Origin of the sequence: Pseudomonas sp. MWU16-30323, from assembly GCF_020515595.1 — a bacterium.
Lineage (GTDB): Bacteria > Pseudomonadota > Gammaproteobacteria > Pseudomonadales > Pseudomonadaceae > Aquipseudomonas > Aquipseudomonas yamanorum.
Genome location: NZ_JAIWYM010000032.1, coordinates 1 through 57,253, shown reverse-complemented (window position 1 = coordinate 57,253; position 57,253 = coordinate 1). Strand labels below are relative to the sequence as shown.

At 61.9% G+C, this 57,253-nt stretch carries 46 protein-coding genes; 21 read left to right on the top strand and 25 right to left on the bottom strand.

Annotated elements, in window-relative coordinates; translation table 11 throughout:
* Positions 1-105 precede the first annotated feature (105 nt).
* The 3 genes from LIY45_RS25980 (at position 106) to LIY45_RS25970 (ending at position 2,697) form a co-directional block, all read left to right on the top strand.
* Positions 106-729: a TetR/AcrR family transcriptional regulator gene (locus tag LIY45_RS25980; protein ID WP_017479484.1), complete on the top strand. Its 624-nt coding sequence runs from the start codon at positions 106-108 to the stop codon at positions 727-729.
* A 99-nt stretch (positions 730-828) separates the two neighbouring features.
* Entirely contained in the window at positions 829-1,617 is a 789-nt protein-coding gene (locus LIY45_RS25975; RefSeq protein ID WP_226478067.1) for a transporter substrate-binding domain-containing protein, read from the top strand.
* Positions 1,618-1,683: 66 nt separating this feature from the next.
* The gene (locus tag LIY45_RS25970; protein ID WP_226478066.1) at positions 1,684-2,697 is read left to right on the top strand and encodes a GNAT family N-acetyltransferase; all 1,014 of its coding nucleotides are present in this window, start codon (positions 1,684-1,686) and stop codon (positions 2,695-2,697) included.
* 438 nt (positions 2,698-3,135) lie between these two features.
* Here the strand turns inward: LIY45_RS25970 and LIY45_RS25965 are convergent, their stop codons facing one another.
* A complete protein-coding gene (locus tag LIY45_RS25965) occupies positions 3,136-3,687 on the bottom strand; it encodes an RNA polymerase factor sigma-70 (RefSeq protein ID WP_226478065.1) in 552 nt (183 codons plus the stop codon).
* Between the two features lie 277 nt (positions 3,688-3,964).
* On the opposite strand from LIY45_RS25965, the gene LIY45_RS25960 reads away from it, so the two are divergent.
* From LIY45_RS25960 to LIY45_RS25950, 3 genes are all read left to right on the top strand, one after another.
* Positions 3,965-4,723: an alpha/beta fold hydrolase gene (locus tag LIY45_RS25960; protein WP_167663526.1), complete on the top strand. Its 759-nt coding sequence runs from the start codon at positions 3,965-3,967 to the stop codon at positions 4,721-4,723.
* Between the two features lie 62 nt (positions 4,724-4,785).
* Entirely contained in the window at positions 4,786-17,730 is a 12,945-nt protein-coding gene (locus LIY45_RS25955; RefSeq protein WP_226478064.1) for a non-ribosomal peptide synthetase, read from the top strand.
* Between the two features lie 165 nt (positions 17,731-17,895).
* Entirely contained in the window at positions 17,896-20,487 is a 2,592-nt protein-coding gene (locus tag LIY45_RS25950; RefSeq protein WP_226478063.1) for a hypothetical protein, read from the top strand.
* A gap of 68 nt (positions 20,488-20,555) precedes the next feature.
* Here the strand turns inward: LIY45_RS25950 and dsbG are convergent, their stop codons facing one another.
* From dsbG to dsbD, 3 genes are read right to left on the bottom strand one after another with little or no spacing between them, the layout of a single operon-like run.
* Positions 20,556-21,317 carry a thiol:disulfide interchange protein DsbG gene (gene dsbG, locus LIY45_RS25945; protein WP_017479476.1) on the bottom strand — a complete coding sequence of 254 codons (762 nt, stop codon included), beginning with the start codon at positions 21,315-21,317 and terminating at the stop codon, positions 20,556-20,558.
* Positions 21,293-22,162 (bottom strand): TlpA disulfide reductase family protein, encoded by an 870-nt coding sequence (locus LIY45_RS25940; protein ID WP_226478062.1) that lies wholly within the window; start codon positions 22,160-22,162, stop codon positions 21,293-21,295. The genes dsbG and LIY45_RS25940 overlap by 25 nt, the downstream gene beginning before the upstream one ends.
* Complete coding sequence (dsbD, locus tag LIY45_RS25935) at positions 22,162-23,892, bottom strand: protein-disulfide reductase DsbD (protein WP_226478061.1); 1,731 nt, start codon at positions 23,890-23,892, stop codon at positions 22,162-22,164. Before dsbD ends, LIY45_RS25940 begins: the two co-directional genes overlap by 1 nt.
* Before the next feature lie 175 nt (positions 23,893-24,067).
* On the opposite strand from dsbD, the gene LIY45_RS25930 reads away from it, so the two are divergent.
* From LIY45_RS25930 to LIY45_RS25910, 5 genes are all read left to right on the top strand, one after another.
* Entirely contained in the window at positions 24,068-24,748 is a 681-nt protein-coding gene (locus LIY45_RS25930) for a response regulator (protein WP_003209011.1), read from the top strand.
* Positions 24,748-26,067: an ATP-binding protein gene (locus LIY45_RS25925; RefSeq protein ID WP_017479473.1), complete on the top strand. Its 1,320-nt coding sequence runs from the start codon at positions 24,748-24,750 to the stop codon at positions 26,065-26,067. Before LIY45_RS25930 ends, LIY45_RS25925 begins: the two co-directional genes overlap by 1 nt.
* A 122-nt stretch (positions 26,068-26,189) precedes the next feature.
* Positions 26,190-26,963 (top strand): N-acetylmuramoyl-L-alanine amidase, encoded by a 774-nt coding sequence (locus tag LIY45_RS25920; RefSeq protein WP_226478060.1) that lies wholly within the window; start codon positions 26,190-26,192, stop codon positions 26,961-26,963.
* Positions 26,964-27,113: 150 nt separating this feature from the next.
* Positions 27,114-28,514, top strand: coding sequence for an aspartate aminotransferase family protein (locus LIY45_RS25915; RefSeq protein ID WP_226478059.1), 1,401 nt, complete (start codon positions 27,114-27,116; stop codon positions 28,512-28,514).
* A gap of 53 nt (positions 28,515-28,567) precedes the next feature.
* A complete protein-coding gene (locus tag LIY45_RS25910; RefSeq protein ID WP_003209001.1) occupies positions 28,568-28,792 on the top strand; it encodes an MbtH family protein in 225 nt (74 codons plus the stop codon).
* A gap of 135 nt (positions 28,793-28,927) precedes the next feature.
* Here the strand turns inward: LIY45_RS25910 and LIY45_RS25905 are convergent, their stop codons facing one another.
* From LIY45_RS25905 to LIY45_RS25870, 8 genes are read right to left on the bottom strand one after another with little or no spacing between them, the layout of a single operon-like run.
* Positions 28,928-29,881, bottom strand: a complete 954-nt coding sequence (locus tag LIY45_RS25905) for a zinc ABC transporter substrate-binding protein (RefSeq protein ID WP_226478058.1) — start codon at positions 29,879-29,881, stop codon at positions 28,928-28,930.
* Positions 29,881-30,780 (bottom strand): metal ABC transporter permease, encoded by a 900-nt coding sequence (locus LIY45_RS25900; protein WP_017479469.1) that lies wholly within the window; start codon positions 30,778-30,780, stop codon positions 29,881-29,883. Before LIY45_RS25900 ends, LIY45_RS25905 begins: the two co-directional genes overlap by 1 nt.
* A complete protein-coding gene (locus LIY45_RS25895) occupies positions 30,777-31,523 on the bottom strand; it encodes a metal ABC transporter ATP-binding protein (protein ID WP_226478057.1) in 747 nt (248 codons plus the stop codon). Before LIY45_RS25895 ends, LIY45_RS25900 begins: the two co-directional genes overlap by 4 nt.
* Positions 31,520-32,440, bottom strand: coding sequence for a metal ABC transporter substrate-binding protein (locus LIY45_RS25890; protein WP_023659272.1), 921 nt, complete (start codon positions 32,438-32,440; stop codon positions 31,520-31,522). Before LIY45_RS25890 ends, LIY45_RS25895 begins: the two co-directional genes overlap by 4 nt.
* Before the next feature lie 26 nt (positions 32,441-32,466).
* Positions 32,467-33,027 (bottom strand): DUF6162 family protein, encoded by a 561-nt coding sequence (locus tag LIY45_RS25885; protein WP_226478056.1) that lies wholly within the window; start codon positions 33,025-33,027, stop codon positions 32,467-32,469.
* On the bottom strand, positions 33,024-33,353 hold the full coding sequence (locus LIY45_RS25880; RefSeq protein ID WP_226478055.1) for a hypothetical protein: 330 nt from the start codon (positions 33,351-33,353) through the stop codon (positions 33,024-33,026). Before LIY45_RS25880 ends, LIY45_RS25885 begins: the two co-directional genes overlap by 4 nt.
* Positions 33,350-33,889, bottom strand: coding sequence for a thiamine pyrophosphate-binding protein (locus LIY45_RS25875; RefSeq protein ID WP_226478054.1), 540 nt, complete (start codon positions 33,887-33,889; stop codon positions 33,350-33,352). Before LIY45_RS25875 ends, LIY45_RS25880 begins: the two co-directional genes overlap by 4 nt.
* Positions 33,886-35,088 carry a PepSY domain-containing protein gene (locus tag LIY45_RS25870; RefSeq protein WP_226478053.1) on the bottom strand — a complete coding sequence of 401 codons (1,203 nt, stop codon included), beginning with the start codon at positions 35,086-35,088 and terminating at the stop codon, positions 33,886-33,888. The genes LIY45_RS25875 and LIY45_RS25870 overlap by 4 nt, the downstream gene beginning before the upstream one ends.
* A gap of 251 nt (positions 35,089-35,339) precedes the next feature.
* Here LIY45_RS25870 and leuC point away from each other — a divergent pair, with 251 nt between their 5' ends.
* Positions 35,340-36,761, top strand: coding sequence for a 3-isopropylmalate dehydratase large subunit (leuC, locus tag LIY45_RS25865; protein WP_226478052.1), 1,422 nt, complete (start codon positions 35,340-35,342; stop codon positions 36,759-36,761).
* The gene (gene leuD, locus LIY45_RS25860) at positions 36,758-37,372 is read left to right on the top strand and encodes a 3-isopropylmalate dehydratase small subunit (RefSeq protein WP_226478051.1); all 615 of its coding nucleotides are present in this window, start codon (positions 36,758-36,760) and stop codon (positions 37,370-37,372) included. Before leuC ends, leuD begins: the two co-directional genes overlap by 4 nt.
* Before the next feature lie 344 nt (positions 37,373-37,716).
* Here leuD and LIY45_RS25855 read toward each other — a convergent pair whose 3' ends face one another.
* The 4 genes from LIY45_RS25855 to LIY45_RS25840 form a co-directional block, all read right to left on the bottom strand.
* Positions 37,717-38,631: a LysR substrate-binding domain-containing protein gene (locus tag LIY45_RS25855; RefSeq protein ID WP_226478050.1), complete on the bottom strand. Its 915-nt coding sequence runs from the start codon at positions 38,629-38,631 to the stop codon at positions 37,717-37,719.
* Positions 38,632-38,840: 209 nt separating this feature from the next.
* Positions 38,841-40,145 carry a C4-dicarboxylate transporter DctA gene (gene dctA, locus LIY45_RS25850; RefSeq protein ID WP_003207293.1) on the bottom strand — a complete coding sequence of 435 codons (1,305 nt, stop codon included), beginning with the start codon at positions 40,143-40,145 and terminating at the stop codon, positions 38,841-38,843.
* A gap of 98 nt (positions 40,146-40,243) precedes the next feature.
* On the bottom strand, positions 40,244-41,119 hold the full coding sequence (locus LIY45_RS25845) for an alpha/beta hydrolase (protein WP_226478049.1): 876 nt from the start codon (positions 41,117-41,119) through the stop codon (positions 40,244-40,246).
* A gap of 238 nt (positions 41,120-41,357) precedes the next feature.
* Positions 41,358-41,819 (bottom strand): VOC family protein, encoded by a 462-nt coding sequence (locus tag LIY45_RS25840; protein ID WP_226478048.1) that lies wholly within the window; start codon positions 41,817-41,819, stop codon positions 41,358-41,360.
* 235 nt (positions 41,820-42,054) lie between these two features.
* On the opposite strand from LIY45_RS25840, the gene LIY45_RS25835 reads away from it, so the two are divergent.
* The 3 genes from LIY45_RS25835 to LIY45_RS25825 are packed head-to-tail and all read left to right on the top strand — an operon-like array spanning position 42,055 to position 44,747.
* A complete protein-coding gene (locus LIY45_RS25835; protein WP_226478047.1) occupies positions 42,055-43,278 on the top strand; it encodes an SfnB family sulfur acquisition oxidoreductase in 1,224 nt (407 codons plus the stop codon).
* 3 nt (positions 43,279-43,281) lie between these two features.
* Positions 43,282-43,947 carry a methionine ABC transporter permease gene (locus LIY45_RS25830; protein ID WP_226478046.1) on the top strand — a complete coding sequence of 222 codons (666 nt, stop codon included), beginning with the start codon at positions 43,282-43,284 and terminating at the stop codon, positions 43,945-43,947.
* 29 nt (positions 43,948-43,976) lie between these two features.
* Positions 43,977-44,747, top strand: coding sequence for a MetQ/NlpA family ABC transporter substrate-binding protein (locus LIY45_RS25825; RefSeq protein ID WP_226478045.1), 771 nt, complete (start codon positions 43,977-43,979; stop codon positions 44,745-44,747).
* Between the two features lie 138 nt (positions 44,748-44,885).
* Here the strand turns inward: LIY45_RS25825 and soxR are convergent, their stop codons facing one another.
* A complete protein-coding gene (gene soxR, locus LIY45_RS25820) occupies positions 44,886-45,335 on the bottom strand; it encodes a redox-sensitive transcriptional activator SoxR (RefSeq protein WP_226478044.1) in 450 nt (149 codons plus the stop codon).
* 90 nt (positions 45,336-45,425) lie between these two features.
* Between soxR and LIY45_RS25815 the strand changes: the two genes are divergently transcribed.
* Complete coding sequence (locus LIY45_RS25815; RefSeq protein ID WP_226478043.1) at positions 45,426-45,788, top strand: antibiotic biosynthesis monooxygenase; 363 nt, start codon at positions 45,426-45,428, stop codon at positions 45,786-45,788.
* On the opposite strand, the gene LIY45_RS25810 is transcribed toward LIY45_RS25815, so the two are convergent.
* The 4 genes from LIY45_RS25810 to msuE are packed head-to-tail and all read right to left on the bottom strand — an operon-like array spanning position 45,780 to position 49,848.
* Positions 45,780-46,883 (bottom strand): sigma-54 dependent transcriptional regulator, encoded by a 1,104-nt coding sequence (locus tag LIY45_RS25810; protein WP_003210127.1) that lies wholly within the window; start codon positions 46,881-46,883, stop codon positions 45,780-45,782. The genes LIY45_RS25815 and LIY45_RS25810 overlap by 9 nt on opposite strands.
* 11 nt (positions 46,884-46,894) lie before the next feature.
* Entirely contained in the window at positions 46,895-48,082 is a 1,188-nt protein-coding gene (locus LIY45_RS25805; protein ID WP_226478042.1) for an acyl-CoA dehydrogenase family protein, read from the bottom strand.
* A 47-nt stretch (positions 48,083-48,129) separates the two neighbouring features.
* On the bottom strand, positions 48,130-49,275 hold the full coding sequence (gene ssuD, locus LIY45_RS25800; protein WP_003210130.1) for an FMNH2-dependent alkanesulfonate monooxygenase: 1,146 nt from the start codon (positions 49,273-49,275) through the stop codon (positions 48,130-48,132).
* 9 nt (positions 49,276-49,284) lie between these two features.
* On the bottom strand, positions 49,285-49,848 hold the full coding sequence (msuE, locus tag LIY45_RS25795) for an FMN reductase (RefSeq protein ID WP_017476818.1): 564 nt from the start codon (positions 49,846-49,848) through the stop codon (positions 49,285-49,287).
* Between the two features lie 397 nt (positions 49,849-50,245).
* Between msuE and LIY45_RS25790 the strand changes: the two genes are divergently transcribed.
* The 3 genes from LIY45_RS25790 (at position 50,246) to LIY45_RS25780 (ending at position 53,749) form a co-directional block, all read left to right on the top strand.
* On the top strand, positions 50,246-50,515 hold the full coding sequence (locus LIY45_RS25790; RefSeq protein ID WP_226478041.1) for a hypothetical protein: 270 nt from the start codon (positions 50,246-50,248) through the stop codon (positions 50,513-50,515).
* Between the two features lie 228 nt (positions 50,516-50,743).
* On the top strand, positions 50,744-51,904 hold the full coding sequence (locus LIY45_RS25785; RefSeq protein ID WP_226478040.1) for an aminotransferase class V-fold PLP-dependent enzyme: 1,161 nt from the start codon (positions 50,744-50,746) through the stop codon (positions 51,902-51,904).
* A 36-nt stretch (positions 51,905-51,940) separates the two neighbouring features.
* Entirely contained in the window at positions 51,941-53,749 is a 1,809-nt protein-coding gene (locus tag LIY45_RS25780) for an aminopeptidase P family protein (RefSeq protein WP_226478039.1), read from the top strand.
* Here the strand turns inward: LIY45_RS25780 and LIY45_RS25775 are convergent.
* Both LIY45_RS25775 and LIY45_RS25770 read right to left on the bottom strand, forming a co-directional pair.
* Positions 53,746-54,336: a 2-hydroxychromene-2-carboxylate isomerase gene (locus LIY45_RS25775; RefSeq protein ID WP_226478038.1), complete on the bottom strand. Its 591-nt coding sequence runs from the start codon at positions 54,334-54,336 to the stop codon at positions 53,746-53,748. The two genes, LIY45_RS25780 and LIY45_RS25775, sit on opposite strands and share 4 nt — an antisense overlap.
* A 35-nt stretch (positions 54,337-54,371) precedes the next feature.
* Positions 54,372-55,103 carry an SDR family oxidoreductase gene (locus tag LIY45_RS25770; RefSeq protein WP_076016655.1) on the bottom strand — a complete coding sequence of 244 codons (732 nt, stop codon included), beginning with the start codon at positions 55,101-55,103 and terminating at the stop codon, positions 54,372-54,374.
* Positions 55,104-55,190: 87 nt separating this feature from the next.
* Between LIY45_RS25770 and LIY45_RS25765 the strand changes: the two genes are divergently transcribed.
* Positions 55,191-55,751, top strand: coding sequence for a TetR/AcrR family transcriptional regulator (locus tag LIY45_RS25765; protein ID WP_226478072.1), 561 nt, complete (start codon positions 55,191-55,193; stop codon positions 55,749-55,751).
* A 12-nt stretch (positions 55,752-55,763) separates the two neighbouring features.
* On the opposite strand, the gene LIY45_RS25760 is transcribed toward LIY45_RS25765, so the two are convergent.
* Both LIY45_RS25760 and rhtA read right to left on the bottom strand, forming a co-directional pair.
* Complete coding sequence (locus tag LIY45_RS25760; RefSeq protein WP_076016657.1) at positions 55,764-56,045, bottom strand: hypothetical protein; 282 nt, start codon at positions 56,043-56,045, stop codon at positions 55,764-55,766.
* Between the two features lie 167 nt (positions 56,046-56,212).
* Entirely contained in the window at positions 56,213-57,100 is an 888-nt protein-coding gene (gene rhtA / locus LIY45_RS25755; protein WP_226478037.1) for a threonine/homoserine exporter RhtA, read from the bottom strand.
* Between the last annotated feature and the right edge of the window lie 153 nt (positions 57,101-57,253).

The window sequence follows — 57,253 nt, the reverse complement described above, 5'->3', positions numbered from 1 at the left end:
TTGGTTTGTAAACTCTGGTCACAACTTTGCCCCAAGCGCTTGCTTGGTTGGCTGCCACGGCCTAAATTGCCGCCCAAGACGTAACCAGAAGTTAAGGAGAGCAGCATGGATGAGCAAAAAGCCCTGCGGGTGATGCGCACCATGGTCGACGCCGGCCAATTGACCGACCCCGACAGTGCCCGTGGCAAGCTGCTGCAAACCGCGGCCCACCTGTTTCGCAACAAGGGCTTTGAGCGCACCACAGTGCGTGACCTGGCCGGCGCGGTCGGGATCCAGTCCGGCAGCATCTTTCATCACTTCAAGAGCAAGGACGAAATCCTGCGGGCGGTGATGGAGGAAACCATCCACTACAACACCGCCCTGATGCGCGCTTCCCTGGCCGAGGCGACCAACGTGCGCGAGCGGGTGTTGGCGCTGATTCGCTGCGAATTGCAGTCGATCATGGGCGGCAGCGGCGAGGCCATGGCGGTGCTGGTGTATGAATGGCGTTCGTTGTCGGCCGAGGGCCAGGCCCAAGTGCTGGCCTTGCGGGATATTTACGAAGACATCTGGTTGCAGGTGCTGGGGGAGGCCAAGGAGGCCGGTTATATCAAGGGCGATGTATTTATCACCCGGCGCTTCCTGACCGGCGCATTATCCTGGACCACCACCTGGTTTCGTGCCCAGGGCAGCATGACCCTGGAGCAACTGGCCGATGAAGCGTTGCTGATGGTTTTGAAAGCTGACTAGTTCGTTCGCGCAAGCTATTAATTGTGTGGCAGAAAGTTGTCTCGCTAGACAAAAACGCCTAGCTTAGCGGGATCAAAGTTTTCGACGGTGTGTGCCTTGATGTTTTCGCCCTGGCGATTGGCTGCAGGACTCTCAATATTGGCACTTGGCGCACTGTGGCTGATGCCGGCTTCGGCCGCCCAATTGGTGAGGGTCGGTGCTGCGCATTTTCCGCCGTACACGGTGCGCCCGGAGCAGGGCGCCGACACCGGGTTGCTGCCGCAGCTGGTGGAAGCCTTGAATGCCCTGCAAACCGATTACCAGTTTGTGCTGGTGCCCACCTCGATCCCCCGGCGTTTTCGCGACTTCCAGCAGGGCCGGGTGGATATGGCGATCTTCGAAAATCCGAACTGGGGTTGGCAGGATATTCCCCATACGGCAGTCGACATGGGCCTGGAAGACGCCGAAATCTTCGTCGCCCAGCGTGAGCCTGGCCGCGACCAAGGGTATTTCACCGACCTGACCGGCAAGCGGCTGGCGGTATTCAGCGGCTATCACTACGCATTCGCCCACTTCAACCCCGACCCCAAGTACCTGGTGGAGCACTTCAACGCCACCTTGACCTATTCCCACGACAGCAACCTGCTGATGGTCGCCCGCGGCCGCGCCGACATCGCCCTGGTGACGCGTTCCTACCTCAGTGATTTTTTGGCGCGCAATGCCGACACGGCGGGGCAGTTCCTGGTGTCCGAGCGAATTGACCAGGTGTACCACCACTACGCGTTGCTGCGGCCCAAGGCGCCGATCACCGGGCCGGCGTTCGCCGGGCTGCTCAAGCAACTGCGGGACAATGGCCAGTTGCTGAAGATCTTCGAGCCTTACCGCATCGATGTGATGCCGGTGCCGTGATCGTCTAAATTTTTGCTCTTGGCTCACGTCACTTGTTGAACTGTCGACGATTCGTGAGCCCATCCCATGTCCCATCTGAATGACCTGTCTTCCCTGCCGTTGCCGGCGGGGCCTGCCCTGAATGCTGATGAAACTGACAGTCGCCTGAGCCTGACCCTTGAGGGGCAGCCGCTGATTCGCTTGCGCCTTGAGCGTGGCGATGAACTGCAGGTGCATTTGCAGGAGCCCGCCAGTGTGCCGGCTGCCCGGGCGTTGTGGGCGGCGTGTTATTGGCTGTTTGCCAGGGCGCCTGGGCGTCAGCGACTGGTCTGGCGTCTTGAGCATGCGCCGGAGGATGCGTTGCGCAGTGGGTTGCTGGTGGCGACCGAGGTTGCCGGGCAGTTTCATTGCGAGCGCACGTTGTTCTGGCAATTGCCGCAGCCGTGGTTGGGGCAGTCGGTGACCGGGACTTATCCGCAGCAGATGATCATCAGTGGGGGCAAGCGTCATCCCGCTCGAGCGCCGAAGCCGCGGGGTGAGGTTTATCGGCGCTTTGATGCGCGGTTGGGGGCCTGGATTTCACTGCGCACGGTTGAGATTGATGTTGATCTGGCGCGATTCAATCGTTGGCAGAACAGTGTGCGGGTGGCGAGTTTCTGGGAGGAAAGTGGCAGCCTGGAGCAGCATCGGGAGTATCTGGACAAGCTGGAAGCGGATCCCCATGTGTTGACGTTGATTGGCTGTTTTGATGATGAGCCGTTTGCGTATTTCGAGGCGTATTGGGCCAAGGAGGATCGGATTGCGCCGTTCTATGACGTGGCGGATTACGATCGCGGGATTCATATGTTGGTGGGTGAAGAGCACCACCGTGGCCCGCACAAGGTGGCGAGTTGGTTGTCGGCGTTGGTGCATTACCTGTTTCTTGATGATCCGCGTACGCAGCGTGTGGTGGCGGAGCCCCGGGCGGATAACGGGCGGATGATTGGGCATATGCAGAATCAGTGTTTCCACTGTGAGAAGGAGTTTGATTTTCCGCATAAGCGGGCGGCGTTGATGATTCTGGGGCGGGAGCGGTTTTTTGAGCGGTGTGGGTTGGTTTGACCGGAGTGTTAAAAGCAAAGGCAAGATCCAGAGCGAAAGCCAAATCTGAAGCGGATGCAGCGCTGCTTTTCTGTGGGAGCTGGCTTGCCTGCGATGCAGGCAACTCGGTCTTTCAGGCATACCGAGGTGATGCCATCGCAGGCAAGCCAGCTCCCACATTTGAACCGTGCCTGCTTTAGCTTTTGATTTGGCTTTTAAACACTCAAGCCGGCCGGGAGGCCGCTGTGCTCTTGATCTTGCTTTTGATCTTGATCTTAGGCGCCCCGTTAAACCACGCTGGCCGGAGTGAGGGCACTCCGAGCCTAGGCGAGGAGCCGAGTGGTGGGGCAAGCGCCTTTTGGTTACTTTTGGGCTTCTTTCAAAAGTGACCCGCTGTAAGAGCGGAACCAATCCCCGCCATCACACAAATAACGGATATGCACCCAGCAGCAGACCCAATCAAACCCGCCGCGCAAACGTGTCGCTATGAGTCCCGGAAACCTTCCGGCAATGCACCAACGCATCCCGAATCATAAAGTTCACCAGCGTCGGCGAAACCCCCAGCTCCTTGGCAATATCCTTCTGCGGCACCCCATGCAGCCGATACATCTCAAACGCATAACGCGTGCGCTGAGGCAAATCGGTCAACGCATCAGCAATGTTCTCCAGCGTCGAAAAGTTGATGTGCGACGTCTCAGGCGAAGCCCCGTGAATAACCACATTCAAGCCTTCCTCTTCAGTGCCGGAGTATTTCAACTCAAGCGCCTGCTTACGGTAGTGATCAATGGCCAGGTTACGCACGATCTGAAACAGGTAACTCAGCTGCGCCTTGAACGACGACGTGATGGTGGGTGCCGATTGCAACCGGAAGTAGGCGTCTTGCACCACGTCTTCGGCGCGGGAGCGGCAGCCGGTAATGCGTGCTGCGATCTTGACCAGGATCAGTCGGTTATCGACGAAGGCCTGGAGTAGGGGTGAGTCGCACCTGCCTGTGGATACTTGTTCCGTCATGGAAATCACCTTGCTGCAAAAGAGGTTGGGGGAGGGCGTCCTTGCTGAGGCCTCCTACACATCGGGCAACAAATTATGCTTAATGATAATGATTGTCAAATGAGAAGACGAACTAATCTTATGCTTTGTCGAGAGGTGTGAACGGCGTCTCGCTGACTAATTATTTCCAGGGGCCATCCGTTCTCATGGGTGACAGGCCAGTTAACAAACCGGCCAAGGATCAGTGCCTGGAGGAGGACAAAATGGGTTTTTATCGTGTGAGCGGGAGTGGTCTGAAATGAACACGCCGGCTCGATTACGCCTGTTTTGCCTGCCGTATTCCGGCGCCAGCGCCATGGTCTACAGCCGTTGGCGGCGGGCGTTGCCCGAGTGGTTGCAGGTGCGTCCGCTGGAGTTGCCGGGGCGCGGCATGCGCATGGACGAACCGTTGCAGCGCGATATCAAGGCATTGGCCGCGCAACTGGCTGATGAGATCAGCGCGGAACTGGACGAGCCTTACGCCTTGTTCGGCCACAGCCTCGGCGGCCTGCTGGCGTTCGAACTGGCCCATGCCCTGCGTGAACGGGGTGTGCCGCAGCCACTGGCGCTATTCGCGTCGGGTACCGCCGGCCCGGCTCGTCGCGATGTCAGCGAATACGCCATCGAGAAAAACGACGAGCAACTGATCGCCCGCCTGCGGGAACTCAAGGGTACCGGCGAAGAGGTGTTGGCCAATGCCGAACTGATGCAGTTGATGTTGCCGATCCTGCGGGCCGACTTCCTTCTTTGCGGCAGTTTCGAGTATGGCGAGCGCGAGCCGCTGCCCCTGCCGATCCATGTCTTTGGCGGCAAGCAGGACAGTGTGCGTGCCGATCAATTGCTGGACTGGCAGCAGGACACCGCCAGCGGTTTTTCCCTCGACATGTTCGACGGACACCACTTCTTCCTGGTGCAGCACGAGAGCTCCGTACTGCGCTGTGTGCGGCGTTACGCCGACGAACACTTGGCCCGCTGGCGCAATGACGCCGCGCGGCAGATGGCCCGGGCCGCCGGCTGAACAAGCCGCCCCGGCCACACATTCCCCGATTTCCCAGTCAGCCGATTTCAGGCAGGAACCCCATGATGGACGCCTTCGAACTTCCCCGCACCCTGGTCCAGTCCCTTCAACGCCGCGCCGCGCAAACCCCGGATCAACTGGCGTTGCGTTTCCTCGCCGAGACGGCCGAGCAGAGTGTCGTCCTCAGTTACCGCGACCTCGACCTGCGCGCCCGCACCATCGCCGCGGCCTTGCAGGCCAACGCCGTGCTGGGCGATCGCGCGGTGCTGTTGTTCCCCAGTGGGCCGGATTATGTCGCGGCGTTCTTCGGTTGCCTGTATGCCGGTGTCATCGCGGTACCGGCTTACCCGCCGGAGTCCACCCGCCGTCATCATCAGGAGCGCCTGCTGTCGATCATCGCGGACGCTGAGCCGCGCTTGCTGCTGACTACCTCCAGCCTCGGGGATTCGTTGCTGCAACTCGAAGGTGCACTGCAGTTGCTGTGCGTCGACAGCCTCAGTGCCGAAATCGCAAGCCATTGGGTCGCGCCCAACTTGCAAGACGATGACATCGCCTTCCTGCAATACACCTCCGGTTCCACCGCGTTGCCCAAGGGCGTGCAGGTCACCCACGGCAATCTGGTGGCCAACGAGCTGCTGATCCGCCGAGGCTTCGGCATCGACCTGAACCCCGACGACGTGATCGTCAGCTGGCTGCCGCTGTACCACGACATGGGCCTGATCGGCGGGCTGCTGCAACCGATCTTCAGCGGCGTGCCGTGCGTATTGATGTCGCCGGCCTACTTCCTCGGCCGGCCCCTGCGCTGGCTCGAAGCGATCAGCGAATACGGCGGCACCATCAGCGGCGGCCCGGACTTCGCCTACCGCTTGTGCAGCGAGCGGGTCAGCGAGTCGGCATTGGATCGCCTGGACCTGAGCAAGTGGCGCGTGGCGTATTCCGGCTCAGAGCCGATCCGCCTCGACACCCTGGAACGCTTTGCCGAGAAGTTCGCCGCTTGTGGTTTTACCTCGAATAACTTCTTCGCATCCTATGGCTTGGCGGAAGCCACCTTGTTCGTTGCCGGCGGCACCCGTGGCCAGGGCATCCCGGCCCTGCGCCTGGACGAACAGGCCCTGGCCGCCAACCGCGCCGAGCCTGGGCAGGGTGTGGCGATCATGAGTTGTGGCACCCGCCAGCCCGAACATGCCGTGCTGATTGCCGACCCCGCCACCCTGGCAATGCTCCCCGACAATGCCGTTGGTGAAATCTGGGCGACCGGCCCGAGCATCGCCCATGGCTACTGGCGCAACCCTGAAGCCACCGCCAAGACCTTCGTCCAGCACGAAGGCCGTACCTGGCTGCGCACCGGCGACCTCGGGTTTATCCGCGAAGGTGAAGTGTTCATCACTGGCCGCCTGAAAGACCTGCTGATCGTGCGGGGCCATAACCTGTATCCCCAAGACATCGAGCAAGCCATCGAGCGCGAAGTGGAAGTGGTGCGCAAGGGCCGGGTCGCTGCGTTTGCGGTGAATGACCAGGGCCTGGAAGGCATCGGCATCGCCGCCGAAATCAGCCGCAGCGTGCAGAAAATCCTGCCGCCTGAAGCGCTGATCAAGGCGATTCGCCAAGCAGTGGCCGAGGCCTGCCAGGAAGCGCCGAGCGTGGTGGTATTGCTCAATCCCGGCGGCCTGCCGAAAACTTCCAGCGGCAAGGTGCAGCGTTCGGCCTGCCGCACGCGGTTGGCGGATGGCAGCCTCGACAGTTATGCGCAGTTCCCCGGTGTGCCAGCGCAGGTCGGCGATGCTGCCCTGCAATCCGAACTGCAAAACCAGATTGCCGCGATCTGGTGCGAGCAATTGCAGGTGGCACAGGTCGCCGCCGACGATCACTTTTTCCTGCTGGGGGGCAACTCTATCAGCGCCACCCAGGTCGTCGCTCGCCTGCGGGAAACCCTCGGCCTGGAATTGAACCTGCGCCTGCTGTTCGAAGCACCCACCCTGGCCGCCTTCGCCACCAGCGTCGCGCAATTGCAGCAGGACGGCGGCGTGGCCCAAGGCACGATCCATGCGCTGTCGCGCCAGGAAGACCTGCCGCAATCCCTCGCGCAAAACCGCCTGTGGATCACCTGGCAGCTGGACCCGCAAAGCAGCGCCTACACCATCCCCGGCGCCCTGCGGTTGCGCGGCGAGCTGGATGAAGACGCGGTGCGTGCAAGCTTCCAGCAACTGATCCAGCGCCACGAGGCGCTGCGCACGCGCTTCTTTGAACGCGATGGCCAAGGCTTCCAGCGGGTCGACGCCCAGGCTGATTTCGAGCTGCAAGTCATCGACCTCAGCGACCTGCCCACCGCCGAGCGTGAAGCCCGGGCCAACCAGATCCGCGAAGACGAAGCCCACACCCAGTTCGACCTGGAGAAAGGCCCACTGCTGTGGGTAACGCTGGTGCGCCTGGAGGACGAAGACCACCAACTGCTGGTGACGATGCACCACATCATCGCGGACGGCTGGTCGCTCAACGTGTTGATCGACGAATTCTCCCGCCTGTATGCCGCAGCGTCCCAAGGCCAAGCCCTGGAGCTGCCGACGCTGGCCCTGCAATACGCTGACTACGGCAGTTGGCAGCGCCAGTGGCTGGCCGAAGGCGAGGGCCAGCGGCAACTGGGTTACTGGAAACAACAACTGGGCGACGACCACCCAACCCTGAGCCTGGCCACCGATCACCCGCGCTCGGCGCTGCATATTCGCAGTGCTTCACGCCACAGTGTGCGGGTGACCGCGAGCCTCAGCGAAGCCATTCGCAAGACCGCCCAGGCTCACGAGTCCACCCCGTTCATGCTGTTGCTTGCGGCATTCCAAAGCCTGCTCTATCGCTACAGCGGCCAGCGCGATATCCGCATCGGCGTGCCTAACGCCAACCGTCCACGCCAGGAAACCCAAGGCCTGATCGGGTTCTTTATCAACACCCTGGTGCTGCGTGCCGAACTGGATGCGCGCCTGCCATTTGCCGAGCTGCTGGCTGCAACGCGAACCGCTGCCCTTGGCGCCCAGGCCCATCAGGACCTGCCCTTCGAGCAACTGCTGGAAGCCTTCCCCCAAGCCCGGGAGCAGGGCCTGTTCCAGGTGATGTTCAACCACCAGCAACGCGACCTCAGCGCCTTGCGCCGCTTGCCGGGTCTGCTCGCCGACGAGTTGGCGTGGCACAGCCGCGAAGCCAAGTTCGACCTGCAACTGCACACGGAAGAAGATCGCAACGGCCGCTTGAGCCTGTCCTTCGACTACGCTGACGAACTGTTCAACGCCGCCACCATCGAGCGGCTGGCCGAGCACTTCATCAACCTGCTGCAAGCCATTTGCGAGCAACCGCAACAGGCTATCGGTGACCTGAAGCTGCTGCACGCCGACGAACACACCCAACAACGCCAGTGGAGCGTCGCGCCGTGCACACCGGCGCAGAGCTGGCTGCCGGAACAACTTAACCAACAGGTTTCGGAACGCACCGCACTGGTGTGGCAGGACGGCAGCCTGACCTTCGCCCAACTGCACACCCAGGCCAACCGCCTGGCCCATTACCTGCGGGACAAGGGCGTCGGCCCGGACGTGCGCGTGGCCATCGCCGCCGAGCGTTCGCCGCAACTGCTGATCGGCCTGCTGGCGATCATCAAGGCCGGCGGTGCCTATGTGCCGCTGGACCCGGATTACCCGGCTGAACGCCTGGCCTACATGCTCAAGGACAGCGGCGTGCAACTGCTGCTGACCCAGACTTCGCTGTTGGAGCAACTGCCCACGGCTGAAGGCGTGTGCGTCATCGCCATGGACAGCCTCAAGCTGGAAAGCTGGCCGACCCATGCGCCGGGTTTGCACCTGAACGGTGACAACCTCGCCTACGTGATCTACACCTCCGGCTCCACCGGCCAGCCCAAGGGTGTGGGCAACACCCATGCCGCGCTGGCCGAGCGCTTGCAGTGGATGCAAGCCACCTACCAACTGGATGAAACCGATGTGCTGATGCAAAAGGCACCCATCAGTTTCGACGTGTCGGTGTGGGAGTGTTTCTGGCCGCTGATCACCGGTTGCCGCCTGGTGTTGGCTGGCCCCGGCGAGCATCGCGACCCCCATCGCATTGCCCAGTTGGTGCAGGAACACGGCGTGACCACGCTGCACTTTGTGCCGCCGTTGTTGCAGCTGTTTGTCGACGAACCCTTGGCCGCCGAATGCACCAGCCTGCGTCGCCTGTTCTCCGGCGGTGAAGCGCTGCCTGCCGAGTTGCGCAACCGGGTGTTGGCGCAGTGGCCGGCGGTGCAGTTGCACAACCGCTACGGCCCGACTGAAACCGCGATCAACGTGACGCATTGGCAGTGCCAGGTGGAGGACGGCGAGCGTTCACCGATTGGCCGGCCGCTGGGCAATGTGATCTGCCGGGTGCTGGATGATCAGTTCAATCCGCTGCCGGCGGGTGTGCCGGGTGAACTGTGCATCGGCGGTATCGGCCTGGCCCGGGGTTACCTCGGGCGGGCGGGGCTGACCGCTGAACGGTTTGTCGCCGACCCATTGGGCGAGGCGGGCGCACGCCTGTATCGCACCGGTGACCGCGTGCGCTGGAGCGCCGACGGTGCACTGGAATACCTCGGGCGCCTGGATCAGCAGGTCAAACTGCGGGGCTTCCGTGTCGAGCCTGAAGAGATCGAAGCGCGTCTGTTGGCCCTTGATGGCATCGCCCAAGCGGTGGTGTTGGTGCGGGAAACGGCTGCCGGTGCGCAGTTGATCGGTTACTACACCGCCAACGAACCGCTGGATGAGCAGGACGTCAAAACCGCCCTGGCCGCCGAGTTGCCGGAGTACATGGTTCCGGCGCAGTTGATGCGCCTGGACGCCATGCCCCTGAGCCCCAGCGGTAAACTGGATCGCCGCGCCTTGCCGGAGCCCGTGTGGCAAGTGCGTGAACACGTCGAACCTGAAACCGCGCTGGCGCAGCAAATCGCCGCGATCTGGCGCGAAGTCCTGGCCCTGCCACGCATCGGCCTGCGGGACGACTTCTTCGCCCTCGGCGGCCATTCGTTGCTGGCCACGCAAATCATCTCCCGCACCCGTCAGGCCTGCGATGTCGAGCTGCCGCTGCGTACGCTGTTCGAAGCCAGCGAGTTGGGGGCTTTCGCCGAGCAGGTTCGCCTGATCCAGGCCTCCGGCCAGCGCAACCAACAGCTGGCCATCGGCAAGGTCGACCGCCGCCAGCCGGTGCCACTGTCCTATTCCCAGCAGCGCATGTGGTTCCTCTGGCAGATGGAGCCCGACAGCCCGGCGTATAACGTCGGCGGCATGGCGCGCTTGCGTGGGGTGCTGGACGTGGGGCGTTTCGAGGCGGCGTTGCAGGCCTTGATCATGCGTCACGAAACCCTGCGCACCACGTTCCCGAGCATCAATGGCGTGGCGCAGCAGAAGGTTGCAGCGCAAACCGGCGTACGCATGGATTGGCAGGATTTCTCGACCTTCAATGAAGCCGAGCGCCAACAGCGTGTGCAGCAACTGGCCGATCATGAAGCCCACACGCCGTTCAATCTGGAGACCGGCCCACTGCTGCGCGCCTGCCTGGTCAAGGCCGGCGAGCAGGAACATTACCTGGTGCTGACCCTGCACCATATCGTCACCGAAGGCTGGGCCATGGACATTTTTGCCCGTGAACTCGGCGCGTTGTACGAAGCCTTTATCGATGACCGCGAATCGCCGCTGGCACCGCTGCCGGTGCAGTATCTGGACTACAGCGTGTGGCAGCGCCAGTGGCTGGAATCCGGCGAGCGCCAGCGCCAACTGGATTACTGGACCGCACAACTGGGTACCGAACACCCGCTGCTGGAACTGCCGGGCGACCGCCCGCGACCGCCGGTGCAAAGTCATCAGGGCGAGCTGTACCGTTTCGATTTGAGTGATGACCTTGCTGCCCGCGTGCGGGCCTTCAACGCCGAACGCGGCTTGACCCTGTTCATGACCATGACCGCCACCCTCGCGGTATTGCTCTACCGCTACAGCGGCCAGACCGACCTGCGCATCGGCGCGCCGGTGGCCAACCGGATTCGTCCGGAAAGCGAAGGGCTGATCGGCGCATTCCTCAACACCCAGGTGCTGCGTTGCCAGCTCAACGGGCAGATGAGCGTCGGCGAATTGTTCGACCAGGTGCGCCACACCGTGATCGAAGGCCAGTCTCATCAGGACCTGCCGTTCGACCACTTGGTAGAAGCCCTGCAACCGCCCCGCAGCGCCGCGTACAACCCGCTGTTCCAGGTGATGTGCAACGTGCAGCGCTGGGAGTTCCAGCAGAGCCGCACCCTGGCCGGGATGACCGTCGAGTACCTGGCCAACGATGCCCGCGCCACCAAGTTCGACCTCAACCTGGAAGTCACCGACCTCGACCATCGCCTGGGTTGCTGCCTGACCTACAGCACCGACCTGTTCGACGAGCCGCGCATTGGGCGCATGGCCGCCCATTGGCAAAACCTGCTGGAAGCCTTGCTTGCCGATCCGCAACAGCGCCTGAGTGAGTTGCCGCTGCTGGAAGCGGCCGAGCAGCGCTCGTTGCAAGACAGCCTTGGCATGGAGGCCGGCGAGCATCGTCTTGATCAGTGCATTCACCACCTGTTCGGCGAGCAAGCCCTGGCCCGCCCGGATGCCCCGGCGTTGACCTTCGCCGGGCAGACCCTGAGCTACAGCGAACTCGACAGTCGCGCCAATCGCCTGGCCTGGATGCTCCGCGAGCGCGGCGTGGGCCCGCAGGTACGGGTTGGCCTGGCGCTGCCGCGTTCGCTGGAAATGGTCGTCGGCCTGCTGGCGATCCTCAAGGCCGGCGGCGCCTATGTGCCGCTGGACCCGGAATACCCCCTGGACCGCCTGCACTACATGATCGAAGACAGTGGCATTGGCCTGTTACTCAGCGACGCTGCGATGTTCGACGCGCTGGGCGAGCTGCCCGCCAGCGTCGGCCGCTGGTGCCTGGAGGATGACCTGCCGACCCTGGCCGACTACCCGGCCAGCGAATTGCCTTTTATCAGCCTGCCGCAACACCAGGCCTACCTGATCTACACCTCCGGCTCCACCGGCAAGCCCAAGGGCGTGGTGGTGTCCCACGGTGAAATCGCCATGCATTGCCGGGCGGTGATCGAACGCTTCGGCATGCGCCCCGATGACTGCGAGCTGCACTTCTATTCCATCAACTTCGACGCCGCCACCGAACGCTTGCTGGTGCCGTTGCTCAGTGGTGCCCAGGTGGTGTTGCGGGCCCAGGGCCAGTGGGATGCAGAAGAAATCTGCGGGCTGATTCGTCAGCACCGCATCAATATCCTCGGCTTTACCCCGAGCTACGGCAGCCAGTTGGCGCAATGGCTGGCCACGCAAAACCAGACCTTGCCGGTGCGCATGTGCATCACCGGCGGCGAAGCGTTGACCGGCGAGCACTTGCAGCGTATCCGCGCGGCATTCAAGCCGGCGCTGTTTTTCAACGCCTATGGCCCGACTGAAACGGTGGTGATGCCGCTGGCCAGTCTTGCCCCGGAAACACTGGAAGAGGGCGCCGGCAGCGTGCCCATCGGTAGCATCATCGGCGCACGTGTGGCCTACATTCTGGATGCGGACCTGGCGTTGGTGCCGCAGGGCGCGACGGGTGAGTTGTACGTCGGCGGTGCCGGCCTGGCCCAGGGGTATCACCAGCGTCCGGGGATGACGGCGGAGCGGTTTGTCGCGGACCCGTTTGCCACGAACGGCGGTCGCCTGTATCGCACCGGCGACCTGGTGCGCCAGCGTGCCGATGGCCTGGTGGAGTACCTTGGCCGTATTGACCATCAAGTGAAGATTCGCGGGTTCCGCATCGAGCTGGGGGAAATCGAAACCCGCCTGCTGGAACACGAGGCGGTGCGTGAAGCGGTGGTGTTGGCGCTGGAGTCACCGAGCGGCAAACAGTTGGTGGCGTATCTGGTCAGCGACGAAGAGCACGGTGCACTGCGTGAATCCCTCAAGGCGCATTTGAAAGCGCAGCTGCCGGACTACATGGTGCCCGCGCACCTGATTGTCCTCGACAGCATGCCGCTGACCGCCAACGGCAAACTCGACCGCCGCGCCTTGCCGCAGCCGGATCCCGAGGCGAATCGCCAACAGTACGTGGCGCCGCGCAACGAACTGGAGCAAACCCTGGCGGCGATCTGGTGCGCGGTACTGAACGTGCAACAGGTGGGCCTCGACGACAACTTCTTTGAGCTGGGCGGGGACTCGATCCTGTCGATCCAGGTGGTCAGCCGCGCGCGGCAAGCGGGGATTCATTTCAGCCCACGTGACTTGTTCCAGCACCAGACCGTGCAGACCCTGGCCGCCGTGGCGACCCGCACTGAGCAGGTTATCGCCGAACAAGGTGTGTTGACCGGCGCATCCGGGCTGACCCCGATCCAGCATTGGTTCTTCGACACCGACATCCCCGAGCGCCAACACTGGAACCAGGCACTGCTGCTGGAACCGGTTCAAGCCCTCGAACCCCATCGCCTTGAACAAGCATTGCTGGCAGTGCTGGAACACCATGACGCCCTGCGCCTGAGCTTCACTCAGCGCGACGCTCAATGGCATGCCGAGCATTTGGCGGTGCCGGAAGGCGGGCTGCTGTTGCAAGCCCAGGTGGCGGATATGGAGCAGTGCAGCGCGCTGTTCACCGACACCCAACGCAGCCTCAACCTCGCCCACGGCCCGCTGTTGCGCGCGCTGCTGGTGGATGGCCCGCAAGGCCAGCGTCGGCTGCTGATCGCGATCCATCACCTGGTGGTGGACGGTGTTTCCTGGCGCGTATTGCTGGAAGATCTGCAGACCGTGTATCGCCAGTTGAGCGACGGCCACCCCGTCAGCCTGCCGGCCAAGACCAGCGCGTTACGCGACTGGGCGGCACGCTTGCGGGCCTATGCCGGCAGCGAATCCCTGCGTGAAGAACTGGACGTGTGGCAGCAGCAGTTGGCCGGTCCTGCCGTTGAACTGCCGGTGGATCGCCCGCAAGGTTCGCTGCGCAATCGCGACGCCGATACCGTCAGCGTGCGCCTGGATGCCGAGCGTACCCGCCAGCTGTTGCAGCAGGCGCCAAGTGCCTACCGCACCCAGGTCAACGATTTGCTGCTGACCGCCCTGGCCCGTGTGTTGTGCCGCTGGAGTGGCCATGAGTCGGCATTGATCCAACTGGAAGGTCACGGCCGCGAAACCCTGTTCGACGAGATCGACCTGACCCGCAGCGTCGGCTGGTTCACCAGCGCCTACCCGCTGCGCCTGACCCCGTTGCATATCGAAGAAGCCGCCGGGCAGGGCGCCTCGATCAAGGCGATCAAGGAGCAACTGCGGGGCGTGCCCCACAAAGGGTTGGGGTATGGCGTGCTGCGCTACCTGGCTGACGACCTGTGTCGCCAGACGATGGCCGCGTTGCCGAGCGCCAGTATCACCTTCAACTACCTCGGCCAGTTCGACCAGAGCTTTGGCGCCGACGCACTCTTTCACCCGCTGGACGAATCCGCCGGGATCGCCCATGACCCGGACGCACCGCTGCCCAACGAGCTGAGCGTCGACAGCCAGGTGTACGGCGGTGAACTGGTGCTGCGCTGGACCTTCAGCCGCGAACGTCACGACAGCCAGACCATCGCTGAACTGGCGGACGCTTACCTGGCGGAACTGCAAAGCCTGATCGAGCACTGCCTCAAGGCTGACGCGGGCGGCCTCACACCGTCGGACTTCCCGCTGGCGCACCTCACCCAAGGGCAACTGGACGCGCTGCCGGTGCCGGCCAATGCCATCGAAGACGTGTACCCGCTGACCCCGATGCAGGAAGGCTTGCTGTTGCACACCCTGCTGGAACCGGGCACCGGCCTCTATTACATGCAGGACCGCTACCGCATCAACAGCGCCCTGGACCCCGAGCGTTTCGCCCAGGCCTGGCAGGCGGTGATCGCCCGCCATGAGGCCTTGCGTGCCTCATTCTGCTGGAACGTCGGCGAGGACATGCTGCAGGTTATCCACAAGCCCGGCAGCACGCCGATCGAGTACCTCGACTGGAGCCAGGAACCGGAAAGCGAGCAGGAACCGCGTCTGCAAGCGTTGCTGAAAAGCGAGCGTGAAGCCGGCTTCGATCTGCTTAACCAGGCACCGTTCCACCTGCGACTGATCCGCGTGGGCGAAGCCCGCTACTGGTTCATGATGAGCAACCACCACATCCTGATCGATGCCTGGTGCCGCTCGCTGCTGATGAACGATTTCTTCGACATCTACACGGCCCTCGGCGAAGGCCGCGAAGCGCAATTGGCGACGCCACCGCGTTATCGCGACTACATCGCCTGGCTGCAACGCCAGAACCTCGCCGAGGCGCGCCAGTGGTGGCAGCAGAACCTGCAAGGGTTTGAGCGCACCACGCCGATTCCGAGTGACCGGCCGTTCCTGCGGGAACACGCCGGCCACAGCGGCGGCATGGTGGTGGGCGACTGCTACACCCGCCTGGATGTGCGCGACGGCGCGCAATTGCGCGAGCTGGCCCAGGCCCATCAACTGACGGTGAACACCTTCGCCCAGGCAGCGTGGGCCCTGGTACTGCGGCGCCTGAGTGGCGATCGCGACGTGCTGTTCGGCGTCACCGTGGCCGGGCGCCCGGTGGAAATGCCCGAGATGCAGCGCACCGTCGGGTTGTTTATCAACAGCATCGCCTTGCGGGTGAAGCTGCCGGAGGACGATCAGCGGTGCAGCGTGCGCCAATGGCTGAGCGGTCTGCTCGACAGCAACATGCAGCTGCGCGAGTACGAATACCTGCCGCTGGTGACCATCCAGGAAAACAGCGAACTGCCCAAGGGCCAGCCGCTGTTCGACAGCCTGTTTGTGTTCGAAAACGCCCCGGTGGAAGTCTCGGTGCTGGACCGTGCGCAAAGCCTGAATGCCACCTCGGATTCCGGGCGGACCCACACCAACTTCCCGCTGACTGCCGTGTGCTATCCGGGCGATGACCTGGGCCTGCACCTGTCCTACGACCAGCGCTATTTCGATGAAACCACCGTGCAAGGCATGCTCGGCGAATTCAAGCGCCTGTTGCTGGCGCTGGTACAGGGCTTCCATGGCGACATGGCTGACTTGCCGCTGATTGGCGAGCAGGAGCGTGAGTTCCTGGTGGACGGCTGCAACCAGAGCGAGCATGAATATCCGCTGGAGCGCAGTTACATCGAGCTGTTCGAAGCCCAGGTGGCACAGCATCCACGGCGGATTGCCGCCCGTTGCCTGGATCAACAATGGACCTACTCTGAGCTGAACCGGCGCAGTAATCGCCTGGGCCATGCGCTGATTGCCGCGGGTGTCGGGCTGGACCAACCTGTGGCGTTGCTGGCCGAACGTAATCTGGATTTGCTGGGCATGATCATCGGCAGCTTCAAGGCCGGTGCCGGTTACCTGCCGCTGGACCCGGGCCTGCCGAGCCAACGCTTGAGCCGGATTATCGACTTGAGCCGCACGCCGCTGTTGGTGTGCACCGAAGCGTGCCGTGAGCAGGCGCAGCTGCTGCTGGAAGAGTTTGCCTGCTCCGGCCGGCCGAAGTTGCTGGTGTGGGAGGAGATGATTGGCTCGGAGGACAATCCCGGGATCTACAGCGCGCCGGACAACCTTGCCTACGTGATCTACACCTCGGGCTCCACCGGCTTGCCCAAGGGCGTGATGGTGGAGCAGCGTGGCATGCTCAACAACCAGTTGAGCAAGGTGCCGTATCTGCAACTGACTGAGCACGATGTGATCGCCCAGACCGCCTCGCAGAGTTTCGACATCTCGGTGTGGCAGTTCCTCGCGGCGCCGCTGTTCGGGGCGCGGGTGGACATTGTGCCAAATGCGATTGCCCATGACCCGCAAGGCTTGCTCGCTCACGTCCAGGCCCAGGGCATTACCGTGCTGGAAAGCGTGCCGTCGCTGATCCAGGGCATGCTTGCCCAGGAACGCACGAGCCTGGATGGCTTGCGCTGGATGCTGCCGACGGGTGAAGCGATGCCGCCGGAACTGGCGCACCAGTGGTTGCTGCGTTATCCGCAGATTGGCCTGGTCAACGCCTATGGCCCGGCGGAATGTTCGGACGACGTGGCGTTCTTCCGCGTCGACCTGGCGTCGACCCGTGGCACTTATCTGCCGATTGGTACGCCGACCGACAATAACCGTTTGTACCTGCTGGACGGTGCGCTGGAGTTGGTGCCCCAAGGCGCGGTCGGCGAGTTGTGCGTCGCGGGGACCGGTGTGGGTCGTGGTTATGTCAGCGATCCGCTGCGTACGGCCCAGGTGTTTGTGCCGAATCCGTTTGGCGCGGCGGGGGAGCGCCTGTATCGCACTGGCGACCTGGCGCGTCGGCGCAGCGATGGTGTGTTGGAGTACGTCGGGCGCATCGACCATCAGGTGAAGATTCGCGGTTACCGGATCGAGCTGGGTGAAATCGAAGCGCGCTTGCATGAGCAGCCTGAAGTGCGGGATGCGGCGGTGGGCGTGCAGGAGGGCGTCAACGGCAAGCATCTGGTGGGCTACCTGGTGGCGGCGGATGCGCAGTTGAATCCCGGCGAGCGTCTTGATCGGATCAAGCAACGCCTGCGTGCGGAGCTGCCGGAGTACATGGTGCCGCTGCATTGGTTGTGGCTCGACCGTTTGCCGCTGAATGCCAACGGCAAGCTGGATCGCAAGGCTTTGCCTGCATTGGAGATTGGTCAGTTGCACAGCCAGGATTATCTGGCGCCGCGTAATGAGCTGGAGCAGACGTTGGCCGGGATCTGGGCTGAGGTACTGAAAGTCGAACGTGTGGGTGTGCAGGATAATTTCTTTGAGCTGGGCGGGCATTCGTTGCTGGCCACGCAGATTGCGTCGCGGGTGCAGAAGACGCTGCAGCGGGATGTGCCGTTGCGGGCGATGTTCGAGTGCAGCACGGTGGAGGAGCTGGCGGGGTATATCGACGGGCTGGCGGCGAATGAGATCAGTGCGCAGAAGGTGGATCGGTTGAGTGATTTGATGGCGGAGTTGGAGGGGTTTTAACTCGGATCGCAACGCGCCACTCGTCGGGTGGCGCGGTTTTTGAGGTTGGAACTGTGAATTCTGACAGTAGATCCGGTTTCTTTTTCAGCATTTGATAAGGGCTCGCCAGTTGGACTGGTTTCAGTCTGTCATGAGGCGCTCTTCTCATGGAAAAGGAGTTTGGGTATGCCTGCCAAATCTGCAACTGCCATCGTTCCTGAGGTTACATTGGTTCAAGCTGTGGGACGAAGGCTGGATCCGCTTGATGCGATCGACGGCGCGACGCTTCGAGTTTGTTATGAAGGAATGAGTGAGGATGACCTCATTCGGGTGTTCTGGAAGAGCTTGCCAGGGGAAGAATATGCGCCTGAGCCCCTGCATGGTGTGACAGAGGGGTGTGTGGATTTTCATATCCCGCCCTATTACGTCGGGCTGCGTATCAATCGATTTGCGCTGTTTCGTTGTGTGGTTACCCACAATGGCGAGGAGTATCCCAGCAGTGAGAGCGATATTTATGTGACGCTGCCGTTCAACGATCTTCCCCATCCTGACGTGCCTCAGGCGGTCGATGGGGTGTTGGACCTTACAGTATTGTGTGGGCAAGACCCGCAGGTGTATGTGACGCCCTGGGTGTTTATTGATCCGATTCAGTTCGTTTGGCTGGACCTCCATGGCACCCTGGCGGACGGGAGCGCCTTTACGCTTCGCCTGGTCAATCACGAGCAGGTGACAGAAGCCGAGGTGCATGAGGGATGGCGCAGAGCTTTACCCTTGGACAAACTGCGGGGGCTTAAACAGGGCAGTCAACTGACCCTGGTATTTATCGTGGCCTTTAACGGTCCGGAGGATGATGCATCCAGACTGTTTCCGAGTACCACATTGACGGTGCTCACTGAACCCCATTTGAATCTCGTGGCACCTACGCTGGTTGAAGCGACGCTGATTTCGCCTGAACACTATGCACTCAATCCGGTCAATGCCCAGGAGGGGGCTACCATCCGGGTCAGTTATGAGCAGATGTGCCCATGCGACTGGGTGTGTGCCTATTGGGAGGGCACGCCCGGGGCGGGTAGCCCGCAGCTGGAATGTAAAAATGCTGGCGATGAGGCGTTTGTGGAATTTCACGTGCCACCCTCGGCTATCAGCGCCAATTTCAATGAACAGGTCACGGTACATTACACGGTCCAGCGGGAAGGTCAGACGTGGCCATCGCCTGAACGCCATGTGCAAATTCTCAATGTCAGCGAGTTGCCTGCACCGCAGGTTCTCCAGGCCACAGGCCATGTACTGGACCTCAATACCTTCCACGGTGACGCACAAGCCCTGGTGATTCCTTTCCCTTATCGTGCCTTGGGCCAGCCTTGCTGGTTATGGGCCACCGGTGAATTGGACGATGGCACGCCTTACCGTTTTGATGTGCTGGAGGGGGAGCCGCTGGCCGAGGAGTGGTTGCACGACGGCGTCAGTGCGGTGCTGTCGCGGCATGAGCTGCAAAAACTGACGGATTGCAGTGGGTTGAGCGTGCACTTTGCGGTGAACTTCAATGGCCAGGTTGATCTGGCCAGCGCTGAACGGTTCCCGGTGTTGCACTTGGCGCTTGAACAGGAAGCGCTGGTGCTCGACGCACCAAGGGTGCTGGAGGCAGTCGGCCAGGACCTGACGATTTGGAACGGTCGGGACGGTGTGACGGTGCGTGTGGAGTATGCACACATCAGCTCGGGGCAAATGATCAGCCTGGACTGGATTCGGTCGGACGGTACCCGCTTGCCGTTGGCGCCGGAGCCCGGCAACGGCGATCCGGGTTATGTGGATTTCCCAATCCCCCGTGAAGCGGTGATTCAAGGTGCCGGTAAAACGATCCAGATTAACTACACCGTCACCAGTGCGTGCAAGCGGGCGCCCTCCAAAACGCTCAATTTGCGCATCAGTGTACCGATGCGGCTGCCGGTGCCGGTAGTGCCCGAGGCCACGCCACCTGCTACCCAAAGCGGTATTCTGGACCTGCGGACATTCGTGGGAGATGCTCATATCACCGTGGAGAAATGGTGGTTCATCCTGGCGGAGCAGAGAGGCTGGCTACAAGTAGACGGTACCAAGGAAGATGGGAGCGCCTATGTCATCAGGGTGATGATGGCCGAACTGATTACCGAGGGGGATGTTGAGAACGGCCTGAGACGGGTTCTCCTGCGCTCCGAGTTGGAGCAGTTGCGTAACCTTACACCGTTGGTCGTGACATTCGGCTGCACGCCGGATGGCAGTCCCAGCCCGGGTCAGGAGATCGTCTTCCCAGTGCTGAGTTTGGTTTTTACCAAGCCTATTAAAGATGTAACTGACTTTAACCCGAACCAGAAAGGCTGGAATAACTGGCAAAGAGGGGCGGGAGCAGCATCTCAGGGTGACCTGGTACTTAAAACCGGGGCAGTGCCGGGAGCTGCGTCGGGGTATTACTTGTTAGATTGGGGGAATTCGAACACCAGTAACCCCGTTACACAGCGCGAAAAGCTTTTCAAACTCTACACTCAACTGCAGTCAGGCCGTATTTACAGGTTCAGTGCTTGGATACGTGACAATAGCGGCTCACTTCCAAAGCCTTCTATGGTGTTGGTGGCAAACGGGGCCGATATTACTTCGATCACCTCTCCTGGGTTGTCTTGGCAGTTGCTCCAAGGAACCTTTACTGCCACTTCAACAACGACAAGGCTCAGCGTTGATAATCGTCAGATGGGGAACCCCGGCAATGACTTCGACGTGACGTTACTGGTTGTGGAGGAGGTTTGATCTGCTTGGAATTGGTCGCTTGAAGGACACAGGCCTCCGGCTTTTTGGAGGCCTTTCCAACAGTCTGCTTATTTCGGCCCGAGAATCTTCACCAGCTTATCCGGCGAAGGCGCACCTTGCTGTTGCTGCAACCCGCCCTTGTCATCCAGATAGAAAATCGCCGGCGTCGCCGACAACTCCAGCTCATCCATCAGCTTCATGTTCGAATCAAGCTTGGCCTGGATATCCGCCGGGATCTTCTCCAGCGCCTGCAGCTTGCTGCCTTTACCCGCCGACTCATGGGCTTCGAGAGCCTGTTGCGGATCCTTGGCGGCAAACAGCGCGGCCGACTTGCCCGGGCTGTCCTCACGAATAATCCCCACCATGATATGCCGCAACTGCACCTTGCCCGACTTCACCCAAGGTCGTGCCTGTTCCCAGAACATGTTGCAGTACGGGCAGTTCGGGTCGCTGAACAGGTACACGATGCGTGGCGCGTCCTTGTTGCCGTCCTGGATCCAGTTGCTGTGTTCCATCTTGGCCCAGACCTCCTTGGCCATCGGCGCATACACCAGTTTTTCCAAGGGTGCGGTGCTCAGGTCATTGCCGTCGGCGTCGTACAGGTTGCCGGCGATCACACTTTTACCATCGGCAGTCAGGTACAGCGCCATGCCGCGGTTCTGGTATTGCGCCGCATAGCCGGTGAGGCCGCTGGGGGCATCGAACTTGCCGATGATCTTGGCCCCCTTGGCTTCGATGTTCTTGATCGGCGCCGGCCAGTCTTCAGCCTGGACGAGCGTAGCAGCCAGTGTCAGGGGCAACAGGGTCAGCAGGTGGCGGAGGCGGAGCATGGCGAATTCCTTGTGGTAGCCGGCTGGGCCGGTTTAGCGGTGGTCGGCTCGAAGCGCTCCATGGCGCGGGCCAGGCTGGCCTGGGACAACTCGCCCAGGTGGCTGTTGATCAGGCGACCATCAGGTTGATAGAAGAGGGTGGTGGGCAAGGCCATGGAACCGACGGCCTGGCCCAGGCGGCCGCTGGCGTCGAACAGCACGTTGTCCAGGTTCAGGCCTTGGGTCGCCAGGTAGGTGGCGACGCTTTGCATGCTTTCGGCCTGGTTGACGAACAGGAAGGTCACGTCCGGACGTTGGCGCTGGGCACTTTCCAGTACCGGCATTTCGCGTCGGCACGGCGGGCACCAGGTGGCCCACAGATTGATCACCAGCGGGCCGCCCTTGTAGTCGGCCAGTTGCACGGTCTCGCCATTGGCGTTACGCAGGGCGATGTCCGGCAGGTGCGTGCCTTTTTCGTAGAGGGTCAGGGACAGGCTGGTCAGGGCCCAGAACGCGAGGCCGGTGATCACGCCGGCGCTCAGGGGCTTGCGCAGCAGCGGGCGGCGCCAGCCGTAGATCAGCGCGCCGACAATCAACGCGATAACGCCGGGCCAGGCGAGAAAACCGCCGTCCCGCAGGTCGACGATTTGCAGCGGGTCATTCTGGTAGTACGACCAGTACATCAATACGAAGCTGACGCGCGCAGCGAGCATGCCCACCAGAAACAGGGTGAACAGCACCGACTCCGGGTTCTCGCCGCCGCGCTTGGCCACCCGCCAGCCCACCAGGGTGGCGAGGATCAACGCCGTGATCAGCAGCAAGTGATTCAGGGCGATGGCGAAGGTGCCGATGGTCAGTGTCAGCATCAGAGGGCTTCCCGGGCTTGGGTCCAGCGTTGCAGGAAGGCGGCGGCGTCGACTTCGCCGGTGATGCGCTGGGCGCGGCGCTCTTCACCATCAGGGCCGATCCAGACGAAGCTCGGCGGGCCGGGGACTTTGTAGCGGCCCAGCAGCTCGCGGCTGGCGGCGTTGTCGGCGGTGACGTCGAGGCGCAGCAGGCGCACATCCTTGAGGGCGTCCATGACTTCGGGTTTGCCGAACACCTGTTTTTCCATGATCTTGCACGACACGCACCAGTCAGCGTAGTAGTCCACCAGCACCCATTGGCCCTGGGCCTTGGCACTGTCGAGCTGGCTTTGCAGCACGGCCGGGTCGTTGATGGTCATGAAGGCTTCATGGGCGCTCGGGGCACCAGCCACCCGCGAGCCGCTGTAGACCTTCAGCGGTTGCCACAGGTCGTCGCTGCCGCCGGCCGCGCCGATCACCAATACGCTGCCCCAGAGGCCGAGCACCAGCGAACCGGCACCGAACAGCATGGCGGTGCGCCCGAAGTCCTGGGCCAGGCGCCAGCCGCAATAAGCCATGACCAGTGCCAGCACACCCCACAAGCCGAGCCATAGGGTTTCACCGACCACCGGGCGAATCATCAGCACGGCGGTGGCGAGGAACAGGAAGCCGAAGATGCCCTTGAGGATGTTCATCCAGGTGCCAGGTTTGGGAAGGAAGCGGTTGCCCACGGTCACCAGCAGCAACAGCGGCACGCCGATGCCGATGCCCATGGCAAACAGAATCAAGCCGCCATGCAGGGCGTTACCGCTTTGGGCGATATACAACAGGGCGCCGGCCAGGGGCGCGGTCATGCACGGGCCCACCAGCAAACCGGACAAGGCACCGAGCACGCCGGCACCCACGAGGCTGCCGCCGCTTTGGTTGCGGCTGACGTTGTCGAGGCGGTCCCGCAGGAAGGCCGGCAGTTGCAGTTCAAAGAAGCCGAACATCGGCAGGGCCAGGATCACGAATAACGCGGCGAAGCTGCCGAGGATCCACGGAGTTTGCAACAGGGCGGCGAGGTTGCCGCCGAGCAGCGCGGCCAATACACCGAGGGCGGCATACACCAGCGCCATGCACACCACGTAGCTGGCGGCCAGGGCAAAGCCGCGCCGTGGGCTGGCGCCGCTGCCGACCACAAGGCCTGCAAGAATCGGCAGCATCGGCAAGGAACACGGGGCAAAGGCCAGCAGCAGGCCCAGGCCGAAGAACACCAGCAGGCTCCAGCCCAGGCTGCGCTGTTGCAGGCCGGTGGCCAGGCTTTGGTCTTGAGCCTGGCCGGTGGCGGCTACGGCGGGGTTGCCACCCAGGTCAACGGTGATCGATTGCGGTGGGTAACACAGGCCGGCATCGGCGCAGCCTTGCCAGCCGAGTTTGAGCTGGCCGGTGGCGCCAGCGGGAATCTTCACTTCCAGGCCCTGGCGATACACCTGCTGCTCACCGAAGAACTCGTCGCTGTGGGCTTCGCCTTGGGGCAGCGTCGGTTTTTCGGCCAGGCCATCGAATTTCATGCGCTGCTGGTACAGGTAATAACCGTCGGCAATCTGCCAATACAGCTGGGTTTCGCCGGAGGCCAGACGCTCGGAGGTAAAGGTGAAGGCTTTGCCCACCGGGAGGAAGTCGGGTTTGGTCTCGAAAGGATTGTTGCCCGGCGCGGCCTGGGCGAATCCAGCAAACACTACCAGCAGAAAGATAAACAGATGCCGCATGATCAAGCCTTAGTTCGAAGCAAGTGGGACACACAATGTGTGGTGTTGATTAACCGATGATTAACCGGGCTATCCTAGACAGCAGGGATTATCCGGGTTTACGCGGGCTGGCGGCATAATGTGCGCTTAATCCACTCCCTTTTTAATCACCTTCACATTTTGCAAAGGGTTCACCATGCACGTACTGGTCTGTGAAGACGACGAACTGATCGCCAGCGGCATTGTTGCCGGGCTCAGCGCCCAAGGGCTGACCGTCGAGCGCGTCGGCACCGCCGCCGCTGCCCGGGCGATGCTCAAGGTGGCGGAGTTCGACGTGATGGTACTCGACCTCGGCCTGCCGGATGAAGACGGCTTGAAGCTGCTGCAGCAATTGCGCAGCCAGGGCCTGGAGATCCCGGTGCTGATTCTTACGGCACGGGATTCGGTGACCAACCGGGTCGATGGCCTGCAGGCCGGTGCCGACGATTACCTGCTGAAACCCTTCGACCTGCGAGAACTGGCCGCACGCCTGCACACCCTGTTGCGCCGGGTGGCCGGGCGCAGTGTCAACCTGATCGAACACGGGCGCCTGACCTACAACCCCAGCAGCCGCGAAACCCTGTTGGGCGGTGAGTCGGTAGACCTCTCTCGCCGCGAGCAGGCGCTGTTGCAGGCCCTGCTGCAAAACCGCGGCCGGGTACTCTCCAGCGAGCAGCTCAAGGACAGCGTCTACGGGCTTAACGACGAACTGGAAAGCAACGCCCTCAACGTGCACATCCACCACCTGCGGCGCAAACTCGGCAACGGCATCGTCGAAACCGTGCGCGGCCTGGGCTATCGCCTGGGCCCGGCTGACGGTGGAGAGGATGCTTCGTGATGAGCCTGCGCCTGCGGCTGACCTTCAAGCTCGGCGCGGCCTTTGTGCTGATCTGGGCCCTGGCTGCCGCGTGGATGCTCAACGACTTGCGCAACCAGATGATGTTCTCCCTTGACCAGCGGCTGGTGGCGTCGGCGCGCATGGTCGCGGGGCTGATGGAGCAGATGCCCGGCCTTTCCAGCACGGGTGAAGGCGCACATTTCAGCGCCGAACAATTGAATGTACCGGGCGGCATGGCGTGCCAGGTCAGCTCGTTGCGCGGGGTGGTGCTCGCCCGCAGCCATACCACCCCGGACCAGGGCCTGGAGTCGCGCAAAAGCGGCTTTCGCGACCAGATGATTGATGGCGTGGGCTGGCGCAGCTTTACCCTGTCCCGTGGCGACTTGTTTATCACCACCGCCGACCGGCAGGTGGAGCGTGAAGCCTTGAACCTCTCGATCCTGCTGGCCGCCTCGGTGCCGGTGGGTGTGGCGCTGCTGGGCTGCCTGTGCCTGCTGTGGCTGGGAATCGGCCAAAGCCTGTTGCCGCTCAACCGCATGCGTGACGCCTTGATGCGCCGCAGTGCCGACTCCCTCGAACCCTTGCAGATCAGCCCGCTGCCCAGCGAGCTTAAACCGCTGCTCGACACCCAGAACCAGCTGCTGCAACGCATCGCCAAGACCATCGAGCGCGAACGCCGCTTGACCGGCGACGCGGCCCACGAACTGCGCAGCCCGCTGACGGCGATCAAGACCCACCTGCAAGTGGCGCGCATGACCGAAGGCGCCGCCCGTGACCAGTCCCTGGCCCATGCCGAGGAAGGCGCCGACCGCCTGCACCGCACCCTTGAACAGTTACTGCTGCTGGCGCGGGTTGAAGGCAGCCTGTCGTTTGATGACGGCCTGCAATCGAGTGCCGAGCAGGTCGCACAACTGGCGATCCAGGACGCCAATGGCGGCGATAATCAGCGCATTGACCTGATCCTGGCAGACGGTCTGTCCGAAAAGCCGGTGGAAATGCCGGTGGGCCTGGCCGTCGCCGCCTTGCGCAACCTGCTGGACAACGCCTTGCGCCACACCCCGCCTGATACCCGGGTGGAGCTGAGTGTGTCCAGCGCTGGCGATAATGTGGTGTTCCGGGTGCGCGACCACGGCGCGCCGATCTCCAGCGAAGACTTGCAACACCTGACCCAGCGCTTCTGGCGCAACGGCAACAGCCCGGGATGCGGCCTGGGGCTGGCGATTGTCCAGGCAATCGTGCAGCGCTGCTCGTGCTCCTTGAAATTCGACAGCCAGGCGGACGGTATGCGCGTCGACCTGGGCATGCCGTTGCGTCGCTGAACTTTCTTTTCACGGCACAAATAGCTACCGCCAGCCTCAAGCGCAACGCTTCAGGATGGCGGTCATTTTTTTGTGTTTGAACGGGCTGAATGACTCAGCCTGTGTTGAAAAGGACAGCGCCTATGTTGGTCATCGATTCCACGTTTCCCGCAAAAGACTTTAACCAACGCAATGGCGAAGCCGTGCGCCAGGTGATTGTGCATTACACCGCAGCGCCCTTTGCCTCGTCATTGCGTACGCTGACTCACGACGGTGTCAGTGCTCACTACCTGTTGGTTGACCCCCATGACGCCAGCTACCGCGCCGCCGGCTACGACGAACTGCGGGTGTTCCGCCTGGTGGACGAAGCGCAGCGTGCCTGGCATGCCGGTGCCAGCCACTGGGCCGGTCACGACAACCTCAATAGCCGCTCGATCGGGATTGAAATCGTCAATCAGGCCCGGGATGACGACGGTGTGTTTACCTTTCCCGCGTATGGCCATGAACAGATCGACGTATTGATCGCCCTGATTCGCGACATTCAGGGGCGTTACCCGGCGATAGGTCCTACCGACATCCTCGGGCATTCGGACATTGCCTATTGGCGCAAGAGCGATCCCGGCCCTCGTTTGCCATGGCGTTGCCTGTACGAGGCGGGCGTGGGGGCCTGGTATGACGAAATGGCCAAGGTGGCCTATCTGCGCCGATTCAACATCGGCCTGCCGCTAGAGGTTGAAGTCGAACGGGCCTTTCAGCGCTACGGATATGCCCCGGCGAAAAACCGCCTGGGTTTTCAGCAGCGCGTCCGCGCGTTTCAGATGCATTTTCGCCCCGGTGACTACAGCGGGCGGCTGGATGCAGAGACCTGCGCAATTCTGTATGCGTTGAATGAAAAATACACCGGAGTTGCCGGGTAAATCCGCTAAAGCGGTTTTTAACGACCACAGGTGTAAATCCTCTGCTCGCTGATGCGTTTCCAGAACAGGAAATCCGTGCGTTGCCCTTGGGCCAGACGCCAACGGGTTGGCAGTTTGGTCACCATCATCAGCGTATTGAGGGATCTGGAAATGTCAGTCGCTACCAGCCGTATTGAAGAGACCCAAGCGGTCCCTGCGGAAACGCTCTACCAGTTTGACGAAACCCCGCTGCTGGCCCGCCAGCGCCAGCAGGAGTCCAATGCCCGCAGCTATCCTCGGCGCATTCCCCTGGCGCTCAAGCGCGCCCGCGGGATCTACGTCGAGGACGTTGAAGGCCGCAGCTTTATCGATTGCCTGGCCGGTGCAGGCACCCTGGCACTGGGGCACAACCACCCGGTGGTGATCGAGGCGATTCGCCAGGTGCTGAGCGATGAATTGCCGTTGCACACCCTGGACCTGACCACGCCGGTCAAGGACCAATTCGTGCAGGACCTGTTCGGCCTGCTACCGCCAGCGCTGGCGCGGGAAGCCAAGATCCAGTTCTGCGGCCCCACTGGTACCGACGCGGTGGAAGCCGCGCTGAAACTGGTGCGCACCGCCACCGGGCGCAGCACGGTGTTGTCGTTCCAGGGCGGTTATCACGGCATGAGCCAGGGCGCCCTGAGCCTGATGGGCAGCCTGGGGCCGAAAAAACCGCTGGGTGCCTTGCTCGGCAATGGCGTGCAATTTTTGCCGTTCCCTTATGACTATCGTTGCCCGTTCGGGCTGGGTGGGGCAGAAGGGGTGAAGGTCAACCTGCATTACCTGGAGAACCTGCTGAACGACCCCGAGGCCGGTGTATTGCTGCCGGCGGCGGTGATCGTGGAAGTGGTGCAGGGCGAGGGCGGCGTGATCCCGGCTGATCTCGACTGGCTGCGCGGCCTGCGCCGCATTACCGAACAAGCCGGTGTGGCGTTGATCGTTGACGAAATCCAGAGCGGCTTTGGCCGTACCGGCAAGATGTTTGCCTTCGAACACGCCGGTATCGTCCCGGACGTGGTGGTGCTGTCCAAGGCCATCGGCGGCAGCCTGCCACTGGCGGTGGTGGTGTATCGCGACTGGCTCGACACCTGGTTGCCGGGCGCCCATGCCGGGACCTTCCGAGGCAATCAGATGGCCATGGCCGCCGGGTCGGCAGTGATGCGCTACCTCAAGGACCACGACATTCCCGCCCACGCGGCCGCCATGGGCGAGCGCCTGGGTGAGCACCTGCGCATCCTGCAGCGCGACTTCCCGCAGTTGGGGGACATTCGTGGCCGTGGGCTGATGCTCGGCGTGGAGCTGGTGGATCCCGCAGGCGCCCCCGACACTCAGGGCCATCCTCCGATCCATCGCCAACTGGCGCCACTGGTACAGCGCGAATGCCTCAAGCGCGGGCTGATTCTCGAACTGGGTGGGCGACACGGCAGCGTCGTGCGTTTCCTGCCACCGCTGGTGATTACCGCCACAGAAATCGACCGTGTGGCCGAGATTTTTGGCCGCGCCTTGGCGGCAGCCGTTACCCGCCTCTAATTTTTTACCGGGCTGGCACGTTCCTTCTTACATTACACCGATGGAGAACCGCAATGACCTCAGTATTCGACCGCGAAGACATCCTGTTTCAGGTAGTGGTCAACCATGAAGAACAATATTCCATCTGGCCCGACTACAAGGCTGTGCCGGAAGGCTGGCGCACCGTGGGCAAGAGCGGGATGAAGAAAGAGTGCCTGGCTTACATCGAAGAGGTGTGGACCGACATGCGCCCGTTGAGCCTGCGCCAGAAGATGGACAGCCAGGCGCTGGCGGGCTGATCACCACCTTGAAGGTTGTGAAGATCGAATGTGGGAGCTGGCTTGCCCGCGATAGCGGTGAGTCAGCTTGCATCTCTGTTGACTGATACTCCGCTATCGCAGGCAAGCCAGCTCCCACACTGACCGCGTTTGTCCTTAAGGTGTCAGCGCCTTGATTACCTGATCTACATTGCCTTCCAGCTCCGCCACCGGGTCGGCGCCATCGGTGCCCAGCACCAGCAACTTCGCCCCACCCGCCGTGACCGCCGCCTGCACCGCATCGCTTGGCTTGCGGTGATGCAGCACCACGGCCACCTCATTCTCCTTCAAGCCTTCGCTCAGTTGCTGCAACGCCTCGGGTGTCCACTCGGTATCGGCCCGCGCGTCGGTGCTGACCAGTTCCAGATTCAAGCCACTGACGAGGTAACCAAAATGATCGCTCAGGCTGGCCACCGTCAGGTTATCGGCCTTGGCCAGCCGCGCCTCGCTGTCGGCGGTAAGCTTGAGCAGGCGTTGCTTGAGGCTGGCCAGGTTGGCTTCGATCTGCGGTTTGGCCTCGGGGGCCAGGCGACTCAGGTCGGTGGCCATCACATCGGCCATGCGCCCCATGTTGTTGCTGGCCTGCCATGGCTGGCTGTTCAGGCCGTCGGTGGCGCCCGGCTGCACGGCAATTCCCGGCAAACCACCGTCCACCGGGCGGGCGGCGTCGACTTCGACGATGCGGATGTTACTGCGCCGGGCCACCGGATACAGCGGGTCATCCGGCCACAACGAGCGCAGGCCGATGGCCGCGTCGGCGTCCAGGGCCAGGGGGTTCAATGCCTGCGCACCGCGCCCGGTGAAATAGGCGACTTGCCGTGAGCCGGGCAGGTTGGCCGGTGCCGCGCGTTCAAGCTGCACGTCGGTGCCTTTGAGCAACACCTGCGCCAAGCCATAGGTGATCGGCAAGGCGGCGAGGACTTTCACCGGCTTTGTCGCCTGGGCCTTGTTCAAGGCAGCATGGCCGATGCCTTGGTTGGCGGTGATCTGCAACGGTTTGACACCGTCGGCAGCGAACGCCGGTGTGGCAATGGCCAGGGCCAGCAGCAGTGGTCGAAACATCGGGCGCATTATCCAAGATTCCCTTTCAGGCTGGGGACCGTGCCGCGAGCAATGGCGGCGAGGGCGAAGGCGATACCGGCGACCAGGATGATCGCGGCACCGGACGGAATCGGCAGGTCAAAGATGATTGGCAGCAGGATCCCGCACAGGGTGCTGACGGTGGCAATCACTACCGAGATCCAGAAGAAGCCCTTGAGTGACTGGCTCAACAGGCGTGCGGCCGCCGCCGGGATCACCAGCAACGCGCCCACCAGGATCGCGCCGATGACCTTGACTGCCGCGACGGTGATCAGCGTCACCAGGATCACGAACAGATAGTCCAGGGTCTTCACCGCTACCCCGCGTACCGCTGCCAGTTGCGGGTTGAAGCTGGCGAGCATGATGCGGTTGTACAGCGGCAGGGCCAAAGCCATCACCAGTGAGCCGACAATCGCCAGCACCAGCAAGTCATTGCCATTCACCGTCAGCACTGAGCCGAACAGCACGTTTTCCAGGATGTGCACATTGATCTTGCCCGCCAGAATCAGCAGCAGGCTCGCCCCCAGGGCCAGGGACACCGAGAGGAACACGCCGATCAAGGTGTCCGGCGCCAGGCCGGTGCGGTTGCGCAAGTAATTGAGCAGGATCCCGAACAACAGGCAGTAGCCGAACAGGCTGCCGTAAGGCCCGGTGTAGGGTTCCCCCAGCAGAATGCCCACGGCCACGCCGGTCAAGGCGGCATGGCCCACGGCTTCGGAAAAGAATGCAAAGCGCTTGACCACCACCAGAGTGCCCAAACCGCCCAGCACCGGGCCGATCAGCAACCCGGCGAGCAGCGCGTTGACCACAAACCCATAGGCCAGCGCTTCGGGCAAATACCCGGAAGACGCCCAGCCCTGGACCATCAAGCGAAAGGCTTCGTAGTTCATAAGGCCGGGCTCCGTGGGTGGGTGGAGAACAGGGTCAGCAGGCGGTCCGGGGTCAGCGCCTCCTTGGGCGTGGCGTCGAACAGCACGCGGCGGTTCAGGCCGGTGACGCGGTCAGCCAGGCGGCCGACGGCTTCCAGGTCATGCTCGATCCACAGCACGGTGATCCCGGCCTGGCGCCAGTCGCTCAGCAAGCGCTCGAACACCTGGATACCGGCTTCATCCAGCGCCGACATCGGTTCGTCCAGCACCAGCAATTGCGGCGCCGGGATCAAGCCCTGGGCCAGCAGCACCCGCTGGCGTTCACCGCCAGACAAGGCGCCCATGCGCCGTTTGCGCTTGTCCTGCATGCCGACCCGCTCCAGTGCGTCGCCAATCGCGGCAGCGTAGTGTTTGGACAACCCGAGAAACGCCGGACGCCGCTGGCACATCGCAGCCATGAAGTCGTCGACGGTCATCGGCAAGCCTCGGTCGAACTCCAGCGCCTGGGGCACATAGCCGATGGTGCCGGGTGCCTCCGGCCAGTGCAGGCTCAGCTGGCCCTGGTGTGGCGTTTGCCCCAGCAGGGTTTTGATCAGCGAGCTTTTTCCGCCGCCGTTGGGGCCCACCAGCGCATGAATACTGCCGGGCCGGACCTGGAAGCTCACCGCGTCGAGGATCACCGTGCGGCCCAGGGTCAGCGCCACATTCTCGAAGTCGAGGGTCGGGCCAACGCTGGCCACGCTCAAGTGTTCAGCCGCCGTCATGCCCCGGACTCCTGAATGGCCCGCACCACGGTGTTGAGGTTGCCGGTCATTTCCACTTCGTATTTTTCCGCGCTGTAGTCGCCATAGGAAATGTGCGACAGCGGATACAGCTTCACGCCGGATTCACGCTGGATGGTGTCGACGTAGCTGGACGGGAAGTCCATCTCAGAGAAGATCACTTTCACATCCAGTTCCCGCAGTTGGTCGATGGTTTTCTTTAACTGGCTGGGGCTCGGCTCGATGCCGTGGGCCGGTTCCACCACGGCGGTGACTTCCAGGCCGAACTCCCGCAGCAGGTAGTCATACGCCGCGTGCACCGTGGCCACCCGCAGGTCGGGGTTGGGCGCGCTGGTGAGTTTGGCCAGGGCGTCGGCGCGCATCTGGCGCAGGCGCTTGCCGTAGGCCCGGGCGTTCTGGGTGTAGGTCTTGGCGTTGTCCGGGTCGAGCTTGCCCAGTTCCCGGGCGATGTTATTCACCTGGGCAATCGAGGCGCTGATGGAGAGGAAGGTGTGCGGGTTGACCACCTTGCCGGCACCGCGCGCGGCGTTGCCAGTGGCGGCCAGCAGCGGCACGTTGGCGTTGGCTTCGATCACCGGGATGTCCGGCCGCTCGCTGGTGGCGATCATGCGGTCGGCGAAATCGTCATGGCCGACGCCATTGAGCACGATCACATCGAGAGTGCCGATGCGCTTGATGTCTTCGGCGCGAGGTTCGTAGGCATGGGGATTGAAGCCGGCCGGAATCAACGGCACGACTTCGGCTTTGTCCCCGACGATATTCGCCACGTAGCTGTAATAAGGATGCAGGGTGATGCCGATGCGCAGGCGTTTGGCAGGGTCGGCACTGGCGAATGGGGCCAGCAGCACGGTGATCAGGCCGACCAGCACCAGGCGTAATAAGGGAGATGAAATAGACATGGTCTTCTCTCGGCTACAGCGTGAATTCAATGACGATGCTGGCGGGTGACACCGGCATCGAATTGCGCGACTACTTGTCGCCAGCCCGCGCTGATCAGCGCCTGGTCAGTGAGGTCGGTGGGGGCGGTGAGGTTGGCGCTGCGGTTGAGCCAGATATCCGGCTCGGCGCCCCGGATGCGCATCAACAGCGAACCGCTGAGGTCCGGTGTCTGGCTCAGGCCCAGGTAGGCCGCGTCCAGCAACTGCCAACGGTGGTCGCCGCGGCTCACCGAGCTGGCGTCCTGGGCGAAGGGCGCAAAGCCTTCTTCCGCCAGTTGCTCAGGCGTTGGCAGGGCGCTGTGCTCTTCCTGCAGCAGGTGGATTTCATCCAGAGTCACCCGCAGGTCGGCGTAGATGCCTTGCTCGGCGGCGCTGAGGTCGCGGCGGGCGTCCAGTTGGTGGCTGGGCACGGCAGCGATCTCCTGGCTTTCACCGCGCAAGGCCACCACGGTGCCGGCAACGGCGAGGATGATCAGGCACAACAGCAGGACATACAGGGTTTCGTGCCCGGCACCGGCCGGGCGCACCACTTGGGTTGTACGGCTCATTGGGGCTGGATATCCGCTTGGTCGATTTCCACCACGTGGCCGGGGCCGGCATCAAACAACACGTAGAACTCGGCGGAGGGTTTCTTGAAGGTCAGCGTCGAGTCTTGCCCCAGCTTGCCGGGCACCAGGATGGTTTCGTCATAGCCGATCACATCCAGAGTCACCCCCGGGGCGCCGCTGCCATCGGAGAAACCGCCGGTGCACTGGATCTGCTCGCCGGGGATTTCCTTGCATTCGCACATCGGGTTGTGGGCCAGGGCAACGGTGCTGAAGCCGGCACTGAGGATCAGCGCGCCAACGGCGCGGGCCAGTTGCGGCAAAGTCATGGTTTAACTCCTCGTTTTTTCAGCCAGTCGATGGTGGCCGGCGATGCCTGGCTCAAGGGGATGGAGGCCTGGTGCATGGCGCCGTCCCAGCCTTCCATGGTGATCCACACGTCGGCGTCCAGTGGGGTGCGTTCGGGGATCGGCAGCATGGCGCCCATGCGGTACGGGGTGCCGAAGAAGATCACCCCGGCGGCCCGCAGGCTGCGGGGCTTGCCGATGCGCAGGTAGGTCGCCTTGACCTGGTCGATGCAGGTGGCGCACAGGGCGGCATTAAAGGATTTCATCGGGCCCGCCGGGTCGGGGCGTGGGGCCTCGTTACGCAGTTCGGCGAGCTTCACGCTCCACGGGCCGACCTGCACTTCGCCGATCTCCCGCTCGCCAAGACCGCTGTCACCGCGAAACAGCGCGGCGTCGGCAAAGTACTTGGGCATAAAGCCCAAGGGCACCAAAATCAGCAGGATATTGATGTGGAAGCGCCACTTTAGCCAGAAGGCACGCAGGGGAGAGGGCGGGTTAATCGTCGTGGCCTTGTTCATCGGTTGCCCTCCGTGGTTTCAGCCTGTCCAAGCGGATTTTCCAGCGGTTGCCGGTGCACCTTGGCGCTACGCTTGAGTGCGTTGAGCGTGGCCAGCGCCGTGCGTTTGCTCCAGATCAGCAGACCGCTCAGAACCATCATGCTCAGTACCAAACCGAAGAAGAACCAGATCATCTTGATCCACAGTCCGCCGAAATCCCCAGTGTGCAACGGGCGCATGGATTCGGTGACGAACTCCAGGCCGGAACGGTCCGACAGCAGGTGCGAGGCGGCGATTTCGCCGTTGTAAGGGTTGATTTGCGCGGTTTGGTACATCAGTGGGTACCAGCCCCGGCCACCAATCATCAAATGGCTATAGGCCGTCGCCGGCAGGCTGACGAAACTGGCTTCCAGGCCTGGAATGCGCTGGGTGGCGATGTCGATTGCCTCGTCCAGGGGAATCATCGGCGCGCGCACGCCCGTGCTGGACAGGGGCACCTTGTCCCGGGTGATCACCGGGACAATGGGTTCACTGGAAATCGAGATTTGGTTATCGAAGAGAATCGCCTGAATCAGAAACCAGGTGCCGGTTATGGAAATGACTGCAATAAACCAGATCGACCAGATGCCGCTCAATCGGTGAAAGTCGCCCCAGAAGATTCGCGCACCGTGGTTAAAGCGCAAGGTTGGCTTGAAGAAGCCTTTCCAGAAACGCTTGTAGACCACTAGGCCCGTAACCAGTGAGGCCAGCAGCGGCAAACCCAGCAACGAGACCAGGTACCAGCCCCAGCTGAAACCGTTGGTGAACGGCACCAGCCACCAGCCGTGCAATGCGCGGGTGAATTGTTGGAAGTCGAACGCCGGGGCGATCCCCTGGATCACCCCGGTGTAGGGGTTGACGAACACTTCTACGGTTCGTCCGTCGGGATAGGCCACGTTCGACGTCAGGGCGAAATGCGACTCGTCGGGGCGGCTCAGGGATTTGACGATAGTCTGCGGCTCGGCGCGGTTCATGGCCTTGATGACTTGTTCGTAGCTGAGCAGTTCGGCATCGTCCGACGGCTTGCTGGCGCGGATGTCCGGGTTGGCCAGCCACACGATTTCCTGGCTGACCACCGCCAGGGTGCCGGTGACACAGACGATCAGCACAAAGAACCAGATGGGCAAGGCCAGCCAGCTGTGCACGAGAAACCAGAGTTTTGAGCGTGACTTCTTCGACATGTGAATGAGGGTCTTGATCGGAGAGAGGCGGTAAAGGCCCGGAAAACGCCGCCCGTAGCTTTTGCTGACGCGAGCGGCTGTATCTAAGTTAAGACGGATGAGAAATGCAAAACCCTAAGGTGGATATGAAAGAAAATGTTTCGGATAGCCATTCATGCAACACGAAACATGTTTCGAGTCATCACCAAGGTGGGATTGATGGGGCAGGGGCGCTGCCTATGATGGAGCCATACCGTTGAGCGAGCCCAATAATGACTGCTGCCAGAACCCTCTACGACAAACACATCGACTCCCACACGGTGTGCCGCCTGGATGACCAGGGCCATGTGCTGCTGTACATCGACCGTCAGGTAATCAATGAATACACCAGCCCGCAAGCCTTCAGCGGCTTGCGCGAGGCAGGCCGTGGCGTATGGCGCCCCGGCACGGCGTTGGCGGTGGTCGACCATGTGAACCCCACCACACCCAAGCGCATCGCGACCATGCCGGATGCGGGCGGCGCACGCCAGGTGTCGTACCTGGCAGAAAACTGCCGGGACTTCGGGATTGAGCTGTTGGATATCCTCGACAAGCGCCAAGGCATCGAACACGTGATCGCCCCGGAGCAGGGTTTTATCCTGCCGGGCATGGTGATCGCCGCCGGCGACAGCCACACCACCACCTACGGTGCCTTGGGCGCATTCGGCTTTGGCATCGGCACCTCGGAAATCGAGCATTTGCTGGCCTCGCAAACCCTGGTCTACAAGCGCCTGAAAAGCCTGCGCGTGACCGTGGACGGCGAACTGGCCCACGGCCTGACCTCCAAGGACGTGATCATGGCGCTGATCGGCAAGATCGGCGCTTCGGGCGCCACCGGCTACGCCATTGAGTTTTGCGGTTCGACCATCGATGCCTTGAGCGTCGAGGCGCGCATGACCATCTGCAACATGGCGGTCGAAGCGGGCGCCCGTGGTGCCTTCATGGCCCCGGACGAAAAAGTCTTCACCTACCTCAAGGGCAAATCCCGTGCGCCGAAGGGCGAGTTGTGGGAGCGCGCCCTCGTGGGTTGGCGCCAACTGCACTCGGACGCCGACGCCGTGTTCGACCTCGAAGTGCAACTGGACGCCACCGCCCTGGAACCGATGGTCACCTGGGGCACCAGCCCTGACCAGGCCGCGCCCATCGGCGCCCGTGTGCCGGACCCGCAAGACGTCAGCGACCTGATCCTGCGCCAGGACATGCGCCGCGCCCTGAACTACATGGGCCTGGAAGCCGGCATGCCCCTGAGCGAGATTGTCATCAGCCACGCGTTTATCGGCTCCTGCACCAACGCCCGCATCGAAGACCTGCGGGATGCCGCCAGCGTCGTGCGCGGCAAGCACGTGGCCGACCACGTGCGGGCGATGATCGTGCCGGGCTCCACCGAAGTGCGCGACCAGGCAGAAGCTGAAGGCCTTGCTGCGATCTTTATCGACGCCGGGTTTGAATGGCGCCAGTCCGGCTGTTCGATGTGCCTGGCGATGAACGATGACGTGCTGGAGCCCGGCGACCGCTGCGCCTCCAGCACCAACCGCAACTTCGAAGGCCGCCAGGGGGCGGGGGCCCGCACACACCTGATGAGCCCGGCCATGGTTGCCGCCGCTGCCATCACCGGCCGTCTGACGGATATTCGCCATTTTGGAGAGCGCACATGAGCTTGCAACCTTTCACTCGGGTCACCGGCAAGGCCGCGCCGATGCTGGCGGCCAATATCGACACCGACGTGATCATGCCCAAGCAGTTTCTCAAGGGCATCGACCGTAACGGGCTGGATCGCGGGTTGTTCTTTGATTTGCGCTTCCTGGCGTCGGGCGAGCCTAACCCGGAGTTCGTGCTGAATCAGCCGGCGTGGCAGGGCGCGAGCTTTATGGTGGTGGGGCCGAATTTTGGCTGTGGTTCCAGCCGGGAGCATGCGGTGTGGGGCTTGAAGCAGATGGGCATTCGCGCGTTGATCGGCAGCAGCTTTGCGGGGATTTTCTATGACAACTGCCAGCGTAACGGGGTGTTGTTGATCACGCTGGAGGAGGCGGTGTTGCAGCGGTTGGGGCAGATGGTGAGTCAGCCTGAACAGGCGCAGATCAGTGTGGATCTCGAGGCGCAGGAGATTCTTTTGGCGGACGGGCAGGTGATTGGGTTTCAGATTGATACGTTGCGCAAGACTGCGTTGTTGTTGGGGTTGGATGCTATCGGTACGACGTTGCAGCGCAGCGAGCAGATCAAGGCGTTTGAGCGGGAGCATCTGGCGGCCAATCCTTGGCTCGGGTGATGGGGCTGTTGTTGTAGGTTGGCCGCTCCGCAATACCTGCGTTCGGCCTCCGGCTTGTTGGGGCAGTCAGATCAAAAGCACAGCGGCCTCCCGGCCGGCTTGAGTGTTAGAAACCAGATCAAAAGCCAGAGCGAAAGCAGAGCTGCTTTTCTGTGGGAGCGGGCTTGCTCGCGAAAAACCTGAGAGCGCCGCGTTCATCCAGAATGCCCGCGTCATCGTTAACGACCTTCGCGAGCAAGCCCGCTCCCACATTTGGACCGTGCCCGCTTTTGATTTGGCTTTTGCTCTACAACACTTAAGCCGGCCGTTACCGCAACAATGGATATGTACCCAACCCCGACGCGCTAAATCGACAACCCCTTAAAGTGCTCCTGCAAAAACTCCACACACGCCCGCAACTTCCCGGAGTACGCCAACCGCGTCGGGTACACCGCCCACACGTTGGCGCTCTGGGTGTAGTCGTGCAGCACCTGCACCAGTTTCCCTTGTTCCAGCAGCGGCTTCACGTCCCACATCGAGCGTAGCAACACCCCACGCCCATCAAGCGCCCATTGCAAGACAATCTCACCGTTATTGGACGACAACGGCCCCCGCACGCGCACGCTGTCCTGCACGCCATCGCGCTCCAGGTGCCAGATGCCAAACGCGTTATCCCGCTCCTTGAGCACCAGGCAATCGTGCTGTTCCAGGTCACTCAAGTGCTGCGGTGTGCCACGGCGTTCGAGATAGGCGGGCGCCGCACACAGCACCCGGCGGTTGCTCACCAGCCGGCGGCCGATGTGTTGGCCGGGAATGTCGTCGCCCACGCGGATCTCCAGGTCAAAACCCTCGCTGACGATATCCACCACCCGGTCGAACAGGTCCAGGCGAATTTCCAGGTCCGGGTATTGTTCGGCCAGCAGCGACAAGGCTGGCGCCACATGGTTACGGCCGAAACCGAAGCTGCTGCACAAATGCAGGTGGCCGCGGGGGCTGTCGTGGGCGTCGGACAGTTCGTCGGACAGTTGCTGGAAATCTTCGAGAATACGCACGGCCCAGCGCTGCACCCGTTCACCGTCTTCCGTCAGGGCAATACGACGGCTGGTGCGGTGCAGCAGGCGAGTGGCAAGGGTGGTTTCGAGAATCTGGATACGCTTGCTGACGTAGGCAGGGGACAACCCCAGCTCATCGGCAGCCGCAGCAAAGCCGGCCTTGCGGATCACAGTCAGGAATACCCGCAGGTCTTCAGGTAGGGGCACGGTATCTTTCTTGTTGTTCATCAGAAACAGGCATGGCGGCATGAACCGCCAGAATAGCACCGGTGTGGTGAGGGAGCTTCTGTGGTAAGGGCGCTTGCTGTGGTAAGGGAGCTTGCTGTGGCGAGGGAGCTTGCTCCCGCTGGAGTGCGTAGCGCTCCCAAAGATCTTGGGGCCGCTGCGCAGCCCAGCGGGAGCAAGCTCCCTCGCCACAGGGGATCGGGGTTTAAGGGTTACTCGGCGGCGATCTTCGCCTGGGCGGCGGCCCGCGCATGTCGGCCGTGCTTGAGGGCGATGGGCGCCATTTTTTCGCGGTCCAGTTCCCCTTCCCACGCAGCCACCACCAGCGCCGCGACGGCATTGCCGATGATGTTGGTCAGCGAGCGGCATTCAGCCATGAACCGGTCCACACCCAGGATCAACACCATCGCCGCCACCGGCACCGTCGGCACCACCGCGAGGCTGGCGGCCAGCGCGACAAAGCCTGCGCCCACCACTGCACCGGCGCCTTTGGAGGTGAGCATCGCCACCGCCAGCAGGGTCAGTTGTTGCTCCAGCGTCAGGTCGATGTTGGTCGCCTGGGCCAGGAACAGCACCGCCAGGGTCATATAGATATTGGTGCCGTCCAGGTTGAAGGTGTAGCCGGTTGGCACCACGATCCCCACCACGCCTTTGGACGCGCCAAGGCTTTCGAGTTTCTGGATCAGCTGCGGCAGGGCAGATTCGGAGGAGCTGGTGCCCAGCACGATCAACAGCTCGGCTTTGATGTAGGTCAGCAGCTTGAAGATGCTGAATCCTACATAACGGGCGATGCTGCCCAGCACCACGGCGACGAAGAAAAACGCGGTGACGTAGAACGTGCCCACCAGTTTCAACAGCGGCAGCAGCGAACCCAGGCCGTACTTGCCGATGGTGAAGGCGATGGCCCCGAAGGCCCCGATCGGCGCGACGCGGCTGATCATCCCGACGATGCGGAAGAACACTTCGCTGGCCTGGTTGATCACGCCCACCAGGGGCCGGCCCTTCTCGCCGATCATCACCAGCCCGAGACCAAACAGCACCGACACAAACAGTACCGGGAGGATTTCGCCTTTGGAGAAGGCGTCGAAGAAGGTCGTCGGGATCACATGCATCAGGAATCCGGTGACACCTTCGCCGTGTTCGGCCTGGCCGACAAAACCGGCGATGGCCGAGGTGTCGAGGGTTTTCACATCAATATTGAAACCCACGCCCGGGTGCAGCAGGTGCGCGGCAAGGATGCCGATTACCAGGGCGATGCTGGAGACGATCTCAAAGTACAGCAGCGCCTTGCCACCCACGCGGCCCACCTGCTTCACGTCGTGCATGCTGGTGATGCCGGACACCACGGTGCAGAAGATGATCGGGCCGATGATCATCTTGATCAGCTTGATAAAACCGTCGCCCAACGGCTTGAGGTCGATGCCCACCTGCGGCCAGTGGTTGCCGATCAACACGCCCAGCACAATGGCGATGATCACCTGCACATACAGGGTTCCCAGCAGTTTTCTGATTGTCATTTTTATTATCTCGAGACGTTTTTTGGGCAAGCAGCTCCCGTCGCAGGCTGTTTCAAGCCAGCGGGGCGGGAGCGGTCAGGTCAGCGGTTCATAACGGCTCAGCGAAGGAAGGCCAGGACTTCGCCGAGCAACAGTTCAGGGGCTTCTTCAGCGATGTAGTGGCCGGCCGGCAGGGCCTTGCCACGTACGTCGGTCGCGACTTTCTGCCATTCCTGGAGGGGGTCGAAGCAGCGGCCGACGGTGCCTTCGGCGCCCCACATCACCAGCAACGGCAGTTCCAGGTGATTGCCGTTGTCGATATCGGTGCGGTCGTGCTCAAGGTCGATGCCGGCAGCGGCGCGATAGTCTTCGCAAATGCCGGTGGCGGTGCCGGGCAGCTTCAGGCAGCGCAGGTATTCGGCGAAGGCTTCGTCGGTGAACGGCTTGAGGCCGGCACTGCGGCTGCCCATGACGCTGCGCAAGTACAGCTCCGGATTGCCTTCGATCAGGCTCTCGGGCAACGGCGCTGGGCGGATCAGGAAGAACCAGTGCCAGTAGGCGCGGGCGAAGGCTTCGTCGGTCTGGGCGTACATGGCCAGGGTCGGTGCGATGTCCAGCAGGACCATGCGCTGCACGGCCTTGGGATGGTCCAGGGCCAGGCGATGGGCGACACGGGCGCCACGGTCGTGGGCCAGTACCGAGAATTCCTCGAAGCCCAAGGCCTTCATTAATTCGACGCCGTCGCGGGCCATTTCGCGTTTGGAATAGTGGGTGTGGTGGTCATTGGCGGCGGGCTTGCTGCTGTCGCCGTAACCGCGCAGGTCGGCGGCGACCACGGTGAAGTGTTCGGCCAGTTGCTCGGCGACCTTGTGCCAGATGACGTGGGTCTGCGGGTGCCCGTGCAGCAGGAGCAGGCCGGGACCTGTGCCGCCTTTGCGGTAGCAGATGTCCACGCCGTTGACGTGGCGCTGGTCTTTTTGGAATCCGGCGAACATGGAATGACTCCTTGTGATGATTGCCTGCATCCTGAAATCACACGGCGCCTGGGGCAAGGGGGAAAGCGTGGAGGGGTTGTTCATGAAGTGTGTTGAAGCCCGATCTTTCAGGCAGTGCCGGTCAACTGTGGGAGCTGGCTTGCCTGCGATGGCATCACCTCGGTGCGACTGATACATCGAGTTGCCTGCATCGCAGGCACGCCAGCTCCCACAGTTGGGTTGTGTCGCCCAGGCGACTTCATCCTTGCTTGAACAACGCCTCGGCCCGCTGGCGAACCTGCGCCTCGGTCAAATCCTCCTTGCGGGTGGCCAGGAACCACACGTGCCCGAACGGGTCTTTCAGTGTCCCGGAGCGGTCACCGTAGAACTGATCCTTGGGGGCTGAAATCGCGGTGCCGCCGGCCTTGATCGCCCGGGCGAACTGTTGGTCGACGTCCTGAACATAGAGATGCAGGCACACACTGGGGTGTTCTTTTCCCGGGCTGCCGAAAGACATTTCGCCACAGGGTGAGGCCATCATGATCGCCGAATCGCCAATGCGCAGTTCGGCATGGCCGATCTTGCCGTCGGGCATGTCCAGGCGCATGACTTCGGTGGCGCCGAAGGCTTTCTTGTAGAACTCGATGGCCTCAGCGGCTTTTTCGATACCCAGGTACGGCGTGATGCTGTGATAGCCCTCGGGAATGGGTTTAACGCTCATATCGTTCTCCTTGATTGTGGTGATGGAGGGACGGCCTTTTCACTATAGGCCACGTGTGCCGTGGCCTGCGGGCAGCCGACGAGGTGTTGGCCAGGCAACAGCAAACCGGCAGTTTGCTGCGCCGTGGGCGGTCTGCCGCGTGTACATCGGGCGCAAATCCTTGTGTTTGAAGGCCTGGCGCCTCAGGCACAGAAGCTGCAATAGCTCAGGTCAATCATTCGCCCGAGAGCGTTGTATGTCTGTACTGCCCGTATCCGCCGATTACCCGATTCACACGCCCCACGCCGAACTGATCCGCGACGAGGCCCAGGCCCTGGCCGTAGCCCATCGGGTCGCCGCCGTGTTGCTGGAGCAAGACGCTGAACGTGACCGCACTCGCCAGGTGCCGGTCGAAGTGGTCGACCTGTATTCCAACAGCGGCCTGTGGGGCATCAGCGTGCCTCGCGAGTTTGGCGGCGCCCAGGTGTCCTACGCGGTGCTGGCCCAGGTGATTGCGATCATCTCGGCGGCCGACCCGTCGCTGGGTCAGATCCCGCAGAACCATTACTGCCTGCTGGAAGACATCCGTCTACAGGGCACCCCCGAGCAGCAGGCGTACTTTTTCCGCCTGGCGCTGGAAGGGCATCGGTTCGCCAATGCACTGTCGGAAACCGGCGGCAAGAACGTCCAGGACATCCAGGCGACCATCCGCCGGCAAGGCGATGGCTATGTGATCAACGGTCGCAAGGGGTATTGCACCGGTTCGCTGTACGCCCACTGGCTGGCGGTGCTGGCGCTGGATGAACAGCAAAATGCGCAGTTGGCGTTCGTGCCCCGCGGCACTGAAGGCTTGGTGGTGGTCGACGACTGGGACAGCATGGGGCAGCGCACCACCTCCAGCGGCACGGTGCTGGCCGACGACTTGAAGGTGCCGGCTTTCAATCTGTTTCCTACCCATCGCTCCTACGATTCGCCGACGCTCGCCGGCCCTTTCGCACAATTGACCACCGCCGCCATCGACGCCGGCATCGCCCGTGCTGCGTTGCGTGACACGGTGCAATTCGTCCAGCAGTTCGCCCGCCCGTGGATTGATGCCGGGGTGGAAAACGCCAGTGAAGATCCGCTGACCATCATCCAGGTCGGTGCACTGGATATTCGTCTGGAAGCGGCGGAAGCCTTGCTGGAGCGCGCTGGAAAAGCCCTGGACGCCGCGCGCCCGGCACCCGATGAAGACAACGTCGCCCAGGCCTCACTGGCGGTCGCGCGGGCCAAGGTGCTGACCACTGAAATCGCCATTGAAGCCAGCAACAAGCTCTTCGAACTCGGCGGCACCCGTTCCACCTTGAAGAAGCACAACTTCGACCGTCACTGGCGCAACGCCCGGGTGCACACCTTGCATGACCCGGTGCGCTGGAAGTATCACGTGGTGGGCAACTGGTTGCTCAACGGTGCCAAGCCACCGCGTCACGACTGGTCCTGAACCATGGCCGAGCTGTTTAAAAACATCTACTGGGCCGACATCGGCCAAGCCTGCCTGGAAACCCTGAGCATGCTCACTGCGGCCCTGGGTTTTACCGTGCTGTTGGGGTTGCCGCTGGGGGTGGTGCTGTTCCTCACCGGCAAGCGCCAGTTGCACGAAACCCTGGTGGTGTATCGGGGGCTGTCGGTGGTGGTCAACGTTCTGCGTTCGCTGCCGTTCATCATCCTGCTGATTGTGCTGATCCCGGTGACCACCTTGCTGGTGGGCACCTCCCTGGGCGTACCCGGCACCATTCCGCCGTTGGTGGTGGGCTGTACGCCGTTCTTTGCGCGGCTGGTGGAAACCGCCTTGCGTGAAGTCGACCGTGGCGTGGTGGAAGCCACCCAATCCATGGGCGCCAGCACCTGGCAGGTGATCCGCCACACGCTGCTGCCGGAAGCCCGGGGCGGGCTGCTGGCAGCGGTCACCGTTACCGCGATTGTGCTGGTGGACTACACCGCGATGGCCGGGGTGATCGGTGGCGGTGGCCTGGGCGACCTGGCAATTCGCTATGGCTATCAGCGTTTCCAGACCGACGTAATGGTGGTCACCGTGTTGCTGCTGTTGGTGCTGGTGCAGGCCCTGCAAATGACCGGTGACCGTCTGGTGGCGCGTTACAGCCGCCGTTGATTCCTATCACTAATGCCTTCGGAGCAACCATGAAAAAATCCCTGGCCATCTTGGCCGCTGTCTTGTCCTTCAACGCCTTTGCCAACGAGACGCTGGTCATCGGCGCCACGCCCGTGCCTCACGCGGAGATTCTGGAGTTCGTCAAACCCGTGCTGGCCAAGGAAGGCGTGGACCTGCAAATCAAGGTCTTCACCGATTTCATCCAGCCCAACCAGCAACTGGCGCTGAAGAACATCGACGCCAACTACTATCAGTACCGGCCTTTTCTGGATGACTACAACAAAACCCGGCATACCCATCTGGTGCCGGTGGTTGGCGTGCACATCGAGCCGTTTGGTGCCTATTCGACCAAGATCAAAAACATCGCTGAGTTGAAAGACGGCGCCACGGTGTCGATCCCCAACGACCCGGTCAACACCGGCCGCGCGCTGGTGCTGCTGGATGAAGCCGGCCTGATCAAACTCAAGGACCCGAGCAACACCCTGGCCACCCCACGGGACATCGTCGAAAACCCCAAGCACCTGAAAATTCGTGAGTTGGAAGGGGCGTTGCTGGCCCGCTCGGTGAGCCAGGTGGACTTGGCATTCGTGTTCGCCAACTACGCCCTGGAAGCGGGGATCGACACCAACAGCGCGTTGATCGTCGAGAAGGGCAAGAGCCTGTACGTCGAGTACCTGGTAGCGCGCCCGGACAATATCAACGACCCGGGCATCCAGAAACTGGCCAAGGCGTTGAACTCCGATGAAGTGCGCCAGTTCATCCTGACCCGCTACAAAGGCCAGATTGCTCCGGGCTTCTAAGACCCAGACAGATCCAAGGTGGGAGCTGGCTTTTGTGGGAGCCGGGCTTGCCCGCGATGGCATCAGCGCGGTTCGCCAGAGGAACCGAGGTGTTTGCATCGCAGGCAAGCCAGCTCCCACATTGATTGGGTTTACACATCAAGGATCAGGGGTAGGCTCCACCAGTTGCGCGCCAGTCCCGCGCTCACCGAGAACGTCATCCTGATTACGCAACGGGCACGCCTCCAGCGACAGACACCCACAGCCAATACAGCCACTGAGGCTATCCCGCAGCAGCATCAGTTTGTCGATGCGCCGGTCCAGGTCCTCACGCCACGCGGCAGACAGGCGCTCCCAGTCAGCGGCGGTGGGCGTGCGGCCATCGGGCAGGGTTTGCAGTGCCTCATGGATCGTCGCCAGAGGGATGCCCAAACGCTGGGCAATCTTGATCACCGCCACCCGGCGCAACACGTCCCGCGAGTAGCGCCGTTGATTGCCGGCGTTGCGGCTGCTCTTGATCAAACCCTTGGTTTCGTAGAAGTGCAGGGCGGTAACGGCGACGCCGCTGCGCGCCGCCAATTGGCCGACGGTGAGTTCTTTGGTGACCATGAAAAAGCCCTTGACCTTGACTTAACTAGAGGTTTTACCCTGCGTGGCATTGAATCGCAAGATTTTGCCTACAGTGAGAGGGGAATGTTCATGCAGGTATTAGAGAAGAGTCTGAGTTTCACCCAGATGGTCGAGTTCCAGATCGAACCTCAGCAGCAATCCGCGTTGGTAGCGGCCCTGTCATCCCAAAGCGAGCGCCTGGCCCAGGACCACGGCGGCTTTATCAATGCCAGCGTGCAGGTCAGCGATGATGGCCGGCGGGTGCTCAGCTACTGGCAATGGCGCTCCCGCGAGGACGGTGAGGCGGCCTTCAGGTGTTTTGAGCACGGTGAAGAAGATTTCTGGACGCTGATACGCGCCCACCAGGCCACGGCAGTGACCTTCGGTTCGTTCCAGGTGCTGCGCAGTATCGAGCGCAGCCATGACAACGCCTTGCACTGCCGCCTAAATTGACAGGTGCAGCATGCGCTCGCCCTGTACGTTTTCGCCGGGGCGGCGCTTGTTCACGGCCAGCTCGCCGATCTTGATCAAGCGGGTACGCGTCACGTTGCGGCTCAGGCCCAGCAGGTTGGCGGTGTGCACCTGGTTGTAATGGCTGAAGCGGTAGGCGGCGCGCAGCAGTGCGTCCTCGACCTTTTCATGCAGGGCGCCGGCCTGTTCCTCGAAGAGTTTTTGAAAGGCGCGTTCCAGCAGGGCTTCGGCGCTATTGTCGGTGCCGTGCTGGCTGTCATCCTGACGCTCGATGCGCATGTTCGACAGGCGCAGGTCGTCGCGTTCGATCACGCCGTTGCGGCAGATCAGCAGGGTGTGATGGATCACGTTTTCCAGCTCGCGGATGTTACCCGGCCAACTGTAGCTTTTGAGTTTCTGCTCGGCCTCGCGGCTGATCGTGATCGGGCCGTAACCCAGGCGCTGGCTGTAGGCTTCGATAAAGTGCCGGGTCAGGGGCAGGATGTCGCCGGGCCGGTCCCGCAACGGGCTGAGTTCGAGGCTGACCACGTCAAGGCGGTAGTAGAGGTCTTCGCGGAAATGCCCGGCGTTGATGGCTTTTTCCAACTGAACGTTGGTGGCCGCCAATACCCGCACGTCGATGGGAATGCTTTTGCGTGAGCCCAGGCGCACCACTTCGCGCTCCTGGAGTACCCGCAGCAGCTTGACCTGAATCGCCATCGGCAAATCACCGATTTCATCGAGGAACAGGGTGCCGCCGTCGGCCTCTTCGAACCAGCCGGCCTTGGCGCTGAGGGCGCCGGTGAAGGCGCCTTTTTCATGGCCGAACAGCTCGGCTTCCACCAGGGATTCGGAAAACGCGCCGCAGTTTACCGCCACGAACGGCCGATTGCGCCGCGCGCTGAGGTTGTGGATATGGCGCGCCACCAGCTCTTTACCTGTGCCGGTTTCGCCGATGATCAGCACGCTGGCTTCGCTGGGCGCGACTTGCTGGATGTGCGCCAGCAGCGCCTGGGATTTCGGGTCTTCGAAGACCTGGGCCGTGGCGCGGATCGAGGTCGCAAGAGCGGGCGAGGGCGGTAAGGTTAAAAGCTGCATGGGCACCTCTTCTAGGAGTAGAACGTGGGAATCGGTAGGGACTGGTTCAACGCCCAGTCCCCCAGTTCGTGGAGTTTGTAATCCACCGGATCGTGCAAGGTTTGCGTGCGCAGGTTGCGCCAGTGCCGGTCCAGGCGCAGGGAGGCGTGGGTGGAGCGCGCGCCGGTGACTTCGAACAGGCGGCTGCACAGCTCCAGGCCGTTGCGGGTGGCGGCGACCTTGGCGGTGGCGATGGCAATGGCCAGTTCGCCGCGCTCGCTTTCGCTGAGGCTCGGGCCTTTGGCCCAGGCCTGGTCCAGTAGCTCGGCGGCACGTTCCACCAGCAGGCGCACGCCTTCAAGGGCGACCCAGAATTCGCCGTAGTGGTTGAGCACATACGGGTCCTGGCGGATGTCCTGCACCGTGGATTTATGCCAGGGCCGGGTTTCGGTCAGGGTGTAATTCCGGGCTTCGGCAAAGGCGCCTTCGGCGATGCCGAGAAACATATGGGTGAAGGTCAACTGGGCGATCAGCGGGCGCAGGCAGGCGAAGGGTGTGCTCAGCGGGCCGGGGTCGAGCAGCAATTCCGACTCCTCTACGCGTACCCGTTCGAAGCTGGCGCTGCCGCTGTCGGTCTGGCGCTGGCCGATGTTGTTCCAGTCATTGTGCAGGGTGATGCCGCTGCGCCCGCTGGGGATGGCGGCGATCAGCAGTTTGCCGCCGGCGCTTTCATCCACGGCCGATGCAATTAGCATTTCCGAGTCGCTGGCGCCGGAGCAAAAGCTCTTCTTGCCGGAGAATTCGCGCCAGCCTTTGTAGGCCTTGACCACCGTGCGCGTGTCCAGCGGGTTGAGTGCGTTTCCCCAGAACCAGTTTTTGCGCGCGGTTTGTTCGAACCAGGGTTGCCATTGCTCCGGGCGGGAGAACAGGCGAACGGTGGCGAGCATCAGGTGATGAAAGCCGAAGACGTGGGCGATGGAGCTGTCGACTTTGGCGAACTCGCGAACGATCTCCAGGGTCTCGCTCCAGCGGGCGCCGAGGCCGCCGTATTGGGTGGGGATGCTCAGGGCCAGCAAGCCGCTTTGGCGCAGGGCGTCACGTTCGGTCTTGGGTGTGCCGCCGCGCTCGTCACGTTCGACGGCGGTGAGGGCAAATTCGGCGGCCAGCAGTTTGGCTGTCTGCAACGGTGAGGGCAGGACGCTGTTGGGTTTGGCTGTCACGCGGGATTCCTCATGGTGTGCCGGGGCGTACCCCGGCAGACGGCAAGTCAGGCCTTGGCTTTTGCCGGCAGGACGTCGTTGGCAATCATTTCGCCGAACGGTCCGGTGAGGTTGGTGACGCCGCGCCCGGCCAGGCTCGCGTAGGGTTCAGGCAGCAGCGGGAACACCAGTTCGGCAAAGCGATACGCCTCTTCCAGGTGCGGGTAGCCGGAGAAGATGAAGCTTTCGATGCCCAGGTCCGCGTATTCCTTGATCCGCTCGGCAACTTGCTGGGGGTTGCCGACTAAGGCCGTGCCCGCGCCGCCACGCACCAGGCCGACGCCGGCCCACAGGTTGGGGGCGATTTCCAGGTTGTCGCGGCGCCCGTCGTGCAGGGCGGCCATGCGCCGCTGGCCTTCGGAGTCAAAGCGTGAGAAGGATTTTTGCGCGGCGGCGATGGTTTCGTCGCTGATGTGTTCGATCAGTTTGGCGGCGGCTTTCCAGGCGTCTTCTTCGGTTTCCCGCACGATCACATGCAGGCGAATCCCGAACTTGACGGTGCGACCGTGGCGGGCGGCGCGCTCACGCACGTCGGCGAGTTTTTCCGCGACGGCGGCCGGTGGTTCGCCCCAGGTCAGGTACACGTCGACTTGTTCGGCGGCGAGGTCATGGGCAGCGTCCGAGGAACCGCCGAAGTACAAGGGCGGATATGGCTTCTGCACCGGCGGGTAAAGTGCCTTGGCGTTCTGCACCCGCAGGTGTTTGCCTTCGAAGTCCACCGATTCGCCCTGCAACACGCGGCGCCAGATCTTGAGGAATTCGTCGGTCACTTCGTAGCGTTCGCTGTGATCGAGGAAGCTGCCGTCGCCACGGTTTTCGTCGGGGTCGCCGCCAGTCACCACGTTGATCAACAGGCGGCCATTGGACAGGCGGTCCAGGGTGGCGGCCATGCGTGCGGAGACGGTCGGCGAAATGATCCCCGGGCGAATCGCCACCAGGTAGCGCAGGCGTTCGGTCAGTGGCACCAGCGCCGAGGCGATGACCCAGGAGTCCTCGCAGGAGCGGCCGGTGGGGATCAGCACACCGTGGTAGCCGAGGTTGTCCGCAGCTTGGGCGACTTGTTTCAAATAGTTGAGGGTGACCGGGCGAGCGCCTTGAGTGGTGCCCAGGTAATGACCGTCACCGTGTGTAGGCAGAAACCAGAAAACATCCATGACAAATCCTTAAGCGATTTTCAGCAGAGAGGTGGGATGCGCGGCAAACAACGGCGCGGCGCGTTCTGCAGCAAGGCGAATACGGGCCTTCAAAGGCTCACTGGTTATTTGGTAGTCGGTGAAGTCGGCCTCGGTGGCGTACACGCCAATGGGCAGGGTCAGGGCCTGGAAGAAACTGAACAGCGGGCGCAACTGGTGATCGAGTACCAGGGCGTGGCGTTCGCTGCCGCCGGTAGCCGCCAGCAACACTGGGGTGTTGATCAGGGCGTTGAGGTCGACCAGGTCGAACAGATGCTTGAGCAGGCCAGGGTAAGAACCGCGATACACCGGGGCGGCGACGATCAGCAGGTCGGCCTGTTCGATGGCGTGCAGTTGCGCCTCGACGTCGGCGGGCAGTTCCTGGCGGGACAGTGCGCCGCCCAGCGGCCGGGCAATGTCGCCCAGTTCAATCAGGGTGGTCTGGATTGGCAATTGATTGGCCAGTTCGGCCAGCACGGCCTGGGTCAACACCAAGGTGCGGGACGGACGCCAGGTTCCGCCGGAGAGGGCAACGACATTCAGTGGACGAGTCATCAACAGTTCCTTTTTCAACAGTGGCTCAGGGCAAGAGCAGTAGCAGGGCTTGAGCAAGAGCTGTACCAAACCGTGCAGCCTTTGACTGGCGCGGGCTCTGTGCCAGGTGTCGGAAAATGGCGGTGTTGCCTGCCTGGTGTTTTGTTGAATGACTGTTGCCTGGGCAACAGTTGCCAGGCGAACAGTGGCGTGCGCGTTGAGGCCATTTATAGAGTGTTGTATTTATTCCGTAAATGAACGTATTTCCATATTTATAGTTCTTTATGGAATATGAGGTGTGGCTATCACGGGTGTCGCAATGGTTGATAGCGACTATCACGGCTGATGATTTTTCACCGTGCAGGGCCGGGAGTAGCCTGTGCTCATTGACTTCAGCCCGTTTCGCAGGACCTTCGCCATGAACCGTTTTCTCGCCATTTCCGTATTGCTTGTCACCTCAGTCCTTGCCGGTTGTGCGACACATTCGTCACCTGAACTGCGTGGGTACACGGCTGAAGAGAGCAAGGAACTGGCGCTGGAAGCCCTGAGCCGTCGGGGTCTGTCATTTGATGAATACCAACAGAAGAAAGCCGAGCTGAGCGGCCAGCCACAGAAAACCTTCGGTTTCGACCAGCAGGGTGAAATGAATGCCGGGCGCGGCGTGACGCTCCACGGTCGCCCCAGTTGAGTCAGTGGCCAGGTCTGAAGAACCCGAGGTTTCCCACAGGAACCTCGGGTTTTTTGTTTGCCATCCGTTTCCCGGAGCCTGTTAAGCTGAATTTCAGGAGCGTTCCTACGCACTTTTAAATAAAGTGGTCTTTCTTTAACGGCACGGGATCAGGTAAACCATCTTCCTTCCTGATCGCTGCCCCTGAGACGTTGTTCTCGGGAACATGCTCTGCGAGTCTTTAACGTCATGAATAAACGTCCGCTGTATTTCGACTACGCCGCCACCACGCCGGTGGATGAGCGGGTCATCCAGGTGATGGTCGAGTGCCTGGGCTTCAACGCCAACTTCGGTAACCCTGCGTCCAGTTCCCATGCGTTCGGCCAACAGGCCCGGAAAACGGTTGAACAGGCGCGAGGCCAGGTGGCTGAGCTGGTCGGCGCGGAGCCGGCACAGATCGTCTGGACCTCCGGTGCCACCGAGTCCAACAACCTCGCCATCAAGGGCGTCGCCCAGGCGCGAGGTGTGGCCGGCGGGCACATCATCACCAGCCAGATTGAACACAAGGCCACGTTGGATACCGCCCGCCAGTTGCAGGAAGCCGGGGTTGCGGTGACGTACCTGGTGCCGGACGCCGAAGGTTTGATCAGCGTCGAGGCGGTAAGCGAAGCATTGCGTGAGGACACCTTCCTGGTGTCGCTGATGCTGGTGAACAACGAGCTGGGCACCCTCAACGATATTCAGGCGATTGGCGCACGAGTGCGTGAGCACGGCGCGCTGTTTCACGTGGATGCGGCGCAGGGCGCGGGCAAGGTCGCGATTGACCTGGCTGAGTGGCCGGTGGACCTGATGTCATTTTCCGCCCACAAACTCTATGGTCCCAAGGGTATCGGCGCGCTGTACGTCGGCCCACGTGCGCAGCAGAAAGTGCTGGCGCAGATTCACGGCGGTGGTCATGAAGGCGGCTTGCGTTCCGGCACCCTGGCGACTCACCAGATTGCCGGCATGGGGACTGCGTTCGCACTGGCGGCCGCGTCCTTTGCCGAGGAGAAGGCGACCATTGTTGCCTTGCGCGAGCGCCTGCTGGAACAGCTGAATACGATTGCCGGGGTGCGCCTCAATGGCAGCCTTACCCAGCGTATTCCCCACACCTTGAGCCTGACGTTCAGCGAGGGCGAGTTCAATTCCGCCGCGTTGAGTGCCGGCATCGCCTTCTCGGCCACTTCGGCCTGCAATTCGGCGAGCAATGCTCCGTCCCACGTGCTTCTGGCGCTGGGCCATGATGCCCGCAGCGCAGGTCGCACCATTCGCTTGAGCCTCGGGCGGTTTACCACCGAGCAGGACATCGATCAGGCGGTACAACTGATCAAGGCCGCACTGGCCAGCGCACCGGCTTTCTGGGCCGTTTGACCCCATAACAATTATTAGTGGTTAGCAGGAGATACGATGAGCACACAGCCTTTGACCCATGGAACGGTTCCCCAGCGCCTGGCGCACACCCGCGAACTGATGAGCCGCGAGGGCATTCATGCCCTGTTGGTGCCGTCGGCCGACCCGCACTTGTCCGAATACCTGCCGGGTTACTGGCAGGGCCGTCAGTGGTTGTCGGGTTTTCATGGTTCGGTGGGCACGCTGATTGTCACCGCTGATTTCGCCGGTGTATGGGCAGACAGCCGTTATTGGGAACAGGCGACCAAGGAACTCAAGGGCAGCGGTATCGAGTTGGTCAAGCTGCAACCGGGTCAGCCCGGGCCGCTGGAGTGGCTGGCGGAACAGACGCCGGAAGGCGGTGTGGTGGCCGTGGATGGCGCGGTCATGGCCGTTGCATCGGCTCGCACTTTAGGCAGCAAGCTGGAGGCACGTGGTGCACGCTTGCGTACGGATATCGACCTGTTGAATGAAGTCTGGCAAGACCGCCCAACCTTGCCGAACCAGCCGATCTATCAGCATTTGCCGCCTCAGGCCACCGTCAGCCGTGGCGAGAAGCTCGCAGCCCTGCGTGCCAGCTTGAAGGAGAAGGGCGCCGACTGGCATTTCATCGCGACCCTGGACGACATTGCCTGGCTGTTTAACCTGCGCGGCGGCGACGTTTCGTTCAATCCGGTGTTTGTGTCCTTTGCCTTGATTGGCCAGCAGCAGGCGACGCTGTTTGTGGCCTTGAGCAAGGTCGACGCCGAGCTGCGCGCCGTGCTGGAACAGGATGGCGTGACCTTGCGGGATTACAGCGAAGTTGCGGCGGCGTTGCAGGACATTCCTTCGGGCGCCAGTGTGCAGGTCGACCCGGCACGGGTGACTGCTGGCTTGCTGGAGAACCTGGGCAATGGCGTGACGCTGATCGAAGGCCTGAACCCGACCACCTTGGCCAAGTCGCGCAAAAGCCTGGCGGACGCCGAGCATATTCGCCAGGCCATGGAGCAGGATGGCGCAGCCCTGTGTGAATTCTTTGCCTGGCTCGACAGCGCGTTGGGCCGTGAGCGCATCACCGAACTGACCATTGATGAACACCTGACAGCGGCCCGTGCCCGTCGCCCGGGTTATGTGTCGTTGAGCTTTAATACGATTGCCGCGTTCAACGCCAATGGCGCGATGCCGCACTATCACGCGACTGAAGAAGAGCACGCGCTGATCGAAGGCGATGGGTTGCTGCTGATCGACTCGGGTGGCCAGTACCTGGGCGGCACGACCGATATCACGCGGATGGTGCCTATCGGCACGCCAAGCGAAGAGCAGAAGCGCGACTGCACGCGTGTACTCAAGGGTGTGATTGCCTTGTCCCGCGCGCATTTCCCCAAGGGTATTCTTTCGCCGTTGCTGGACGCCATCGCCCGCGCGCCGATCTGGGCGGAAGGCGTGGACTACGGCCACGGCACCGGCCATGGCGTAGGCTATTTCCTGAATGTGCATGAAGGTCCGCAGGTGATCGCTTACCAAGCCGTCGCTGCGCCGCAAACGGCGATGCAGGCGGGCATGATTACGTCCATCGAGCCGGGCACTTATCGTCCGGGCCGTTGGGGCGTGCGCATCGAGAACCTGGTATTGAACCGTGAAGCGGGCAAGACCGAGTTTGGCGAGTTCCTCAAGTTCGAGACACTCACCCTGTGCCCGATCGACACCCGTTGCCTTGAGCCGTCGCTGCTGACGGTGGAAGAGCGCCAGTGGTTCAACGACTACCATGCCCAAGTGCGCGAGCGCCTGAGCCCGCTGCTCAGTGGCGCTGCGCTGGAGTGGTTGCAGGTGCGTACGGCTGCGATCTAGTTCAGCGCTTCACGCACAAAGTCCAGGCGATCCTGGCCAAAGAACAGCTGGTTGCCGACAAACAGGCTGGGGGCACCGAATACGCCACGTTGGATGGCGTGTTCGGTGTTGTCCTTGAGGGCCGCCTTGACCTCGTCATCATTGCTCAGCGCCAGGATTTCTTCGGGATCAAAGCCGTGTTCGGCCAGCACTGTGGCTACCACGGACAGGTCTCCCAAGTGACGGCCCTCTACCCAAAGTGCGTGGAACAGGCAGTCGATGAAGTCGAGAAAGCGCTCGGGCTGGCGCATTTGAATGCCGGTGACCGCACGCATCAACAGCAAGGTGTTGATGGGAAAGTGCGGATTGAACTTGAGCGGGACGTTGTAGCGCTGGGCATAGCGCGCCAGGTCCTGGAACATGTAGCGGCCCTTGGCGGGAACGGTGGCCGGCGACGCGTTGCCGGTGGCTTTGAATACGCCGCCCAGTAGCATTGGTTTATAAATCAACTGGGCTCCGGTTGTCGCGCATAGGCTTGGAAGCTGGGTATAGGCCAAATAGGTGGCCGGGCTGCCGAGGTCGAAAAAGAACTCCACGGTTTTACTCATGCTGGGTACTCGCTGTTTATTGTTATGGGGCGTGCTTACCAGGGTTCATTCCAGGGGCGCAGGTCCAGCTCGAAGGTCCAGGCGTCCCGCGGCTGGCTATGCAGGTACCAATAGTTATCGGCGATGTGTTCGGGGTTGAGAATACCGTCCTGATCCTTGAGGGCGTATTTTTGCGGGAAGTTGTCGCGGATGAAGTCAGTGTCGATGGCGCCATCCACGACCACGTGGGCGACGTGGATATTGCGCGGGCCCAGTTCGCGAGCCATGCTTTGCGCCAGTGCGCGGATCCCGTGTTTGGCTCCGGCGAATGCGGCAAAACCGGCGGCGCCACGCAAGCCGGCGGTGGCCCCGGTAAACAGGATGGTCCCGCGATTACGGGTGACCATGCGTTTGGCCACTTCCCGTGCGTTGAGGAAGCCTGAGAAACAGGCCATCTCCCAGATCTTGAAGTACTTGCGTGCAGTTTCTTCCAGGATACTGCACGGCACATTGGCGCCAATGTTGAAGACAAAGGCTTCAATGGGCCCCAACTCGGTTTCAATCTGTTCGATCAGGGCGATAACGTCCTCTTCCTTGCGCGCATCGCAGGCAAAGCCATGCGCTTCTCCGCCTGCAGCCTGGATGCTTTCCACCAAGGGTTGCAGTTTATCGGCGCTGCGCCGGGTAACGCAGGCGACATAACCCTCACGGGCAAAGCGCTTGGCGATGGCGCCACCGGTGGCATCGCCGGCACCCACTACCAGTACGATTTTCTTGTTGTTCGTCATGGGAGATCCTTTAGTAAACGATCGTTTGCCAAACGAACGTTATGCTACGATCCCACAGGCGTCAAGCGGACAACAGAGAGGGAAGTGATGCGATATTCGGCCAGTCATAAGCAGGAAACCAAAGAGAAGCTGCTGGATAGCAGTGCGGCCTTGGCGAAGAAAGAAGGGTTTGCCAGCATCGGGGTGGATGGCTTGATGAAAGCCATTGGCTTGAGTGGCGGTGCCTTTTATAGCCACTTCGCCTCGAAGGACGAATTGTTCAGCTCGATTGTCGAGCGTGAATTGAGCCATAGCCTTGAGCGCTTGAATGGCAATGGTGTGCAGAGTCGGGAACGGCTGGATCGCTGTTTGAAGTTTTATTTGAGCATGGCCCATGTGGAGCAGTCGGAGGCGGGCTGTGCGTTGCCGAGCCTGGGGGCGGAGATTGCACGGTCTGATGTGGCGGTACGCCAACAGGCGCAGGACTGGATTTGCCGATTGCAGGCGGGCTGGGCTGCAACGCTGGGCAGCGAGGATTTGGCTTGGTCGATTCTGTCGCAATGCATCGGCGCCTTGGTGGTGGCGCGGATGATGGTCAGCCCGCAGGTGCAGGCGCAGGTCATGTCATCGAACTACGATGTGCTCAGTCAACAGCTGTCGAGGCTGTGAGAGTGTCGACAGTTATTTGCAGATGACGATCATGCTTCGGCTGGTATAGCCGGCGGGGTTGAGGCCGAACGGGTAGTCGCCTGGGTCTTCGGCGTTGTCGCCTGACTTGGCGATGACTTTATAGCCTTTGGCGCCGCATGAATTGGCTGCACTGGCGTAGCACTTGTCCCAGGAGGAGGACAGGCCCGAGCAGTTGATATGCAGCCCCTTCTTTCCCCGTTTCACTTCGGTCTTGGTGGTCGCGGCACAACCTGCAATCGCCACAATCATCAACAGCATCAAAATTCGCTTCATTCCTATCCTTAATAGCCGCCTCGCTTAACAGCACGACGCTGGCTTTGCTCGCTCTCGACTGTAGCGTTCATGATGTCCTTATCTAAAATCTCCATGAGTGACACTGGGTTACGGCCTAAACATGGCCTAATTGAGCGGCAAATGCCAGAGGTACGTCAAATCCTGAATCAATCTGCGGGCACGAGTGGCTTTGATTCGTTACGCATGGTCAGGGTTGCGCCAACCGAGGCCAGAATAATGCAGGTGATCGCTAGCCACTGCGCCAAGGATAAGTGTTCTTGAAGGAAAAACAGGCCGGACAGGGCGCCGAATGCGGGCTCGATACTCATCAAGGTTCCGAATGTGCGGGCGGGCAGGCGAGTCAGCGCTACCATCTCCAGGGTGTAGGGCAGGGCGGTGGATAAAACGGCGACACCAATGGCGATCGGGATCAGGGAGGGAGTGAGTAATGCCGCGCCCGCGTGGACGATTCCGATCGGCGCGACAAACAGTGCGGCAATCATTACGCCTAGGGCGGCGGTTTGTACGCCGTTGTCAGCGCCGGCCTTTTGCCCAAAGAGAATATAGAGCGCCCAGCACACACCTGCGCCCAGTGCGTAAGCGGCGCCTGTCAGGTCGATGCCGTTGCTGGCTTCTCCCATGGGGATCAGCAGCAGAAGGCCAATGATGGCCAAGGCTATCCAGAGAAAGTCCACAGCGCGTCGCGAAGCATAAATGGCGACGGCTAGTGGGCCGGTGAATTCCAGGGCTACTGCGATGCCTAGCGGAACGGTCCGCAGCGACATATAGAAGAGGAAGTTCATTCCACCCAGGGCCATCCCGTAAACGATCACGGTCTGTAGCGACTTGGCTGTGAGCTTGGCGCGCCAGGGGCGCAATAGAAGCAACATGATCACGCTGGCGAAAATCAGGCGCAGGGTGGTGGTGCCTTGGGCGCCCACAATGGGGAACATGCTTTTGGCGAGTGATGCGCCTGATTGAATGGAGGCCATGGCAATGAGTAGCAGGCCGACCGGAAACAATGTCGAGGCCAGGCTACGGGGTGAAGTGGTCATTGAGGGTGTTCGTCCGAGGTCGTATTTAAAGAAGCAGAAGTGGCTATGATGCTTAACTGTGTGGCGATGAGCAATATATTGCTCAGTTTGTCCCGCATTTCTCTATATATAGGCAGATTTTATGATTGTCGGGACGAATTGATAGAAAAGCTA

What these genes read in the sequence shown, in the direction of transcription:
- LIY45_RS25815 (WP_226478043.1), top strand. Translation starts at nt 45,426, where the DNA reads ATGCAGGTATTAGAGAAGAGTCTGAGTTTCACCCAGATGGTCGAGTTC.
- dctA (WP_003207293.1), bottom strand. Translation starts at nt 40,145, where the DNA reads ATGACAATCAGAAAACTGCTGGGAACCCTGTATGTGCAGGTGATCATC.
- ssuD (WP_003210130.1), bottom strand. Translation starts at nt 49,275, where the DNA reads ATGGATGTTTTCTGGTTTCTGCCTACACACGGTGACGGTCATTACCTG.
- leuC (WP_226478052.1), top strand. Translation starts at nt 35,340, where the DNA reads ATGACTGCTGCCAGAACCCTCTACGACAAACACATCGACTCCCACACG.
- leuD (WP_226478051.1), top strand. Translation starts at nt 36,758, where the DNA reads ATGAGCTTGCAACCTTTCACTCGGGTCACCGGCAAGGCCGCGCCGATG.
- soxR (WP_226478044.1), bottom strand. Translation starts at nt 45,335, where the DNA reads ATGGTCACCAAAGAACTCACCGTCGGCCAATTGGCGGCGCGCAGCGGC.
- dsbG (WP_017479476.1), bottom strand. Translation starts at nt 21,317, where the DNA reads ATGCTCCGCCTCCGCCACCTGCTGACCCTGTTGCCCCTGACACTGGCT.
- LIY45_RS25890 (WP_023659272.1), bottom strand. Translation starts at nt 32,440, where the DNA reads ATGTCTATTTCATCTCCCTTATTACGCCTGGTGCTGGTCGGCCTGATC.
- LIY45_RS25885 (WP_226478056.1), bottom strand. Translation starts at nt 33,027, where the DNA reads ATGAGCCGTACAACCCAAGTGGTGCGCCCGGCCGGTGCCGGGCACGAA.
- LIY45_RS25925 (WP_017479473.1), top strand. Translation starts at nt 24,748, where the DNA reads ATGAGCCTGCGCCTGCGGCTGACCTTCAAGCTCGGCGCGGCCTTTGTG.
- LIY45_RS25790 (WP_226478041.1), top strand. Translation starts at nt 50,246, where the DNA reads ATGAACCGTTTTCTCGCCATTTCCGTATTGCTTGTCACCTCAGTCCTT.
- LIY45_RS25900 (WP_017479469.1), bottom strand. Translation starts at nt 30,780, where the DNA reads ATGAACTACGAAGCCTTTCGCTTGATGGTCCAGGGCTGGGCGTCTTCC.
- LIY45_RS25830 (WP_226478046.1), top strand. Translation starts at nt 43,282, where the DNA reads ATGGCCGAGCTGTTTAAAAACATCTACTGGGCCGACATCGGCCAAGCC.
- LIY45_RS25960 (WP_167663526.1), top strand. Translation starts at nt 3,965, where the DNA reads ATGAACACGCCGGCTCGATTACGCCTGTTTTGCCTGCCGTATTCCGGC.
- LIY45_RS25905 (WP_226478058.1), bottom strand. Translation starts at nt 29,881, where the DNA reads ATGCGCCCGATGTTTCGACCACTGCTGCTGGCCCTGGCCATTGCCACA.
- msuE (WP_017476818.1), bottom strand. Translation starts at nt 49,848, where the DNA reads ATGACTCGTCCACTGAATGTCGTTGCCCTCTCCGGCGGAACCTGGCGT.
- LIY45_RS25810 (WP_003210127.1), bottom strand. Translation starts at nt 46,883, where the DNA reads ATGCAGCTTTTAACCTTACCGCCCTCGCCCGCTCTTGCGACCTCGATC.
- LIY45_RS25965 (WP_226478065.1), bottom strand. Translation starts at nt 3,687, where the DNA reads ATGACGGAACAAGTATCCACAGGCAGGTGCGACTCACCCCTACTCCAG.
- LIY45_RS25840 (WP_226478048.1), bottom strand. Translation starts at nt 41,819, where the DNA reads ATGAGCGTTAAACCCATTCCCGAGGGCTATCACAGCATCACGCCGTAC.
- LIY45_RS25835 (WP_226478047.1), top strand. Translation starts at nt 42,055, where the DNA reads ATGTCTGTACTGCCCGTATCCGCCGATTACCCGATTCACACGCCCCAC.
- LIY45_RS25910 (WP_003209001.1), top strand. Translation starts at nt 28,568, where the DNA reads ATGACCTCAGTATTCGACCGCGAAGACATCCTGTTTCAGGTAGTGGTC.
- LIY45_RS25955 (WP_226478064.1), top strand. Translation starts at nt 4,786, where the DNA reads ATGATGGACGCCTTCGAACTTCCCCGCACCCTGGTCCAGTCCCTTCAA.
- LIY45_RS25785 (WP_226478040.1), top strand. Translation starts at nt 50,744, where the DNA reads ATGAATAAACGTCCGCTGTATTTCGACTACGCCGCCACCACGCCGGTG.
- LIY45_RS25975 (WP_226478067.1), top strand. Translation starts at nt 829, where the DNA reads ATGTTTTCGCCCTGGCGATTGGCTGCAGGACTCTCAATATTGGCACTT.
- LIY45_RS25775 (WP_226478038.1), bottom strand. Translation starts at nt 54,336, where the DNA reads ATGAGTAAAACCGTGGAGTTCTTTTTCGACCTCGGCAGCCCGGCCACC.
- LIY45_RS25870 (WP_226478053.1), bottom strand. Translation starts at nt 35,088, where the DNA reads ATGTCGAAGAAGTCACGCTCAAAACTCTGGTTTCTCGTGCACAGCTGG.
- LIY45_RS25825 (WP_226478045.1), top strand. Translation starts at nt 43,977, where the DNA reads ATGAAAAAATCCCTGGCCATCTTGGCCGCTGTCTTGTCCTTCAACGCC.
- LIY45_RS25895 (WP_226478057.1), bottom strand. Translation starts at nt 31,523, where the DNA reads ATGACGGCGGCTGAACACTTGAGCGTGGCCAGCGTTGGCCCGACCCTC.
- LIY45_RS25940 (WP_226478062.1), bottom strand. Translation starts at nt 22,162, where the DNA reads ATGCTGACACTGACCATCGGCACCTTCGCCATCGCCCTGAATCACTTG.
- LIY45_RS25950 (WP_226478063.1), top strand. Translation starts at nt 17,896, where the DNA reads ATGCCTGCCAAATCTGCAACTGCCATCGTTCCTGAGGTTACATTGGTT.
- LIY45_RS25970 (WP_226478066.1), top strand. Translation starts at nt 1,684, where the DNA reads ATGTCCCATCTGAATGACCTGTCTTCCCTGCCGTTGCCGGCGGGGCCT.
- LIY45_RS25980 (WP_017479484.1), top strand. Translation starts at nt 106, where the DNA reads ATGGATGAGCAAAAAGCCCTGCGGGTGATGCGCACCATGGTCGACGCC.
- LIY45_RS25930 (WP_003209011.1), top strand. Translation starts at nt 24,068, where the DNA reads ATGCACGTACTGGTCTGTGAAGACGACGAACTGATCGCCAGCGGCATT.
- LIY45_RS25920 (WP_226478060.1), top strand. Translation starts at nt 26,190, where the DNA reads ATGTTGGTCATCGATTCCACGTTTCCCGCAAAAGACTTTAACCAACGC.
- LIY45_RS25875 (WP_226478054.1), bottom strand. Translation starts at nt 33,889, where the DNA reads ATGAACAAGGCCACGACGATTAACCCGCCCTCTCCCCTGCGTGCCTTC.
- dsbD (WP_226478061.1), bottom strand. Translation starts at nt 23,892, where the DNA reads ATGCGGCATCTGTTTATCTTTCTGCTGGTAGTGTTTGCTGGATTCGCC.
- LIY45_RS25765 (WP_226478072.1), top strand. Translation starts at nt 55,191, where the DNA reads ATGCGATATTCGGCCAGTCATAAGCAGGAAACCAAAGAGAAGCTGCTG.
- LIY45_RS25880 (WP_226478055.1), bottom strand. Translation starts at nt 33,353, where the DNA reads ATGACTTTGCCGCAACTGGCCCGCGCCGTTGGCGCGCTGATCCTCAGT.
- LIY45_RS25855 (WP_226478050.1), bottom strand. Translation starts at nt 38,631, where the DNA reads ATGAACAACAAGAAAGATACCGTGCCCCTACCTGAAGACCTGCGGGTA.
- LIY45_RS25915 (WP_226478059.1), top strand. Translation starts at nt 27,114, where the DNA reads ATGTCAGTCGCTACCAGCCGTATTGAAGAGACCCAAGCGGTCCCTGCG.
- LIY45_RS25780 (WP_226478039.1), top strand. Translation starts at nt 51,941, where the DNA reads ATGAGCACACAGCCTTTGACCCATGGAACGGTTCCCCAGCGCCTGGCG.
- LIY45_RS25845 (WP_226478049.1), bottom strand. Translation starts at nt 41,119, where the DNA reads ATGTTCGCCGGATTCCAAAAAGACCAGCGCCACGTCAACGGCGTGGAC.
- LIY45_RS25770 (WP_076016655.1), bottom strand. Translation starts at nt 55,103, where the DNA reads ATGACGAACAACAAGAAAATCGTACTGGTAGTGGGTGCCGGCGATGCC.
- rhtA (WP_226478037.1), bottom strand. Translation starts at nt 57,100, where the DNA reads ATGACCACTTCACCCCGTAGCCTGGCCTCGACATTGTTTCCGGTCGGC.
- LIY45_RS25760 (WP_076016657.1), bottom strand. Translation starts at nt 56,045, where the DNA reads ATGAAGCGAATTTTGATGCTGTTGATGATTGTGGCGATTGCAGGTTGT.